The sequence below is a fragment of the Pseudomonas sp. MF6394 genome, from assembly GCF_002018845.1.
Classification (GTDB): Bacteria; Pseudomonadota; Gammaproteobacteria; order Pseudomonadales; family Pseudomonadaceae; genus Aquipseudomonas; species Aquipseudomonas lactis.
Map to the genome: position 1 here is coordinate 115344 of NZ_MVOJ01000016.1, position 43355 is coordinate 158698.

A 43355-nucleotide genomic window follows, 5' to 3' on the forward strand; every position below is an offset into this window, starting at 1 on the left:
GAAGATCCGGCCAAACACCCGCTGGGTACGCTTGATCAAACCGATGATCGAGGAGAACTCGCCCACCTGCACCCGGCCGATCAGGGTGGAGCGGGTACGAATGCGTGGGTTGCCGGTGACGGCACCCAGGCGCGGGTTGTCGAGCATCGGCGCGACCATGTAGGCGGCCGCGTTTTTGTCGAGCAAGGCATCGCCGTCGATGCAGACCAGGTATTCGCTGCGGGCAGCCACGGCGCCCATGCGCAGGGCCACGGCCTTGCCCTGGTTCTGCGCCAGGTGCAGCACGCGTAGGCGCGGGTGTTGCAACGCCAGGGCGTCGAGTACTGCGGCGGTGTTGTCGCTGGAGCCATCGTTGACCGCGATCACTTCGATGTTCGGGTACACCTGGCCGAGGGCCGCATCAATGGTGTCGGCGACGTTATCGCCCTCGTTGTAGCAAGGGATGATGATCGAGATCAGCGGCTCGCCGGCCAGGGTCGGCGCCGGCGTGTCTTCTTCCCAGGGCCAGTGGCGTTCCCAGTGCAGCCAGAAGTACAGGCCACCGGCGATCCACAGCGCCGACATGAACAACGGGTAGAAGAACACGAAGTCCATCAGGAACTGCCCGGTCACCAGGAAGATCAGGCCCAGGGGCAAGCCCAGTACCAGTGCCAACACGAATAGAGCCAGGATTCTGTCAACCATGATCAAGGGTTCCATTGGTTGGAGAGGGCCGGACGAATGGTCTTCAAGTCCGGGGAGTTTTCCAGGAAGTTGTCCGGGTAGTAGCCGAAACTGGTGACGCCCTGGCGTTTGAGTACACCCATCCACTCTGCCAATTGCTCAGCGCTGATATCCGGCGCGGCTTGGGTGCGCCAGTCTTTGGCTTGCAATTCGAAGATGGTTTTTTCCATGGCGCCAGGGCGCGTCTTGACCGTGGCGATGAGTTTTTCCAGCCAGGCGTTGGAGGTTTTCACTTCCTGGCCTTCCATCAACGGCATGGCCATCGGCGCGGTCCAGTCGTAGGCCTGGAGGAAGTCATCGAGGTTCTGCGCGAACCAGGTTTCGCTGCCAGGGTTGAGCATGGGCTCGGCGAAGATATTGCGCGCCGTCAGCACCTGCGGGCCACGGATGGCGCGGACCTTGGCGGTGAGCTCATGGGTAAAGTCGATCAGGTAGCGGCTTTTGAAGCGGGTCCAGCGCTGCATCACGGCAGGGTCAGCCCGCAGGGCGGCGATGCTGTCCGGCAAACCTTGGGCCGCATAGGCCTTGAGCGCTGCGGGGCTGGCGTCCTCGAAGTCGTTGAACACCGCGTCATCGTGGTAAAGGATGCCGTCAATCGGCCCTACACGCGCCAGGTCTTGGTAGATCTCACCGATGATCTGCCGCACCTTGGGATCAAACGGCGACAGGCGTTTGTATTGATCCGGGTCGGGGCCGACCTGGCCGGTTTTCGGGTCCCAGCGGGTGACACGCGGCAACTTGGGGTCCAGGGCAAAACTCAGCACCGGCATCCAGGCGTACACACTGGCATGGGCACGGGTGTGCAACTGCCAGGCGACCCGGTTGAACAGGTCGGCCCGCATCGGCAGGTGGCGGTTGGGGAAGTACAGCGAATGCACCAGGCCGTCGCCCTTGGGGTCGGCAAAGGCTTGCAGGAAGACGGTGCCGGCGCCCATGTCCACCACGCGCTGAACCAACACGTCGAGGTTGCGCGCCTGTTGGGCCGGGTCGGGGTCGTACACGTTGTCCAGGTCTACGTGCAGCACGCGCATCGGCGCCTTGGCCTGCACGGCCACCATGCTGTTGGCAAAATGCTCGCCGTCCGGGTCGGAGGCCACCAGAAAGCGTGGGCTGTTCATCAGGTTGCCGAGGTCGTCGAGGCCATCCTCCAGGGTCAGCGCCATTTCATAGCCGTGCTCGCCGACCACCGCCAACGAGGTGCCATCGGCGGCCCCGTACGGCCACACCCATACACGCGGCGCCTTGCCGGTGACGGTGCGGATTTTGTTGGAAATCGCGGCGACGTCAGCCCGCATACGTGCCTGGAACTGCGCTTCGCTTTCGTAGCCGTTGGTCTTGGGGTCAAAGCTTCGCGTGGTGGCGGCCGGTTCCAGGTTGCCCTGGGGGTTGGCGAGGATGCCCTTGTGGTTGGCATCGGTGTGGGCGGCAATTTCCACCAGGCCCGACTGGGACACTTCGCGAATCTGCTGCCACGTCAGGAATTCTCCGCGTGGTCGTGGTGTACCGGCAAAATCCACCGGTTGGTTCAGCGGCGTGTCGATCCAGGAGCCCACCGGAGCCAACAGAGCCGGCCATTGATAAGCACGCAGAATCGGCATCACGCGGGTGTAGAAGCTGGAGTAACCGTCATCGAAGCTGAGCATCACCGCCTTGGGTGGCAATGCCGGGCCGCCGCGCCGGGCCGCCAGGATCTGATCGACGCTGACCGCCTGGTAGCCATTCTCCCGCAGCCACGCCAGCTGCTCGATCAAACGCTCTGTGCGCACCGCCACCACGGCTTGATCGGGGTCGCGATCTTCCACGTCGTGATAGGCAATGCCCAAAAAGTGGTTCTTCGGCCACGGCGCTTCGTTGGGCGCTATCGGCCGTTCGGCGGGTGGGGTGTAGGGCGCGGGTTGTTGGGCGCAGGCGGCGGCCAGCATTACACCCAGGACCAACAAGCAACGGCTGAGGACGGTCATGGTCAGGCTCTTTTAGAAACGGTAAGTGAGGTCGACGAGCAGGCGCAGATCGCGTTCGCGATCACCGTCATAAGGTCGGCTGATCAGGCTGAGGTTGGCGCCCATTTCCAGTACGTCGTTCCAGCGATAGCGTTGGCCGTAGCCAATCAGGCCGATACCGCCGGTGGAATAGTCACGCTGGCTGTAGGTACCCGCGCCGATTTGGAACTGCTGACTCCACTGGGTTTCGTAGCGGTGATAGAGCACGTGATTGACGTTGATCATGGGCAACACCGTGAAGTCCGACTTCGGGTTGAAGTACACGGTGTCTTCCTTGCTGTTGCGGCTGGCACCCACTTCCAGGCCCAGGTCCACTTGCACATGGGGCGAGCTGTAGAGGCCCTCGCGGCCGGTGAGCAAGGCTTCGAAGCGGTCGTTGCCATCGCTAAAATGGGACGGGCTGAGGGTCAGCTTCCACTCGCGGCTTTCGTTGGCGCGCCAGCGGATAAAACCGCTGCCGCCGTTGGCTGTGACGCCGTCATTCAAGGCCCGCAACGGCGTGGTGCTGAGCAAATAGCCGAGGCTGCCGCCGTATTGCCAGTGGTCGTTGATGTCGCGGGCAATCGACACGCTGGCGCCTTGCTTGGAGCCGTCGCCATAGGAGTGGTTGGACACTTCGGCTTCGATGGTCATGTCACGGGTGCGACGCTCCACGCCCACGCGCTGCCAGCGATGTTGGCCAGTGCCTTCCTGGAAGTCGGCGGTGGCATAGCCGGCGCCGGCGAACAGGCGCCAGTCTTCGTCGATGGGCGGCGTGTAGATCACGCTTTCGATGCCCCAGTCTCGGCTGCCGGAGACGGCGCCGGCGTCGTTGTTATTGCCGCCACCGTAGCTTTTGCCGGTGTAGGCCTCGACACGCAGCTCGGCCATGTCGTGCACATCGCGCAGGCGGCTCAAGCGTTGCACCTGACGGTTGTCCGGGTTGCGGGCGAGCACGTCGTCGGTGAGCGTGTCCATCTGCCGCCACTCTTGCAAGTCCATGGCGGTATAGGCTTGGGAGACTTCCAGGCCGATGTCGCGGGGGGCCTGGGTTTCGGTTTCCTTGAGCGTGCCTTCGGCGCGGCGCGGCCAGTCGCGGGCCCGGTACATGTCGGCCTGCGCCAGGCGCAGGCCCACGTTGCCCGGTGCTTTGGCCACCAGGGCTTCCAGGCTGGCTTCGCTGCCGGGCAGGTCACCACCATAGGTACCGGCCTGGGCGGATAATTGTTGGGCGTCCATCCAGTTGTCATTGGGGTTGCCAATGGGCAAGCCCTTGAGTTCAACGCGGGGGTTTTGCTCCTTGGCCAGGTTGTTGGCGACCTGGCGAGCCTCGTCGACCTTGTCGCTTTCCAACAAGGCGTAGAACAGCGCCGTGCTGTCATCGACCCGATAGCTGGCGTCGGTGTCGGGGGCGGTGAGTACCTGGCGATACAACGGCTCGGCCTTTTCCGGCTGGCGCTGCTCCAGGTAAGAGCCGGCGACCCAACGCAAGGCGTAGGTGGGCAGTTGCACCCCTTCGCTGGTGAGGGTTTGGTAATCGCGGATCACCTCGGCATGCCGTGCTCGCGCCTTGAGCGCGCCCAGGCGGTCGATGCGCCAGCGGATGACATCGTCCTTGGCTGTGGCGTCGGGGGCCCAGCGGCTGATCAGTTTGTCGTAGTCCTGCAGGGCACGGTCAGCGATAACGTAGCGTTCCTTTTCGCTGCGCGTGGCGAACTCGGCCATGCGCACACGCTCGGCGGCAAGGTCACCTTCGAGGCGGCGCTGGGTGACGGCGTCCACCAACCCCGGGCGCTTGGCTGAGAGACGCAGTGCCGGCTCCGGCAGCCGCGCCTTTTGCAGGGCGACGATGTATTCGCGGGCCACTTCGGGTTTGTCACCGGCGCGGATAAAGGCTTGGTCAAATTCGAACAGCGCGTCGTAGTTCAAACCGGCACGTGTCAGCGCATAGCCCAGGGCCATGCGGCGGTTGGGGTCATTGGGTTGGGCCGCCACCAGCGTACGCAGGCGTTGCACCGCCTCGTTGGCTTTGCCGCCATCGGCCTGGGTGAGGGCCTGGCCCAGTTGCAGGTCGACGTTATTGGGTTCACGCAGCAACGCCTGGCGATAGACCGCTTCGGCCTGAGCCCACTGCTTTTGATTGCGATAAGTGCGCGCCACCGTGGCGAGTGCCTGGGTGGTGAGGTTGCGATGTTTGCCTTGCGCCTCGTACACCTGAAGCACTTCAGCGTCTTGCCCGGCCCAGCCGGCGATCACCAGGTGGTCGCTGACCTGGCCTGGGGTCTGGCGTTCGGCGGAGAGTTGGCGCAGTTGGGTCAGCGCCGGCGTGAAGTGGCCGTTGCGGGCCTGGATGATCAGGGCGTCGTAGGCTGGGTCGGCAAACGCAAGGCCTGGAACCAGCAATTGGCTGCACAGGGCGGCCCCGATAAGCAGACGCAACCGGCCGGAGGCACTGTAGGGGTGGTTTCGCAGCATATCGTGAGCTTCCTTACACACGGAAAGCCTTAACGATAGGTGATCCTGAGCGAAACGCATCAGGGTGTCGGCGTCTCGTGACCCGACCTAGCTTTCCTGCATGCACTATCACCGAGCGCGGTTCAGAAAAGCTCAAATCAGAACAATTGTTCAGAATTGTGCGAGCGCGGTGTTTTGCCCCTCACAAAAAACAAATGTGGGAGCAAGATTTGGGTGGGAGCCGGGCTTGCCCGCGATGCAGGCACCTCGGTTATTCAGCCAGACCGAGGCGATGCTATCGCAGGCAAGCCAGCTCCCACACAAGCCCGCACACATTTTTTACTGCATTTCAGGTTTATTGCGCGCCGCTGACCGCACCGGCTTTGGACATCACAAAGCTGAGGAACTGCTCAACGGTCATCTTCTGGCCGTTGAAGGTCACTTCGTTGTTGGCGTAGTGCAGCTTGGAAACCACGTCGGTGCCGACCAGGGTCGCCATTTGGGTGCCAACCGCCATGCTGCTGACCATCTCGGCCGCCATCTGCGATTGCTGTTCGATGGCTTGCGGGTCGGTCACGCCGCCCACCTGGGCTTGCAGGGCCGCCACGTCGCTGATCATCGGCTTGGACAGGGTGAGGTTGGCATCCAGCAGCGAGACCATTTGCTTGCCCAGTTCAACCGGCGGCAGTTCCATGGACGTTGGCTTGGTCAGGTCCACCACCAGGTTGAACTTGCTTTCGCCACGGGTGGTTTTGAGCGACAGGTTTTCGACGGCCAGTTGCGGCTTGGCGGCCAGCACCTGGTTGACGTTGGCTTCGGCCAGGGCTTGCTCGGCTTCGGTCATTTGCAGCTCCGGCACCGGTTGACCGGCAGCGGCGGCGGCTTGCACCGGTTGCATTTTGTCCTGGTAGAGCTTGGTCAGCACCAGCATCGCCGGGATGTCGACGTTCTTCATGCTCACGGCCATGGCGGCCGAACCGACTGCTTTGCCCTGGTAGCCGATCTCGTCGATCTTGTAGTCGACGCGGCCAGCCAGGTTGTTGTCCTTGGTCTCGCTGGAGTCTTTCTGCTCGAAACCCTTGAGGGTCAGCACGGCTTTCTGCGGGCCGAAGGTGACCTTGGTGTCGGTCAGCTCCACGGTGTTCTGGCCGGTGTAGAAACCGAAGGTGGTTTTTTCCAGGTTGCTGGCCACGGTCAAGCCGGCCAGTTCCGCTTCGAACGGTGCGCCTTCGGCGTCCACTGCAGCGACCTTGAGGCTGTTCATGAAGCCTTCGGCCTTGACCTTCTGGCCTTCGGCGCTGCTGTCGAAGTTGAGGTTGGCACCGGAGAAGCTCACCGAGGAGGTGGCCTCTTTGAATTCCAGGGGCAGCAATTCGATGTTGCCGCTGACCGAACGGCTATAGCCGATATTCGCCACGCCTTTGAGCGGCGATACGTCTTTGCTGGCGGCGAACCATTTTTCGGTGGTGGGGTTCTTTTCCAGTTCGTAGTGACTGGTGGCCATGACCGGCAACCACTTGAGGGTCACCAGGCGCGAGAACGGCAGCGGGCCGTGTTCGATATGGTCGACGAACAGCAATTCAGGGTTCGGGTTGTCTTCGCCGAACACGCTGCCTTGGCCCTTGAGGCGATAATGCGCGGTGCTGCTGAACACGCCACGGTCCAGGGACACCAGCTCCAGGGTCACGCTGCCATCGACGCCGGCCATGGAGGTCTGCAGTTCTTTATTGGCACTCTGGATAGCGGTTTGCAGGACCGGCTCCAGTTGTTTACCGGTGTACCAGGCACCGCCCGCACTGACGGCGCCGACGGCGACAACAAAACCCAAGAAAACAACGGCTGGCTTATTCATGAAGTGACCTGATCAAATCCTGTGAGAAGTGGGCTGTCTTCCTTGAACCCTATAGGGGTTCCTGTAGGAGCGAGCTTGCTCGCGAACAACGCATGGGCACCGCGTTCATTCAGAATGCGCGCGTTATCGTTGGCGTCTTTCGCGAGCAAGCTCGCTCCTACAGTCGTGGCCCGAGAGGCCAAAGGCTGGGGAAGATTAGCACTGGCGGGCGTAAACGGCCCAGCCTTTCAGAGGGATCAGTTCAGCAGGAGTTCAGGAGTACTCTTGTTCGACTTCATCCAGTTGGTGATCAAAACTCTTCAAGCGCGCGGTCCAGGTGTACACCAGCACCTCGAACTCGCGGTGTATCACGGCATTGCCGGGGGTGTCGGCCTTGGGGTCGCAAAAATCCAGCTGGTAGCGCTCGCGGGCCATTTGCGTGGCCACGTCGGACAATTCCCGCGCGTTATCCAGCCAGTGCCTACCGTCGGCAACCTGCCGATCCAGCAGCACACATTGTTTTTTCAGGACTTCGAGGCTTTTTTCCAGCGGCGTGCCGGTGAGGTCGCCCATGACTTCCTGGAACGTGCGCCCCGGCTGCCAATAGCTGCCCCAGAAATAGCGATCGAACACGGTTTCGACACGGCGCAGGGCGACCTTGGTGTCCCAGATCGCCACGCGGGTCTTGCCCTGTTCGAGGAGTTTTTTCTTCACCCGCTGGTTTTGATACGACGCCCAGGCCACCACGCCGATGGACAAGGTGCCAATCACCAGGCAGGCGCTGTCTAAGAACACCATGGCCTTGTCGAGTTGATGGGCGAGCATGACGCCGTAAAAATACGCGGCCGATAACAACACCAGTGCAAAGAGCACGCACCAGAAAGCGGGAGCATAAGGGTTTTTCATTCTTGGAATCCCCATGAGCAAACGCGAGCTTTGTCGGGCGAGGCGTCAGCGGGCCTCACCCAAGAAAGCATAGCAATCACCTCACGGTTTGCCGGGTTTTTCCCCTTGCGTTCGTCCGCTTTCCCAACCGCCGCCCAGGGCCAGGAACAGGTCGATCTGGCTCATGGCAACCTGGGTGTTGGCGGCCGCCAGTTGCGCACGCATGTCGGTGTAGGTGCGAGTGGCTTGCAGGTCGGCCAGGAAGGATTCGCGGCCGGCCTGGAAGAAGCGGTGGGTCTGGCCTGCCGCTTCTCGGGCCGACTGTTCGGCGTCGGCCAGGGCGTCGCGGCGTTGCAACACGGCGGTGTATTGGGCCAGGCCGGTCTGGGTTTCGCGGATGGCGTTGAGCACCACGCCGTCGAAGTGGGCCAGCGCGCCCTGGGTCGCGGCTTCGGCTTCATGCACGCGGGCGCGGGCGCCGTTGGTCGGTACGGTCCAGCTGATCATCGGGCCAAAGCCCCAGCGGTTGGTGGCAGGCGTGCCGAGGTTTTCCAGCAAGCCGACGGTGCCGACCGTGGCGCCGATGCTGATATCCGGGTACAACGCGCCGGTCGCCACACCGATGCGTGCGGTGGCGGCAGCCAACTGGCGTTCGGCCTGGCGCACGTCCGGGCGGCGCTTGAGCGGCGTGGCGCCGTCGCCTACCGGCAGCAGTTGAGCGATATGCGGCAGCTCAGCGCAGGTACCGGTGCCGGCGGGCAGTTGGTCGACAGGTTTGGCCAGCAACATCGACAGCCGGAACAGCGCCGCCTGACGCGAAGCTTCATAGCGCGGGATGTCGGCGCGCAGGGATTTGTATTGGGTTTGCGAGCGAGTCACCTGGGTCTCATCGCCACGCCCGGCATCGCGCAGGCGCTGGGTCAGTTTGGTGCTCTGGGCTTGCAGGTCGAGGGACTCGTTGGCAATTGCCAGTTCTTCGTTGGCCGCGCACACCTGGGTATACGAGCGCACCACATCGGCCACCAGCGTAATGCGGGCGATATCCGCCGCAGCCTGGGTGGCGTCGGCGCTGGCCTGGGCGCTTTCGATGCCACGCTGCAAGGTGCCGAACAGATCGAATTGATAAGACGTGGTAATCCCGACGCTACCGATATTGCCGACCGGGACTTTGTCCGGCAGCAAGAAGGCCTCGCCAGACTCCTGCAAGCGCTGGGCCTCGGCCTTGACGCCGGCACTCCAGCCGCCAGCGGATTCAGCCTGCTGCACCTGGTAACGCGAGCGCTGCAGGTTGGCGGCGGCCACGCGCAGGTCGGTGTTGGAGGCCATGGCCTGACGTACCAGTTCGTCCAGGCGCGGGTCTTTGTACAGCTTCCACCAATCGGCCGGCACCGGTGCCGAGACGACGTTGCTGCCCTCGCCCATGATCGGCCCTTGCAGGTCGCCACGGTTGACGGCGGCCTGTTCCGGCAGTTTGTAATCGGGCCCCACCACTTGGCAGGCCGACAGCAACAACCCCAGGGAAGCGGTTGCCAGAAGCCGCTTCATGGTTTGTCCCCGTCTTTAACCTTGTCGTCGATAATCGACACCGTCGCGGTGCGCCCGGCGATCATGCGAAAGTCCGCCGGCACGTCATCAAAGGCGATACGCACCGGGATCCGCTGGGCCAGGCGCACCCAGCTGAACGCCGGGTTGACGTTGGGCAGCAGGTTGGAGCCGCTGCTGCGGTCGCGGTCTTCGATACCGGCGACGATGCTCTGCACGTGGCCATGCAGGCGCGCATTGTCGCCGATCACCCGTATGTCCACGCCCATGCCGACGTGGATGCCGTCGAGTTTGGTCTCTTCGAAGTAACCGTCGATATGGAAAGAATTGCTGTCCACCACCGACAGCACCGGGCGCCCGGCGGTGACGAATTCCTGGGTACGCGGTGCGCGGTCGTTGACGTAGCCGTCCACGGGGCTGCGAATCACCGAGCGGTCGAGGTTGAGTTGGGCGGAGTCCACCGTCACTTGCGCTTCGGCCAGGGCCGATTGGGCGCGGGCGACGCGGGACTGGCTTTCTTCCAGTTGCTCGCTGGGCACCAGGTTGCCCAGGCCACGGTTACGCTTGTACTCGCGCTGGGCCTGGGCCAGGGTTTCCTGGCGGTCGGCCACGGCGGCCTGGGCTTGGCGCAGGGCCAGCTTGAAGCGGTCCTGGTCAACGGCGAAGAGCACCTGGCCCTTGGTCACCAACTGGTTGTCGCGCACGTCCACGCGTTGGATCAGCCCGGACACGTCCGGAGCGATCTGCACGATGTCGGCACGGATGTGGCCGTCACGGGTCCAGGGCGCAAACATGTAATACATGACCATGCGCCACACAACGACGACCGCGAAACTCACGACCAACAACGTCAGGACGACACGGCCGATAGTCAAAAAAGGTTTTTTCATGTCATCAAATATCGACTGAGTGAGTCCACAGCGCCCAGCAACAGCGCGTAGAGCCCCACATTGAACAATGCCCGGTGCCAGACCAGGCGATAGAAGTGCATGCGCGTCAACAGCCCGTGCACCACCAGAAACAACACATAAGTAATGCCCATCAGCACCAGCAGCGTGGGCAGGAACACCCCGCTGATATCCAGGTCACCGATCATAAAGGCGCTCCATCAGGTAACGGCGCTTGCATCTCTGTACCGCCAATGAACTCCACACCGGGCAACAGCGCCAGGCGCAGGCCGGCCAAGGCGTGCAGCAGATGCAGGCGCGTGTCGTCTTCGTCTTGCAGGCCCTGGCCGTTGAGGGCACGGCGCGTGCGGTCCAGGGTCATCAGCAGACCGCTGGGCGCGGGCAAGCGTTCACCCGCCTTCAGGCAGGCCTTGAAGTAACCGCCCACGCCTTCCACCACCTGGTTGAGCAACACCCGTGGCACACCGAGGATGCGCGGCGAGTAGGCCAGCAAGTCGAGCAGGTTCAGCGCCACGCGCAGGTCGCGCAGGGCGATGCCGGTGTCCTGGCCGGTGAGGGCCAGGCGCGGCAGGTGCTGCATCAGGCGGTCGAGCATTTGTGCGGCCATGTGCCGATGCTCGGCCAGGGTGGCGGGCTCGGTGAGGCTGACGATGTCACGCCAGCTGAAACGGGTGAGGCGCTTGGCCGCCAGTTCAGCGCCGAAGGGTCGGGCGATCAGCGTCCACACAAAGGCGAACAGCAGGCCCACGGGCCCGGCCAGGTTGACGTTGGCGAAGTTGAGAAAGTCCGCGTCATAGGCGCCCTGGATGCTGATGAAGGATGACGTGTTCACCAGCGTCAGCAACATGCCCAGATAGAAGCGTGGCTGCACGGTGAGGGTGCCGATGCAGATAAAGGGCACGGCGAAGGCCAGCACCAGCATGGGGAAGTCATGCAGGTTGGGCAGTACCAGAAACAGATACAGGCTGGCGAACAGCACCGACATGGCGGTCCAGAAAAAGAACCGATAGATCTGCGGTGCCGGGTCGTCCATCGAGGCGAAGAAGCTGCACGCCACGGCGGCGAGGATGACGGCGCTGCCGCCGTCGGTCCAGCCCAACAGAATCCACAATACCGAGGCGACGATGATTGCGGTGACGGTGGAAAACGCCGAGTAGAACATCAGCCCACGGTCGAGGAATGGCGTGAGCCGGCCCAGGCGCCAGTGGCGGTAGACGGCGCGCCAGGTGTCCTGGCTTTCGCATTGGATGGCGGCTTGCAGGCTGCGGCAGTCTTGCCACAGGTCTACCCATTCGCCCAGGCGGTACAGGGCGTTGGAGAACAGCAAGGTGTGGCGGTCATCCAGCGCTTCGCCTTGGGGTTGGGCGGCGTCGATCTGGTCACGCAGCACGCGCCAGCGATCCAGGGGCGCTTGTTCGGTGGTGCTTTGCAGCCAGGCATTGGCCTCTTCCAACAGCGGCGTGAGCTGATCGAGAAACTCCGGCGCACGGTGCTCAATGGCGTACACCGCATCATCCAATGCGTCGATCACCGGCAGCAGGTGAATCATGCGCCCGCGCAGTTCCTTGGTGTTGCGTACTGTCTGCGGGCGCGCGCCTTCGTGGGGCAGTTGGCCGATCATCAATTCGAGGGTATTGAAAGTGGCAACCATGCCGCCGCGCAGGTTGCTGACTTCTTCGGGGTCGACCTTACGGCTGAGAAAGCGCTGGCTGTAGACCTGGGCGTCGCTGAACCACTTGGCCACCGAGCCATCGAACACCGGCATCAGGCGCCGGGGCCAGAACATCGCGCCCACCACCGCCGCGACCGCAATGCCGAGGAAGATTTCTTCGGTACGCGCCTCCGCTACATCCCAGACGGCCAAGGGGTTATCCACCACCGGCAGGGCAATCAGCGGCAAGGTGTAGCCGGCCAGCATCAGGGCGTAGTTATTCGCGGTGCGCAGGTGCATGGACAAGAACAGCAAAGTGCCGGTCCACAGCGCAATCACCACCACCAGAATGTAGGGTGACTGCACGAACATCGGCACAAACAGCACCGCCGCCGCCGCGCCCATCAAGGTGCCGATGGCGCGGTACAGGGCTTTGGAACTGGTAGGGCCGACAAACGGGCTGGAGACGATATACACCGTGGCCATCGCCCAGTACGGACGCGGCATTTGCATGAGCATGGCGATGTACAGCGCGATCATCGACGCGGCGAAGGTACGCACCCCGTAGAACCAGTCGCGGGCAGGCGGGAAGCCGGTAAAAAATCCGTTCAAGGCGACACAGCCTCAGCCGCTTCGAAGGCGCGCAGTACGCGCAGTGCGGCTTGCAGATCGTCAGGGGCGATATCTGCCAACACGTCTTTGCGCAGGCGCACCAGTTGCGCCTCCACCGCCTGCACCAACTCACGGCCACGCTCGGTAAGGCTCAGGGCCTTGGCGCGGCGGTCGTGGATGTCTTCGGTGCGGCAGACGTAGCCGTCACCGCACAGCCGGTCGAGCAGGCGCACCAGTGATGGGCTTTCCATACCGGAAGCCTGGGCTACTTTGACCTGGTGTACCCCGTCGCCCAAGCGACCGATCATCAACAACGGCACGGCGCAGGCTTCGGAGATGCCATAGCTGACCAGCGTGGTCTGGCAGATTTTGCGCCAATTTCGGGCGCCCACCACCATGCTGCTGCTGAGGCTCATCTGGAGTTGTTCGAGGGATTGAGGCACTGGATAGTTCGCATACAGTTAGTTTGCTAACTATCAATATGGTGGAGGAAGGGTGTGCCGTCAAGTTTTGAAACAATTTCGCAGATGAGTGGTGGGATGTGGCTTGAGTAAAGCGGGTTTTAGGGTAGGCATCAGCAAATCGCTGATATTCGCCATACGACAAACAAAATGTGGGGGCTGGCTTGCCTGCGAAAGCGGTGGTTCAGTTGAATATTCAGTGACTGACACGCCGCCTTCGCGGGCAAGCCCGCTCCCACATTAGGTCAGCGTCAGCATTTTTTGCCCCATCGCCACACGCTCCAGACTTTTAAAATCTCCGACGCACCGATCAATCCAGCCATTGCCAGGACGTTGTACTGCGGCAAAACTCGAGCGCCAATCAACAGGAGCGAAACGGAGGGAATGACGAGCACAAGTCGTAAGGGGGTTTGAAAAAAGACAAGCCACACGACTGATTTTTTCTGAAGAAAAAACATCGCGCAGGATGCAAAAATTGAGGCCTGTAAAACCAACGCCCCCACAAACATAACTATTTGCACATCACCGTGCGCTCGCAAAACATTTGAAGCGCTTATCACATCACTTAGATACGGAATTCTATTGTTTAAAAAACTATTGGACGCATACCAAATGAGATAAATCGCATCCATCGCTCCCCAAAACAGCCAAATTCTGCGACGGCTCATTTTGCACCCTCTTTTTTTTCATACGCCTCATCTGGTGTGACTGGCTGCCAGTGCCATGATTTCCCGCCAATCTGCCACTTGTCCTCGCCCTCCAGAAACCGTTGCGGAGTATGCCGAAGCTCGCCATATCGACGTATGGCAGAGTCGGCGATGCGGTGCTCCTCGAAATCATTCAGTGGTACCCATTGCTGGATAAGTGTTCTGGTCGTATTTGCTAAATCTTTACCGTCAGAACCAAATACTCGACCTTGGTCACCCATAGACCCTAAACGGTTGGCAGCTATAATTGCGGTGTTCTTCACTGCGTCATAGTCAATGCTGAAAAAAGCCCATTTTCCCGGCCCTACCTCCTCCTCGCTTTCAAACCGGCCAGAAGAGAATCCACTTGGAATACATCGCTGTGCATGCAAGTCATTCAAAGCCCCCGTCCGTTCTGAAACAAGCAACCACTCTCCGCTTTTAATCTTGTTAAGTATCTTTTTTCGTCCTTTCCAATTTACACATGAATTTAAACCTACATCACACTCTTTAATAAGCTCAGATAACCCAAGCAAACCAGAAGTAAACGGAAGATGAAATTCAACAATTGACGTCGCAGAAAAAGGACTTATGAGTTCAATAGTCGAAGGATCAAAACTCTGTAGTTTTCCGCGCGGAATTAGCTTTTGCATGTCGCACCCACTCATCAATAGGAGATATCCCTTTGATAAGGAAAACCGTCTGCGGCGGCTATAGTCCGTTTCACCTAGAGAAATAGGACATTTCCCATCTTTTCGCGAAGTGTCTGGATCACCTCTTACTCGCCCATCAACCTCAAGCTCTCCTCCTCAATAAACCCAAACACCTCCTCCGCCACGCTGTACTGAAACTGCTTACGCCGATGCTTGGAAAGCTTCCCACCGTTATCCAGGCACATCATCACCAGCTTTGACAGATCGCTGCCGCGCACATCGTAGCGTTGGTTCACCGCTTTGATCACACGGTCGTAGCGGTCGAGGAATTCGGTTTCTTCACGCAATTCCACTTCCAGTGCGCGGCGGGCCATTTGCAGGGTGAATTCGACGCAACGGGTCGCATCCCAGTAGCGATAGATCGAGGGGTGGCCGATGAAGTCGAACGCCATGTAGTCGGCGTCTAGCCAGGTGACGTTCCAGAATTCCCGAGTCGGCTGGGAGAAGGTCTTGAGTGCCTCCAGATAGGCTTGTTCCTCGTGCTTCATGGCGACGGAGACCGGTAGCAGCAAGCCATTTTCCAGTGCGCCGTAGTGGCAGAGCGTCTGGTGAATCAGGAAGCGAGACAGGCGCCCATTACCGTCCATGAACGGGTGCAGGAAGACGAAACCAAAAGCGGTGACCGCGGCCGCCACTAAAGGATCGACGTCTCGCACGGGCTGGTTGGCGAAGGCCATCAGCTCTTCCATCAATTCCTGGCAAAGCGCGGGGGCTGGCGGTACGTAGCTCACACCGGCTGCGCCGCGCAGCCCATTGTGCAGATGGTTCTGTTCGTGGCGAAAGGCAACGGCTTTGTCGAAGGGGTTGGAGACGGTGCTGTTTTGCAGCTCGACCAAGTAGTCCTCGGTGAGCAAACGGCCTTCGTGGGCCTGGCGCAGGAGTTGAACGAAGCGGCGGGATTTTTCTTCGCTGGGTTGTTCTTTTTCGATGGCAAATGAATCACGGGTTTCGTGCAGGTACGCCCATTGGATGGCGCGGTCCATCATTTCGGGTGGGAGGGTGGCCATGAAGGATTTGGCGCGAGCCAATACATCAAGCGCCAACAACGCTTCCAGCTCAGGCGTTCGCTCAACGGTGGCGCAATAATGCAAAGAGCCCAAACCGTTGAAATCCACTCGCCAACGACTGTTGCGAATGCTCGGGCCGGTGACATAGCGCTGGGGATCGAACAAGGGAACCACGCGACCACGAACAGGAAGGGTGTGATCCAGCATTTTCCCGGTAAAGCCTTCCCACAGAAAACAGGCTTTTCGGATAAATGCACCGTTGGGCGAGTCGGCCAGCGCCTCCAAAAACGGTTCTGGGCCAAGCTGTTCAAACACCTGGGCAAGTATCGCCAGGTTCACGCCTTCATGCTTAAGCGCAAACAGCACATGCTCAAACAGTGCATGTTGGGCAGGCGCCACCGAATGGGGCACCGCCAGACAGTCACCAATGAGGGTAATCCTGGTCACCGGCTTGATCATCGCGGCCCGCAACGGTGCGATAAGCTTTAGATCCAGCGCCTCACACAGATGAGCGTATCCGACTGTTGGCATGGCGAGCTTTTCCAGAAAAAATTCACTTAAGCGATTAAAGCCCAGTTTTTTTTACCGCTCACCATTTTTTTTTACATACTCGCATTTCTTTGCATATTTTTTTACACCCCTCGCCCACCCCGCAACATCAGATTCAACTCATCCACCACCACCGCCCAGTCCGCATCGTCCAGAATCTCTTCACGCAAAAATGCCTTCTGGGCGTCGCTCCAAAAAAACGCATCCGCCAGTTTCAACTCCGGCTTCAGCGGCGAATGAGAGGCGACAAATTGCTCGATACTGACCGGGTCGTCCGGCAAGCCAAGCTGTTTGAACAAAGCCGGCACGCTGTGCAGTGGCGATTCCATGAAAGGCTCCTCATAAGTAGGTTCAAGTGAGTCTAGCGGCAGCCTTCAGGTTGCGGCGCCGGTGCGTTGCATAGCACGAACAGCCGCGCCCTGGCGCCACCGCCGTCCTGGCGACTGAGTTCGCGCCAGCCGTTGGGCAGTGGCGCGAATTCATCCGGGGCTTCGTTGCTGCTGATCAACCATGCGCGCCGCGTTTGAGCAGGCAGTGCTGAGAGGCGGTCCAGATAGATGCGGCCACCGTCCTGGTCCACCAACGTGCCGAAGCCATAAGCATTCGGGCGGGTCGCGGTGCCGTCGGGTTTGGGCGGTGTGAAGAGCTGCAGTTGGGCGTCGGTCTGGTCGTAATACACGTAGCTGAGGTACCACATCATGTCGCTGAGGATGATGCGGTCGCCTTCCTGGTAGTTGCGATTGACGAACTCCACCGGCACGTTGAACTGGTCGTGTTCATCCACTTCAAAATTGTTCTTCAACCCCAGCAGTTCTACGCCCGCAAACAGCGCGAACAGCGCCACGCCCAGCCAGGACAAACGGGACGGCAAACGGTCGATGGCAAGCGCCAGGACAATCGGTAGGCCCAACGCATACACCGTGAGGTAGCGCTCGATAAACACCGGCGAGATAAAAGACACGCCATAGACCAGCAGCAGCGGCAGCAGGCAAAACAGTGCCGGCAGGCGCGCCGCGGGGTTGCGCCAGGCCGCCAGTACAACCACCACGGCCAGCAGCAGGGGGAACAGCCAGAACAGCGGCGGCCACAGGCCGAGACCGTCATCCTGCAGCAGGAACTGCCAGACCATCGACGGCAGGGACAGCAGGTTGACCGGCTCTTCCCAACCAATGTCGCCGCCGACTTTGAGCTGTTCGACGTGCTGCACCAAATCCAGCAGGCTGGGCAGCCAGGGCAGATACAACAACACTATCGCCACGTTGGCCGCCCACCAGGCAGGCCGGGTGATCAAGCGCTGACCTGGCGCCTGCAACCCCAGGTACACCCAATGCACCAGCACGCACAGCGCGGTGAAGTAGTGGGTATAGAACCCGGCGCTCATCAACAGCACATACACGGCCAAATAGCGCGTGCGTTCGGGCTGCCTCACCCAGTACACCAGCGCCAGCGTGGCGCCCAGCAGCCACACGCCGAGCAGCGAATACATACGCACTTCCTGGCTGTAGCGCACCGCCGTGGGCAGTAGAGCCAGCAGGATCCCCGCCAGCACGGCTGCGCGTCGGGTGGACAGTTGCCGTGTCAGCCAGATGCCCAGGCCCACGACGGCCACGCCGGGGATCGCACTCAGGCTGCGAATCGAGCCGATGCTGTCGCCGAACACCTCGATCCAACCGCGCAGCAGCAAGAAGTACAGCGGTGGGTGCACATCATGGGCCGCGTGAAACCACAGGTCGGCCAGGGCGTATTCGCTGAGCAACAGGCTGGAACCTTCGTCGCCCCAGATCGCCGCCGAGGTGAGGTGGTAAAACCGCAGGGCCATGGCCAGCGCCAGGATCGGCACCCACCACAGGCGGCTGAGCCAGCCGGCACCTTCCCAGCTCAAGCGATGGACGGTCGGCAATGCTCCCACTTTTTCGTTTTGCTCTACCACAGACCGACGCACCTCAATTCCCCCAGCATGACCCTGCTTGCCTATGCGCAAACACCGCCACTCTAGGCCAAAAGCCCTGGCCTCGCCGCTGGAATCGGACAAATCAGCAATTTGTGTAGGCCTTCACCGAAGCGCTCGTCGGATCAGGCTATTATTGCCCCTTCTCCAAGGACTCAGGATCAAGGAAACGTTATGCGTATCGGTTTGCTGTCACCTCTGGCCCTGGCCCTGCTGGCCGGTTTTTCCCTACCGGCCCAGGCCAGTTCTGACGACTCGTGCTACCCCGACTGGAGGGTATCGCGTGACGGCTACGAGCCGTGCAGCAACCAACCGTTTCTCAGCCCTGGCAACGACAGCCGGGTGAACCTGCGCCTGTTGCTGGCCGACAAAAAAGCCGCGCCCCTGGCCCCCAATGCCTTGGGCGAAGACGACTTGGCGCAAGGCTTCGGCCCGGTGCCGTTTCCGGTGTATCGCCTGGTGCCGGTTCCGGCCACGGCTGAGGAGCCGGATAACAAGGCTGACGATTCACGCACAGCCGAACTCGACACCCTGCTCCAGCCCCTGGGTATCAAGCGCGAGGAGTACACGACCGCAGGCCAGGCCTTCCTGAATGGCGAAGGCAGCCGTTGCCGCAGCAATGACGATGACAGCGCCACAGCGTTTATCAGCCAGGTGATCAAAGCCCAGATGCCGCCCGCCGAGCGCGATGTGTTGGTCAAAGCACGACTGCAGTTGCTGACCACCTGTGACTGGAGCCGCCAGGTGGTGGACGCGCAACTGACCCCGTCGGCCAATGCTCAGTTGTTTCGTACCTATTTGCAGGCCGCCGGCGATTTCTACAGCGGGCGCTTCGATTACGCCGAGCGCGGGTTCGCCGCTGCCTCCACCAGCGATGTGCCATGGCTGAAGGAAACGGCGCTGTACATGACTGCGCGTACTTCACTGAATCAGGCCCAGGCCGAAGCCTTCGACGAATACGGCATGCCGCAACGCGAGCATGTGGATAAGTCGGCCTTGAGCGATGCCGAAGAAGGTTTTCTCAGTTACCTGAAACATTATCCACAGGGCGATTACGTTGCGTCCGCCCGTGGCCTGTTGCGCCGCGTGCATTGGTTGGCGAACGACGACGCCAAGCTTGCCGAAGACTTCACCTGGCAATTTACCGAGGCCACCGACGCCCAGCGCAATGTGAGCGTGGACGAACTGGTGGAAGAGGCCGACCTCAAGTTACTGATGGTCGGCAACAAAGCGGCGAACAGCCCGATGCTGCAAGTGGTCAGCGACCTGATGGCGATGCGCGCCCACACCCCGCCGCTGTTGAGCCGCGAAGACCTGGATAAGCAAAAGGGTACCTTCGCCAATGAGCCAGCGCTGTTTGACTTCCTGCAAGCCAGCTACGCCCTGTACGTCGAACACCAACCCGACGCGGCCTTGAAACACCTGCCGGCGGATGTGCCGTCGAGCCTGGATTACTTCGCCTTCAGCCAACAGACCCTGCGCGCCCTGGCCCTGGAAGCCAAGCAGGACTGGAAAGGCGCCGAAGCCCTGTGGTTGCAACTGCTACCGCTGGCCAAGCAACCGCTGCAACGCGACCAACTGGAGCTGGCCCTGGCCATGAATTACGAGCGCAGCGGCCAATTGGCCAAGGTGTTCGCCGCCGACTCGCCGATCAGCGCCAAGCAAGTGCGCTACATCCTGCTGCGCAACGTCGCCGGCCCCGACCTGCTGCGCCAGCAGATCGCCAACGCCAGCGACCCGACCGAGCGCCAGAGTGCGCAATTCGTGCTGCTCTACAAAGACCTGCTGCGCGGCCAATACGCCACCTTCGCCGATGACCTCAAGCAGGCCTCGCTCTCTGACGACAAACTCGGCACCAGCCTGGGCTACACCTATACCAGCGGCCAGACCTTGAAGCTGTTCCAGTGGAATGGCGACAAGGCCGAATCCGGCTACGCCTGCCCAAGCATCGCGCAAACCGCCGCGACCTTGCAGGACGAGGCCAAAAACCCGCACGCCTTGAACTGCTTCGGCGAGTTCATCCTGCGCAATGGCCTGGACGGCATGCCCCTGGAACAACCCCGCGCCGCCGGCAGCCTGGGCAGCACCGCCTCGGACTTCAAGGGTGAAACCTTCTCGCGCCTGGACGGCTACAAACAGGTGATCGCCAACGCCAAGGCGCCGAAAACCGACAAGGCTTATGCGCTGTTCCGCGCCATCAATTGCTACGCGCCGGCCGGTTACAACAGCTGCGGCGGCGAAGACGTGGCGCCGGCGGTGCGCAAAGCCTGGTTCCGCCAACTCAAGAGCGGTTTTGCCGATACCCAGTGGGGCAAATCGCTGCAGTACTACTGGTGAAGCCGCTGTGGCTAGGCTTGCTCTTGCTGGCAAGCCCGGCCTTTGGCGCCGTTAACGCGGGCGACTACGACGCCTTCTGGCTGTGGAGCGGGGTCACACCCCAGCCAGTGATCAAGCAGGCAAAAACCCTGTACATCCTGCAAGGCCAGATCAACGCCACCCGCCGCGCGCCCCAGCGCGGCGTACAACTGATCGCCCAAGGCATGAGCGTGCCGCGCCTTACCCAAGGCCACGTCTGGGTGGTGTACCGCGCCCACACCCTGCGCTGGCCGGAACGGGTCTACACCCAGGTGCTGGGCCAGGTGCAACGCTGGCGAGACGCCGGCAACCCAGTGATCGGTATCCAGATCGACTTCGATGCTCGCACCCAATACCTGCACGAATACGCCGACTTCCTGCGCGACCTGCGCCAACGCCTGCCCGCCGACCTGCGCCTGAGCATCACCGGCCTGATGGACTGGAGCAGCAACGCCGACCCGGCCGCCATCGCCCAGCTCAAGGGCGTGGTGGATGAAGTGGTGGTGCAGACCTATCAAGGGCGTCACAGCATCCCGGATTACGCCGCGTATTTGCCGCGGATGAATCGGTTGGGGGTGCCGTTCAAGATTGGCTTGATTCAGGGCGGAGAGTGGCAAGAGCCGGGTTATCTGCGGGGCAATGAGTGGTTTCGGGGGTATGTGGTGTTTTTGCAGAATCTTTGAAGTTTGGTAACACCTGTAGGAGCGAGCTTGCTCGCGAAAAACGTCAACGATAACGCGTGTTTCCTGATTGAACGCGGCGCCTGTGAGTTTTTCGCGAGCAAGCTCGCGCCTACAAAAAGCCTTATCATCGAGCCGGTTTTTGCAGGTAGCCTTAGAGTTTTGGATGATATAAGTTACCTTTACCGCTTTAACGAGTGATATATCATGCAAGATACAGCCAAGCCCTACCCCCACAAAGGGTACATCTCAGAGAGAAGCGCTGAGCTGATGAGAGGTATCGGGAACGGTATCGAAATAGCCCGCATTCGTCGCCGATTGAAAATCTCGACCATATGCAGCCGCGCGGGCATTACACGGCAGACGTATCAGCGGCTGAGACAGGGCGAGGCCGGCGTATCCCTCGGCGTGCTGATGAACGTGCTGAGCGCGATGGACCTGGAAGAAGGTATGGCGAGCATCGCGTCACCAGAGCTTGACCAGGTTGGGATTACCATGAGCCTCGCCCGTGAGCCAGAGCGAATTCGTACTGAAGGAGAACCCGATGTCCTGGAAGCCGATTGGTAATGCCTTTGTTTTTTCAGCTCAAGGCGGATGCAGCAGGTCTACCCGCAGCCGGGCACAAGTTGGTAGAGGTCGCCGGCAAACCGGTGTTGATGGTCGAGCGTTTTGACCGACATGAAGGCGCTGGCCGCGAGCACTATGTCAGCTGCAACTCGTTGGTAAGCACTGAGAAGCCGAGAATGCGGGTTGATGCGGCTGACGGTGCCGTTTCATATTCCAGAATCGCCGACGTTTTGAAGAAGGTCAGCGATGATGCAACGTTGGATATGCGTGAGCTGTACAAGCGTATGGCTTTCAATGTGCTCATCGGCAATAGCGACGACCACCTGAAACAAACCGGGCTGCTGCTGACCAGCGCCTCGGGTTATTCCCTTGCGCCAGTATTTGACGTGTTGCCCCACCCTACCCAACTAGGCTTGCAGGCGCTCATCATCGGCAATGAAGGCCGGGTATCGTCTGTCAGTAATTTGCTGAGTACGCCTGAACGCTTTGGGTTGGGGGCGGATGAAGCAAGGTCCATCGTCACGGATATATATGCCGTCGTGCGAGAAGCCTCCGGCTTTTTCGAAGCGGCAGGCTGTAGCGGTGCCGAGGTACGCATGCTTTCCAATGTGTGTACACGATTTGCAGCGGACCTGGTGTAGGGCGGCAACAGAGCGCACCCTTGAAGGGTGCGCGCCGCAGCCAATATCACCTAAACGCTAAGTTACCAATCGTACGTCAGGCTCGACACCACCGTGCGTCCTTCCCCGTAGTAGCAATCCAGATCACTGGTGCACTGCGAGACGTAGGTCTTGTTGCTGAGGTTCTGCACGTTCATCGCCAGTTTCACGCCCTTGAGCTTGAGCGGCGAGGCGCCCAGGTCGTAGCTCAGGCTTGCATCGTAGACGCTGTAGGACGGCACATTAAAAGCGCCTTCGTAGTCGTCGCCCAGGCTTTGACGGGCATAACGCACGCCCAGGCCCGCGCCCAACCCTGCCAAGGGCGTGTCGCCGAGCACGGTGTAGTTGACCCACATCGAGGCGGTGAGTGGGGAGATGCCGGCCGGGTGGCGACCTTGGCGGCCATCGTTGTCCTTGGTGTATTTGACGTCATTGCGCGCAGCCGAGGCGACCACGTCCCAGGCATCGCTCAAGACCGCCTTGGCTTCCAGTTCAACACCTCGCGAGCGCAGGGCGCCGCTTTGGGTGCTGAAGGTGGTATCCACCGGGTTGGTGGTCAGCACGTTTTCCTGGTCCAGTTGGTACACAGAGGCCTGGATGAAGCTCTTCTGGCCCGGTGGCTGGAACTTCACGCCGACTTCGTACTGTTTGCCGGTGGACGGTTCGAAGGGTTTTCGGTTCGCATCGGTGCCGGCCAGCGGCAGGAAGGATTCCGAATAGCTGACGAAGGGCGACACGCCGTTATCGAACAGGTACACCAGGCCCGCACGGCCGGTGAATGCCTGGTCTTTGCTGGCAAAGCGGGTGTCCTGTATCGGCTCCTTGTTCACCACATTCGCCCAGTCGTAGCGGCCACCGAGTACCAGCACCCATTTATCCAGCTTGATCTGGTCCTGCAGATACAGGCCGGTCTGGGTAATGGTGCGGTCCCAGCGGTACGGTTGGCCGAAGTTCAAGGGCTGGCCGTACACCGGTTTGAACAGGTCGATGATCGGCGGGTTGCGGTCGTACAGGCCATGGAACTGCGAGTTGGAATGGTAGTAGTCCAGGCCAACGATGAAGGTGTGGGACAGTGCGCCCGTGTCGAATTCGGCCTGGGCGATGCTGTCCACGCCGAACACTTTGTTGGTCTGCGACCAGTCCACGCCGAAGCGCTGCAGGTAGCGCTGGTCCTGCACGCCGGTGTTGGGGTTGGCGACGAAGCGGTAGCCGTGCAATGGCGCGGTGTAGCGGTCGTCGACCTCGGCGTAACGGGCGTTTTGCTTGAGGGTCCAGATGTCGTTGAGGCGATGGGAAACTTCGTAGCCCAGCACGTATTGCTCGCGGTTGTACTGGTTGACGCCCGGCTCGCCGATAAACACATCGCGCTTGATCTTGCCGTTGGGGTTGTCCCACAGCGTGCCGGACGCCGGCAGGCCTTGGGCTTCGGGCACGCCTTTATCTTTCTGGTACTGGGCGAACAGGGTCAGGCTGGTGTCGTCGTTGGGGCGCCAGGTGAGGCTGGGGGCGATGAACTGGCGCTTGTTTTCGACGTAGTTGATTTCGTCTTGCGCATCATTCGCCAGGCCGGTCAGGCGGTAGAGAAACTGCCCCTCCTCGTCCAGCGGGCCGCTCAGGTCGATGGCCGCGCTTTTGTGTTCGTAGGTGCCGGCTTCCAGTACCACTTGGTGTATCGGCGTTTCGCTGGGGCGCTTGCTGACCATATTGACGATGCCGCCCGGCTGGTTCTGGCCGTAAAGCACGGACGCCGGGCCTTTGAGCACTTCGATGCGCTCCAGGGAATACGGTTCGATCTGCAACGCGCCCCCGGTGCTGCCACCGCCATAAGGCAGGTGCAGCCCGTCCAGGTACAGCGGCGTGGGCGAGAAGCCGCGTGACGTCGGCTCATCGAACAATTTGACTCGGTCGGCAAAGCCGCCGGCCGTCATGCCGGGGGTATAGAGCAGCGCCTGGGTGACACTCTGCGCTCCGCGCGCCTTGATCTCGGCGGCGGTGATCACGTTGATGGTCTGGGGGATTTCTACCAGCGCCGAGTCGGTCTTGCTGCCCGAGGCGCTGCGCTTGGCGACAATACCGTCCACCGGGCCCCAGGCGCTTTCCTGCTCCTGCCGACCACTGATCTGGGTCGCGCCCAACTGCAAGGCTGCGTCGCCGGAAAAGGCCTGCAACGACCAACCGCCCTGGGACTGCACCGCCGCCAAACCACTGCCCGCCAGCAAGCGCTGCAACCCCGAACCTACGCCGTAACGCCCTTTCAAGCCGGCGCTGCGCTTGCCGTCGGTGAGCGAAGCGTCAACCGACAGCAGGATGCCTGAGGCACTGGCGAAACGGTTCAACGCCTGGTCGAGGCTGCCCGCGGGAATGTCATAGCTGCGCAGCGCTTCGGTGCTTTCTTCGGCTTGAGCCATGCTCGGCAGTACAGGCGCCGTTGCCAGCAGGCCGGCAAACAGGCCACGACGCAGCGCGCGGGCCAAAGGTTGGATTGGGTGGTGCGACATGGCAGGACTCCCCGTGAGAACGCTTCTTGATTGGCTTTCAAGAGGTATCCCGAACGGGCCGCAGAAACCGACAAGCCCTGTACAAAGTATTTTCAGACCCGCGCCTTGATCGTTACCCAGTAACGGGTCACCGCCTGCACGTGCACGGGCAATGAACGCTCCAAGGCGGCGAGGATCGCGTCGGTGTCGTTCAGCGGGAACACGCCGGTCAACAGCAGGTTCGACACCGCCTGATCACAGCGCAACAGGCCCGGGCGGTAGCGACTCAGTTGCGCCACGAACTCACCCAACGGCTGGCGCTCGGCAACCAGACGGTGCTCGGTCCAACTGCTGGCATTGGCGCTCACCGTCGGCAACGCGGTGCTTTGGCGTGCGTTGAACCACAGGCTGTCCCCTGCCTGCATATGCACCGGCGTGCCCTGCAACGGCGTGACCCGCAGGCGACCTTCGTACAAATCCACACGGCTGCCGTCGGGTAATTCACGTACCGCAAAGCGCGTGCCCAACGCCTGTACATCACCGGCAGGCGTTTCGACGATCAGCGGGCGCGAGGCATCGTGGCCGCTGGTCAGCAAGACCTCGCCACGGATCAGCCGAATACGTCGTTCGGTAGCGCTGAAACGCAGGTCTACGGCGCTGTCACTGTTGAGGTCCAGTTGCGTGCCGTCGCTCAAGGTCATATGGCGAATTTCGCCCGTGGCGGTACGCAACTCTGCAAAGGCCGCTTGCCAGGGCTCGCTGCGTTGCACCAGATAGCCGCTGCCACCGGCCACCAACAACAGGCCGAGCAGTTTGAGCGCGGCACGGCGTTGGGTATCCGGGGTGTCGCGCAATACTGCGCGAGCGCTGTCGGCAGGTACGCCGCCTAGGGTGTGTTGCAGCTGCTGCAAGCGCTGCCAGGCGCGGCGGTGTTCCGGGTCAGCGGCCTGCCAGCGGGCAAACGCCTGGCGCTGCTCGCCCTTGAGCTCGCCGCCCCATTGCAGCATCAACCACTCGCTGGCTTGCTCGACAATCGCAGGGGCGATGGGCGCGTCGCGCTTCATTCTTCGTACACCACCTGGTAGCAGGCGACGATGGCGCGGGTCATGTACTTTTGCACCGAGCTGACGGTGACGCCCAGGCGCTCGGCGATTTGCGCATAGCTCAAGCCTTCGAACTGCGACAGCAAAAACGCACGGCGTACATTGTCGGGCATGCGGTCGAGCATGGCGTCGATCTGCATCAGGGTTTCGAGGATCAGCGCGCGGGTTTCCAGGGAAGGCGACTCGGGCTCGGGCAGGTGCGCGATGCTTTCCAGGTACGCACGCTCGATGCGCAGGCGGCGCCATTGGTCGATCACCAGGTTGCGGGCGATCTGCGCCAAGTAGCTTCGGCTTTCTTTGTCACCCGGGAAACGCCCGGCCACCAGCAGGCGCAGGAAGGTGTCCTGCGCCACATCGGCGGCCTGTTCGCGGTCGCCCAGGCGCTTGCGCAACCAGCCTTGCAGCCAGCCATGATGGTCGCGGTACAGGATGTGAAGCTGTTGCTGGCCGTCAGTCGCGCTGCCCATGAAAAGCTCAGAAGTGTTATTGAGAGCAATTATCATTACATCTTATTTGGCGACTGACAAAAACTCTTTGTTGCTCAGCGCCCAGCGGTCTGCAACGGGTACACCGACTCCCACCCTCCTCCCAACGCTTTGTACAGCCCGACCATGGCCAATGACACGCCGGTGGAGCTCTCTACCCACTGCTCCTGAGTCGCCAACAACGCACTCTGCACGGTGAGTACGTTGACGAAATCCGCCACGCCTTCGACGTACTGGTGTTGCGCGGTGGTCAGCGCAATTTGGTTCTGGCGCACGGCTTCCGCGAGGCTGTCGCGGCGCAGTTGGCTGGCGTTGTAGCGGGTCAGTTGGTCGTCGATTTCATGCCAGGCACGCAGCACGATTTGCTGGTAGGCCAGGGCCGCTTCCTGTTGCTGGGCTTCACGTAAATCCAGCATGCCTTGCAGGCGTCCGCCGTTGAACAGCGGCAGGCTCAACTGTGGGCCGAAGGCAAAGGCGCGGGAACCCCAAGAACCGAAATCCGAGAGCTGCATGGCTTGGGACCCCAGGCTGCCAGACAGGGTGATGCGCGGGTAGAAGTCACCCTTGGCCACGCCGATGCTGGCAGTGGCAGCGTGCAGGCGCGCTTCGGCCTGGCGGATGTCGGGGCGACGCTCGGCGAGTTCCGATGGCAGGCCGATCGCGACCTGGCGTTGGGTTTGCGGCACGGGAGCGTCTTTGGACAACTGCGCGTGCAAGGCCTGAGGCGGCTCGCCCATCAGCAGGCTCAGGGCGTTGATCAACTGGTCCTGGCGCTGCTGTAGATCCGGCAGGCGCGCTTCGATAGCCGCGACCTGGGCGGCGGCTTCGGCCACATCCAGGTCGGTGGCCACGCCGTCGGCCAACCGCAATTGCGAGAGCTTGAGGCTGTGGCGCGCTACGTCGAGGTTTTGCTCGGTGACAGCGCGGGTGTTTTGCACGCCGCGCAGTTGGATGTAGTCCTGGGCGGTCTCGGCCAGCACCGATAACAACACGGCGCGACGGTCGTTTTCGGCGACTTCCAGCGTGGCGTCGGCGGCCTCGGTTTCACGCTTGACCCGGCCCCAGAAATCCAGCTCCCAAGAGGCCGAGAAGCCCATGTCCCATTGGTTGAAGGCCGAGCGGCCATTCTCGCCGGAAGGGTCGTTCAAGCCTTTGCCGCTGTTGCGCTTGCGCTGGTAGGCGCCGCCGGCATCGACGTTGGGGTAGCGCTCGGCCGTGGTCACCTGGCGGATGGCGCGGCTTTGTTGCAGGCGGCTGCTGGCCAGTTTCAGGTCGAGGTTATCGTTGAGGGCGCGGCGCGTAAGGGCCGAGAGCTGCTCATCGTGGAACACGTCCCACCAGCGTTCCTGCAAGGGGTCGCTGACGGCGCGGCTGGCGGCCTGGCGGCCCTGGGGTTCGCTCCACTGGCCGACGCGCGAGGCATCGGGCCGTTGGAAATCCGGGCCGACCGTGCAGGCGCTCAGGCTGATAAGGCTCAGGGTGAGCCAGGCGAGGTGTCTCATTGCTGGGCCACCTCACGCTGCTGCTCAACGGGCCGGGTATCGACGCTGGCTTCTACCGACATGCCCACGCGCAGGCGCTCGGTCAGTGGCTGGTTCGGCTCAAGCACGATCTTCACCGGAATACGCTGCACCACCTTGGTGAAGTTGCCGGTGGCGTTGTCGGGTTTGACCGAGGCGAAGGTCACCCCGGTGGCAGGCGCCAGGCTTTCCAGATGGCCTTTGAGCAGTTCGCCGTCAAGGCTGTCGACGCTGACTTGCACCGCTTGCCCTGCGTGCATATGCGACAGTTGAGTCTCCTGGAAATTGGCCACCACATAGGCTTCAGAAAGCGGCACCACCGCAAGGATCTTGCTACCCGGTGTCACGTAAGCGCCGACCCGTACCGCACGCTCACCGACCATGCCATCCACCGGTGCGACAATACGCGTGTAAGACAGCTGATAACTGGCCATTTCCAGCGCGGCCTGGGCGCGTTTGAGCCCACCTTCGGCGGCATCACGTTGGGCGGTGAGGATCTCCACCTGCTTGCGTTCGGCGGCCAGCACGGCGGTGGATTTAGCCAGACGCGCAGTGGCCTGATCGATGCGTGTCTTGGCTTGCTGGGCGTTCTGCACGGTGCCCGCACCGACGCCGGCGAGGTGGTTGTAGCGGTTCAGTTCATGCTCGGCAAACGCCACTTCGGCGCGATCCGCTGCCACCGTAGCCTGGGCCTGGGCGATCACCGAGCTTTGGCGCTCCAGGGTCGCGCTGGCGTTTTTCAGCTGGGCCTGGGCGACCAGGGTGTCGGCATCGGCGGCCTGGGCGGCGGCGCGAAAATCGCGGTCGTCGATCAACGCCAGCAGTTGCCCGGCTTTGACACGCTGGTTGTCTTCTACCAGCACCTCCTTGATGAAGCCGGCAACGCGGGGAGCGACCAGGGTGAAATCAGCCGCGACGAAGGCGTCGTTGGTGGTCTGGTGCTTGCTGCCCAGTACGCCCGGCGCAACCAGGTAAACCAGCACGCCGACGGCAAATACAGCAATAACGGAGACGGCAATTTTGTCTTTGCGTTTCATGGAAAGTCCTTGTGGTCAGGCCGGAGCGCGAGGCGGATAGATCCGCGTGGGCATCCAGAAAATCAGCAGGATCAACGCCACCGCGACACCGGCCATGACGACGTAAAGATCCGAAGAGGTCAGCACCACGGTCTGCTCGTGCAAGCGGTGGGCGAGGCCCGGCGCGTCAGCGTCGGCAAGGGGCGAATTGCCCAGGCGGTCCACCAACATGGTTGAATGGAAATGCCCGCGCTGGGTGGTCAATGTATCCAGCACCGCAGTGGCGATCACAGCAGCCAGGCCCTTGACGGTGTTAAACCAGGCCGAGGCGAACGGCCCTTCGATGGGTTGAATACTGCCGGTGGACAGCATCAGCAGCGGCAACACGGCCATCGGCCGGCCGAAAATCTGCAGCAGGTACCAGCCATAAAAGTCGTCGCGAATCCACGCCGAAGTCAGGTGTGAACTGCCGAGGCAGCACAGCGCCAACATGCTCAGGCCAATGCCCAGCACCCAGCGGCAATCGACCCAGCGCAGGTTGCACAGCGCCGCCACCAGCGGCAGCGCGATCAACTGCGGCAACGCCATCAGCAGCATCACCGGTGCGGTCTGCAGCGGCCGGTAGCCCTGGACCTGGGCGAGGAAAGTGGACGGGATGATGATCACCGAGGTCAGCACCATCAGCACGCCGGCCAGTACGATCAGGGCAAACGCCAGGTTGCGCAGGCCGAGCATCTGCAAGTTGAAGAAGGGCAGCGGCTGCGACCATTCGTTGAGCATGAACAGCACCAGCAACAGCGTGCCGCCACTCAGCAGGAAGGTAATCAGGCCCGACTCGAACCAGTCCAAGCGATTGCCTTGCAACAGGCCGATCACCAGCATGCAGACCGCCGGGAAGCCCAATAGCAACCCACGCCAGTTGAACTGCTTGAAGCGTTCCAGGCGCAGCGGGTCTTGTGGCAAGCCGTAGGCCACGGCCGCCATGGCCAGCAGGCACGGCGCGACGATCTGCCAGAACGCCCACTGCCAGCCGACGTATTCGGTCCACAACGCCGCCAGCGGTGTGCCAAGGCTTGGACCGAAGGTGGCGGTGAGTGCGTAACCGGCCAACCCGTACAACTTGACGTTGGCTGGCAAGAAACGCAGCGCCACGGTCATCAACATCGGCGGCAGCGCGCCACCAGCCAAGCCTTGCACGGTGCGCAGCAGCAACAGGCTTTCGTAGTTGGGTGCGAACGGGCAGAGGATGCCCAGCACGGTGAACAAGCCGATGGCGCACAGCGTGAAACGACGCAGGGAAAACGTCACCGAGCACCACGGCGCGAAGGCCATGGCCGCGACCGAAGTGGCGGTGTAGGCCGCGACCAGCCAGGTGCCTTCGTCAAAGCCGATGTACAGCGCACCGCGGATATCGGCGAGGGCGACCTTGGTGACCATCTCGTTGAGACCCGAGACCAGTACCGCCAGCAATACGCCGAGCAGCCCGATGATGATGCGCGGGCCGAACACGGGTGGGCTCAGGGCCGTAGGTTTGGCTGCGGCCTGGACAGCGGGGGCAGCGAGGGACGTCATGAACAGGTAACTCGGAATGAGAAATACCCGAGCAGTTTAATCAGGCACTCTCATGACAAAAAGTTACTTGTTGGCAGGTTATAAGTGCGTCAGACGCAACTTTTAACATCAACACTGAACCCCGTGGGAGCTGGCTTGCCTGCGATAGCGCCAGTTCAGTAAGAGATTCAGTGACTGACACGCCGCCTTCGCAGGCAAGCCAGCTCCCACATTCATCCGCGTTCGCGTTATACCGGCTGAGCTTCTAGCCAGGTGGCATGACAGCTTTCGCGCATGGTTTCACGCAGCCATTTATGGGCCGGGTCTTTGTCGAAGCGTGGGTGCCAGGATTGCGCCAGGACCAGGGTTGGCAATGAAATCGGCAAGGCGAACGCGCGCAGTGGCAGGTTCAGACGTTTGGCGCTCAGGAGGGCTTCCTTGGGCACCGGCAGCAGCAGGTCGGAATCGGGCAGCATGAACATCGCACCGTGAAAGCCTGGGGCGATCATGGCCACACGGCGCTCCAGGCCTTGGGCATTCAACGCGGTGTCGATGGGCCCACGGGCGATGCCGCGGCGCGAGATGCTGATGTGGGAGTAGCTGGCAAACCGCGCCGCCGTGATTTCTTCGTCGAACAACGGGTGGTCTTGCCGTGCCAGGCCGACAAAGGTGGTGGAGAACAGGTTTTGCACCTTCACTTCCGGGCTGGCGGGCATGGTGTTGCTCACCCTCAAGTCCAAACGCCCTTCGCGCAGGGCTTCATCGTCGGTGTCGCCTTCGGGCACGAAGCGCAGCTCGCACAGCGGCGCCATGCGCTCCATGGTGTCGAACAGCCGCCCGCCATACACGCCGATGAAAAAGTCATTGGCGCGCACGCTGAAGCGGCGGCGCAAGGTGCTCAAATCAACCTGGTCCGCCGAACGGAACAACAACGCAGCCTGCTCCACCACGTTGCGCACCTGGCCTTGCAGCTCAAGCGCCTTGGGCGTCGGCACCAGGCCACGGCCGGCACGTACCAGGATCGGGTCACCGACCGCTTCGCGAATACGCGTGAGGGTACGGCTCATGGCGGCTGGGCTGAGGTTCATCCGCCGTGCGGCGCCCACCACACTGCCCTCATCGAGCAACGCGTCGAGGGCGACCAGCAGGTTCATGTCCGGTAGTTGCATGCCAAGCACTCGTGGTCGATAGGGAGTGAACTGGGCGCAATCGTAGCAGCAATCAGACCGAACACGCAGGCACGTAAACGATTACTCGCGGGAATCGAAAGAGTACGGGGACGGCAAGGTGGCGGGTTTCGGGTTGTCGGGAAAACACTCGAGAATCGAAAAGTCTTCCGGCACCTCCGCACGTTTTAACACGTAAGCTTTCTTCTCCAACGAGAACTCCTGGAGCTTGGGAGCCAGCAGCACTCTACGCTGTTCAGGCCCCAGGAAAATTGCGCTGTACTGCCGGTCGTCGATACCTGCGCAACGAAACGTATCATTGAAGTCTGTCGTGTGAGCCGTACGGTACAAGATCTCGGCACGGCGCTCCGGCGACAAGTTGCTACTGATAAACAACGCACCAATACCGCAGGTAATCAGTGCAGTTATTGCTGGAACCACCACACCCCATTTTTCCTCGGCAGAGCTCGCGCTTTCGAAATAACTGCCCATACAGATCAGCACTAAAATACATGCAGTGATCAGCACGACACCGATACAAGGCCAAAACATCAGCTTGGCCATGTGAAGAGTTGTGCCAGCGATCATTGTCAAAGGAAAAGCGGATGCATCCACATGGAAAATTGCATTAACGTCGGCTACCGCCCGCAGCCGTCCTACGTAACCTAATGTGGCAAGCAAAAAGCCCCAGAAAATAACAGTGACTTTGAAGTCCTTGAAAAGCCGCTCGAGGACTTTTTCAATAAACGCCAGTACCACATAAAAACCTGTTGCCACCGAACAAGCCAGTAGTAAAAAAGCCGTGTCGGCTGACACGTAATTTTCCTTGATCAGCCCGGAAAAACCGAAAAGCATAAGTAGCGAAACGACGGAGATAATGGTCAACGTGTTCTTGTTTGATGCGTGCATAGCCCTGTTCCAACCACAAAGTTTTCTCGTTATCGCCATCGGCTGAAGTACTACAAGCTTTAGGGGCCGATGCCTGGCTAGAAAGGCGCATCCCCCTGAATTGTGGTACGGAACAATTTGCGCCGCAGGTGGCTTGGGCAACCGGCGGCCAGGTGGATCAGCGAGCGGTTGTCCCAGAACACCAGGTCGTGGGGCTGCCACTGATGACGGTAGATGTTTTCCGGCAGCACGCTGTGGGCATAGAGCTGGGCCAGCAGGTCACGGCTTTCGTCATCGGGCAGGCCGACGATACGGGTGGTGAAACCCTCGCTGACGAACAGCGCCTTGCGGCCGTTTTCCGGGTGGGTGCGCACAATGGGGTGCACCACTTCGACAACCTGGGCGAGCTGTTCCGGGGTAAGGGTTGGGCGCCAGTTGCCTTCGAATTTGGTTTCGCTGTAGCGCGCGGTGTAGGAGTGCGCGGCGCTGCGGCCTTCGACGGCATTGCGCAGGTGGCCGGGCAGTTGCTCCCAGGCTTTGTGCATGTCGGCGAACAGGGTGTCGCCGCCTTCAGAGGGCAGTTCCTGGGCGTGCAGCATCGAGCCCAGGCTGGGCAGTTCTTTGTATGACAGGTCCGAATGCCAGAACTTGCCCGCATCCCCCAGGCCGATCGATTGGCCGTTCTCGATGATGTTGGAGACGATCAGGATTTCGGGGTGGTTGGCCAGCAGGAACTGTTTAAGCACATGGATCTGCAACACACCGAAACGGCGGCTGAAGGCGATCTGTTGTGCGGGGGTGATGCGTTGGTCGCGGAACACGATGACGTGGTGGTCCAGGTGCGCACGGTGGATGCGGGCGAAGTCCTGGTCGTTGACTGGGCGAGATAAGTCCAGGCCGATGATCTCGGCGCCGACACTGCCGGGGAAGGGGCGGATGTCGAAGGTTTGGGGGGCGGTGGTGGCAGACATTGGATTCATTCCCGGCGGACAGGGGAGTGAATTTATAGGTATAACAACCGGATTTTAAATACTGTTAGAGCATATTGATATGGCGTTTTGAGGTAGGCAGTTTATACGCGGTGGCGCTGATGGCCCTTTCGCGAGCAAGCCCGCTCCCACATTTGGAAAGCATTCCAAAGTGGGAGCGGGCTTGCTCGCGAAGGCGTCAGTACGGCGATAAAGATCAACGCTCGTGCAACGCCTCTGCCCGTGCCTTGATGATCGGCTTGAGCAGGTAGCTGAGGATGCTTTTCTTGCCGGTGATAATATCCACCGAAGCAACCATGCCGGGGATGATCAACAGCGGCTTCTCGTCCGTGCCCAGATGGCTGCGATCAGTGCGCAGGGTGATCATGTAGTAGGTGGTCTTCTTGTCTTCATCGGTGATGGTGTCGGCACCGATGCGTTCGAGCTTGGCTTTCAGCCCGCCGTAGATGGTGTAGTCATACGCGGTGAACTTGACCACCGCTTCCTGCCCAGGGTGCAGGAAGGCGATGTCTTGCGGGCGGATCTTGGCTTCTACCAGCAAGGTGTCGTTCAGCGGCACGATTTCGACCATGTCGCTGCCAGGCTGGATCACACCGCCAACGGTGTTGACCAGCAACTGCTTGACGATCCCGCGCACTGGTGAGGTGACCAGGGTACGGCTGACTCGGTCTTCCAACGCGCGCCCGGTGGACTCGGCCTTGTTCAGTTCAGTACGGGCTTCGTTGAGTTGGGTCAGGGCTTCGCTGCGGAATTTGCCACGGGTTTCATCGATCTTGCGTTGCACTTCCTTGATCGCTGATTCCGCACGCGGGATTGCCAGGGTGGTGGCATCCAACTGCCCACGGGTTTCCATTTCGGCGCGCTTGAGGCGCAGCACTTCTACCGGCGACACCGCACCCTGGGCCACCAACGGCTCGGACATGTTGATTTCCTGGCGTTGCAGGGACAACTGGCTGCGGTATTGGCCCTGCTTGGAGGTGAACTCGCGCAGTTCCTGTTGGCGCTGGACGAGTTGCTCCTGCAAGCCGCCGACTTCGTCTTTCAACTGCTGGCGGCGGCTTTCATACAAGGAGCGCTCGTTGGCGGCCTGGCTCGGCGCGGCCTTGAGCACGTCGTCGGGGATGTTCAGCGGGCGGTCATCCACCTGCGCGCTCAAACGCTCGACGCGCAGCTGCATGGCCAGGCGCAGGGCTTCGGTTTCGCCGGCGTTGGAGACAAACCGCGTGTCGTCGAGACGAATCAACGGCGCGCCGGCCTCTACGATCTGGCCTTCCTTGACGTACAGCTCGGCGACGATACCGCCTTCCAGGTTCTGGATTTTCTGCAATTTGGACGACGGAATCGCCTTGCCATCGCCACGGGTCACTTCGTCGATCTGGGAGAAACCGGCCCACACCACCAGGAATATAAAGAACGCGATAATCGCCCAGATGGTCAGGCGGATCACCCGCGGCGCATCTTCGATCAGCGCCTTGTTGACCTCGGGTAGCGGCTGGCCCTGCAGCGAATCGGAGCCTTTGAAGTAGCGGCCGACCGCACTCTTGATGGAGTTAAGCAACACTGATCTGCCCCTTCTTCAACGCTTCCATGACCACGGCTTTCGGGCCGTCCGCGAGAATCTGCCCACGATCGACCACCAACAGGCGGTCCACCAGCGAGAGCAGTGAGGCTCGGTGCGTGACCAGCACCACGGTCTTGTTTTGCACCACGGCTTGCAGGCGTTGTTTCAAGCGTTCTTCACCGGTGTTGTCCATGGCGCTGGTGGGTTCGTCCAGCAACAGCATGGGCGGGTTGAGCAGCAGCGCACGGGCCAGGGCAACGTTCTGGCGCTGGCCGCCGGACAGGTTCTGCCCACGCTCGCCGACTTGCAGTTCGTAGCCTTGGGGATGCAGGCGGGCAAATTCGTGCACGCCAGCCAGTTCGGCAGCTTGCAGGACCATTTCATCCTCGACGTAGCGCGCACCGGATACCAGGTTGTCGCGCAGGGTGCCGGCCAGCAATTGAATATCCTGGGCCACATAGCCGATGTTGTGACGCAGCTCGCTCACGTCGATCTGGCGCACGTCCACGCCATCCACCAGCAAGGAGCCGGAGTCGGGCTGGTAAAGGCCGACGATCAACTTGGCCAGGGAGCTTTTGCCCGAGCCGCTGCGGCCGATGATGCCGATTTTTTCCCCTGGTTTGATCACCAGGTTGATGTTTTTCAGCGCCGGGTTCTGCTGGTTCGGGTAAGTGAAGTTCAGGCCCCGGCACTCGATGGCGCCTTGCAGGGTGCGACGGCTCATGGGGCGCTCTTCGAAGTTGCGCTCCTGGGGCAGCTCCATCATCTGGTCCACCGAGGTCATGGTGACCTTGGCTTGCTGGTAGCGCGTGAGCAGGCCCGACAACGAGGCCAGCGGGCTCAAGGCACGGCCACTGAGCATGTAGCAGGCAATCAGGCCGCCCATGCTGAGGTTGCCGTCGATGATCTGGTACACGCCGAACACGATCATGATTACGCCAGCCAGTTGCTGGATCAGCAGCGTCATGTTCATCGACAGGCCCGACAGCAACTTCACCCGCAGCTCAAGCCGGCTCAGGGTGCCGATGGTCTGTTCCCAGCCGTACTGACGCTCGCTCTCGGCGTTGTTGACCTTGACCGCATCGAGCCCGGCGAGGGTTTCGATCAGGCTCGACTGGCGCTCGGCGGCCAGCGCCATGGTGCGCTCCATGGTCGCGACCAGGGGCTTCTGCAAGGCGTAGCCAATGCCCAGGGCCAGCGGGAATGCCAACACCGGAATCCACACCAGGTGCCCGCCGAGGATGGCGATGACCAGGAAGATCAGCAGCGTAAACGGCAGGTCGATCAGGCTGGTGAGGGTCAAAGACGCGAGGAAGTCGCGCAGGCTTTGAAACTCGTGGATGTTCTGCGCGAAGCTGCCGACCCGCGCCGGGCGGTACTTCATGGACATGCCGACGATACGCTCGAACAACGTGGCCGAGATGATCAGGTCGGTTTTTTTACCGGCCAGGTCCAGGCAAAGGCTGCGCAGGCTTTTGAGGATCAGGTCGAACAGGTAGGCACCGCAGATGCCCACGGCCAGCACCCACAGGGTGGCGGTGGCCTGGTTCGGCACGACGCGGTCGTACACGTTCATCACGAACAGCGGCGCGGCCATGGCGATGATGTTGATCAGGAAGCTGGCGGCGATGGCGTCGGTGTAGAGCCAGCGCGAACGCATGAGGGTGTCACGGAACCACGAGCGCGCCCGTGGAATCAGGCTGCCGTGGTTGACGTCGAATTTGTGTTGCGGCTGTGCAAAGAAGACTTTGCCGATGTAGTCGTCGGCCAATGCTTCGCGCTTGATCAGCACTTCACCGCCGTCGCTTTCACTGAGCAGGATCCGCGCTTGATCTTCGCCCTGCCAGCCGACCAGCACGGTACTGCGACCGTCCTTGAGCAACAGCAGCGCCGGCAATGCAATGGTCGGGATCTGATCCAGCTTGCGTTGCAGCAGCCGGCCTTGCAGCCCGGCCCGCGCAGCGGCACGCGACAGCAACTCGGCACTCAAACGTTGCGAAGGCAGCGGCAGGCCGGTGGTGAGCATGGCCGCACTGGCCGGTTTCTGATGCAGGGCGCAGAGCGCCAACAACCCGTCGAGTAACGGGTCATCGTGCAGTGCGCGTGGATCATGACTGAGATGAACTCGACTGACTTCAGGTTCCACGCGGCGCACTCTCGACTAACAGATGGGGCTATTGGGGTGGCTCAATTCATCCCAGGCAGTTGGACTTTAGGTTTCACGTCGTTCTGCACGACGGAGGCCATTGGTGCAACCACTCCCTGGCTCTTGAGCAATTCGCCCATGGTCGCCTTGATTCGGTACTGAGTAAATAACTGAATGTTCTTGATTTCTTCCAGGCGGCGGGAAGCAGTGAACAATTCATTCTCGCTGTCGAGCAAATCCAACAGAGTACGTTGACCAAGGCTGAACTGTTGCTGGTAGGACGTGCGTACGCGGGTGCTGTGATCCACGTACTGCTGGGCGACCGGCAATTGCGCGTTAGCGTTGTTCAGGGCGTTCCAAGCCAAGCCTAGCTCTTCATTGAGTTGGCGCAAGGCGTTGTTGCGGATGTCGAGCGCCTGGTTGGCCTGGTAGGACTTCGATTGCAGGTCGGCCTTGTTGCTGCCACCGGCGAACAGGTTGAAGCGCATGCGCACCATGGCTTCCCAGCCATTGCTGTGGTTGGGATCACCGGAGACGTTGTTGTCGGCGTTGGTGCCCAGTTCAGCGTCAAAGCGCGGATAGAACGTGGATTTGGCAGCGTCGTACTGCTTCTCGGCGGCAGAGATATCCGACTCGGCCGAACGCAGCACCGGGCTGTTGTCGAGCATCTGACGGCGCGCTTCGTTCAGGTCGGCTGGCAGCATGGCCATGAACGGGGCCGGACGCTCGAGTTCGTCGGGCATCTGGCCGACGGCGCTGAGGTAGTTGACCTGCGCGTCGGCCAGGTTGGTCTGCTCGGTGATCAAGTTGTTGCGGGCCTGAGCCAGGCGCGCTTCGGCCTGGTCCTGATCGGCACCGTTGCCGACGCCACGCTGGGTGCGCAACTTGATCTGATCGTAGATGCGCTCGTGGTTGCGCAGGTTGTCTTCGGCCAGGCGCACGAACTCACGGCGGGTCAATACTTCCAGGTAAACCTGGGCAACGGTCAGCGCAGTGCGCTCGGAAGTCCCCAGCAAGGAGTAAGCGCGGGAATTAACGTTGGCTTGTTGACGCCCGACTTCGCTGGAGGTAGCAAAACCGTCAAAAATCATTTGCTGCAGGCGCAGGCTGGATTCGCCGCGGTTAAGCGTGTCCCAGTGATTGCCGCCAGGGTTGTTGGCGCGGGTGGTGGCGTTGTCGGTTCCTTGGCGGCCGTAACCGGCGTTCAAGTCGACACGCGGCAGGTAGCCACCTTGTGCGGCGCGCAATTGGTAATCGGCGGCGATGCGGCTGTTAACACCCGCCTGAATTTCCGGGTGTACGTCCAATGCCTGTTGCATGGCTTGGGGCAGTGTCTGGGCTTGTACGAAACTGGCGGCGAGAGCGAACGGTATTGCCTTGAACAGGTGCAAACGCATTTAAAATTTCCCCAAGACTTCTTGTCTTAAATCACAGCGATTGGCACCGCTGCGTCGGATAATGGCTACCGTGATGACCGTACGTCGGAAAGTTCAAAAAGCGGAACTGCTTCACACATGTAGGACGGTTCGCCGCATAAATATCAATGTGACATTACTAGGGCGATTGTTTAGGATGGCGACCATAAGGTCAATAGTTTGGCACAAACTAGATAGCTAAAAAATCCAGCCAAATATTTGACGTCAATGCATTTATAGACTACGCCCCCAGATTGGCAGCGCTAATAGCGCGCTGCGAAATGGATTTGTCGAAACGGATCGCCGGAGAAAATTTTAATGAGCAGTGTTGTTGCCACCGTCAAAAGCATTGTTGGTCAAGTTTTCGTAATTTCTCCGGAAGGTGCTCGCCGCGTCCTCATTGAAGGTGATCGCTTGTTCGCGGGCGACCAGATCGACACCGGTATGTCGGGCGCCGTGAGCCTGGAGCTTGCCGACGGTCGCATCCTGGACCTGGGCCGTGACACCCAGTGGAGCGCCGATATGCCGGACTCCACCACCGACCTGGCGGCGGCCAGCGAGCAAGCCGCGCCATCGGTGGCCGAGTTGCAACAAGCCATCGCCGCCGGCGCTGACCCGACCACCGACCTGGAAGCCACCGCAGCTGGCGCAAACGCTGCCGGTAACGGTGCCGCCGGGGGTGGCCACAGCTTTGTGGTGCTGGATGCGACCGCCGGCCGCGTCGATCCGACCATCGGCTTCCCAACCGGCACACTTGGCCAGGGCACTTCGGCTCTCAACGCGCTGACCGGCGCCCCAGGCTCCGCTGACGCGGGCAACCTGGTGCTGCAGCCGTCGACCCTGTCCGTGAGCGCAACGCCCACCATCACCGAAGCCGGTGGTGTGCTGACCTACACCGCCACCGTGACCAGGCCCTCCACCAGCGACCTGACCGTCACCTTGTCCAATGGCGCGGTGATTACCATCCCGTCCGGCCAACTGACCGGTACGGTCAACGTTCCCCTGGCCCCTAACGACACCCCCTACAACGACCCGAGCCAGATCAGCGTGGGCGTTACCGGCACCAGCGGCGGCGGCAACCTGGTATTGACCATCGACCCTAACCCGGCCGTGACGCAGATCACCGACACCATCGACACCACCACGGTCACCCTGACCGCTGGTTCGACCGTGACCGAAGGCGGCCAGATCACCTATACCGCCACCCTGACCAACCCAGCGCAGACACCGGTGAACATCACCTTGAGCAATGGCTCGGTGATCACCATCAAGGCCGGTGAGTCGACGGGTACCGTTGTCGTTGATACGCCAGCTAACGACGTCTACAACAATGGGTCGACGGTCAGCACCACCATCACCGGCGCAACGGGCGGCAACTTCGAGAACCTGGTACCGAATACCACGCCTGCGGTCACCACCATTACCGATTCGATCGACACCACCACGGTGACTCTGACCGCTGGTTCGACCGTCACCGAAGGCGGCCAGATCACCTACACCGCCACCTTGACCAACCCGGCGCAGACCCCGGTGAACGTCACCTTGAGCAATGGCTCGGTGATCACCATCAAGGCCGGTGAGTCGACAGGCAGCGTTGTGGTTGATACACCGGCTAACGATGTCTACAACAATGGCTCTACCGTCAGCACCACCATCACTGGTGCAACGGGCGGTAACTTCGAGAACCTGGTACCGAATACCACGCCTGCGGTTACTACCATTACCGATTCGATCGACACCACCACGGTCACCCTGACCGCTGGCTCGACCGTCACCGAAGGCGGCCAGATCACCTACACCGCCACGCTGACCAACCCGGCGCAGACCCCGGTGAACGTCACCTTGAGCAATGGCTCGGTGATCACCATCAAGGCCGGCGAATCGACAGGCAGTGTTGTCGTTGATACGCCGGCTAACGACGTCTACAACAACGGTTCGACGGTCAGCACCACCATCACTGGTGCAACGGGCGGTAACTTCGAGAACCTGGTGCCGAATACCACGCCTGCGGTCACCACCATTACCGATTCGATCGACACCACCACGGTCACTCTGACCGCTGGTTCGACCGTCACCGAAGGCGGCCAGATCACCTACACCGCCACCTTGACCAACCCGGCGCAGACCCCGGTGAACGTCACCTTGAGCAATGGCTCGGTGATCACCATCAAGGCCGGTGAGTCGACAGGCAGCGTTGTCGTTGATACGCCGGCTAATGACGTCTACGTCAACGGCAGCACCGTCAGTACGACGATTGCGAGCGCGACTGGCGGCAATTTCGAGAGCCTGGTGCCGAGCACCACGCCAGCGATTACCACCATTACCGATTCGATCGACACCACCACTGTGACGCTGACAGCGCCAACCGAGGCGAACGAAGGTGGGCAGGTTACGTATACCGCCACGCTTTCCAACAAAGCGGGCACTGATGTCACGCTGAAGTTGGATAACGGCTCCTCGATCACGATCAAGGCTGGCGAAACTGTTGGCACCGTGACTGTGCCTGCGCCTACCGATGACGTGTTCATCGACAAGAGCACGCAGACCGTTCAGATCACTGAGACCTCTGGCGGCAACTTCGAGAAATTGGAAGTTGCAGGCAATGGCGCAACCACCACGATCAACGACACCCTCGACAAGGTTGATGTGGTGCTGACGGCGACCACTACCGTTGGTGAAGGCGGCAATATCGTCTACACCGCCAGCCTTGTGGATAAGAACGGCGCGCCGGTGACTAACATCACCAACCCGTTGACCGTGACTTTGGATAACGGTCAGACCATTACTATCGGTGTTAACCAATCTAGCGGCACCGTTACTACCGTGGCGCCAGACGATATTTATAAAGGCGATCAGACCGTCACTGCTGCTATCAAGGGCGTGACCGGTGGCGAGCATTTCGAGAACTTGGTTCCTGTTACTACCCCGGTTAATACCACCGTTACAGATACACCAGGCACTGACAACACCACTACGGTGACGCTGACGGCTCCAACCGAAGCGAGCGAAGGTGGTCAGATCACCTACACCGCGACCTTGAGCAATAAGGCCGGTACTGACGTCACGCTGAAGTTGGATAACGGCTCTTCGATCACCATCAAGGCTGGAGAAACTGTTGGCACCGTAACCGTGCCTGCGCCTACCGATGACGTGTTTATCGACAAGAGCACCCAGACCGTCCAGATCACCGAAACCATCGGCGGCAACTTCGAAAAACTGGAAGTTGCAGGTAATGGCGCAACCACGACGATCAACGACACCATCGACAAAGTCGATGTGGTTCTGACGGCCACCAACACTGTTGGCGAAGGCGGCAATATCGTTTACACCGCCAGCCTTGTGGATAAAAACGGCGCACCGGTGACCAACATCACCAACCCGTTGACCGTCACCTTGGATAACGGCCAGACCATCACCATTGGCGTAAACCAGACTAGCGGTAGCGTTTCGGTTCTTGCTCCTGATGATGTCTATAAAGGCGATCAGACCGTCACTACTGCTATCAAAGGCGTGACCGGCGGCGAGCACTTTGAAAATCTGGTCCCAGGTACCGATAACGTCACCACAACTGTGACTGATACACCGGGTACCGATAACACCACTACCGTGACGCTGACGGCTCCAACCGAAGCGAGCGAAGGTGGTCAGATCACCTACACCGCGACCTTGAGCAACAAGGCCGGTACCGACGTCACGCTGAAGTTGGATAACGGCTCTTCGATCACCATCAAGGCTGGAGAAACTATTGGCACCGTAACCGTGCCTGCGCCTACCGATGACGTGTTCATCGATAAGAGCACTCAGACCGTCAAGATCACCGAGACCACCGGCGGCAACTTCGAAAAACTCGAAGTGGCAGGCAACGGCGCAACCACCACCATCAACGACACGATCGACAAAGTTGATGTGGTCCTGACGGCCACCACCACCGTTGGTGAAGGCGGCAACATCGTCTACACCGCCAGCCTTGTGGATAAAAACGGTGCGCCGGTGACTAACATCACCAACCCGTTGACCGTCACCTTGGATAACGGCCAGACCATCACCATTGGCGTAAACCAGACTAGCGGTAGCGTTTCGGTTCTTGCTCCTGATGATGTCTATAAAGGCGATCAAACCGTCACCACCGCTATCAAGGGTGTTACCGGCGGCGAGCACTTCGAAAATCTGGTTCCAGGTACTACCCCGGTTAACACCACCGTTACCGATACACCGAGCACCGATAACACCACCACCGTTACGCTGACAGCGCCGACGGAGGCGAATGAGGGTGGCCAGATCACCTATACCGCGACCTTGAGCAATAAGGCCGGTACCGACGTCACGCTGAAGTTGGATAACGGCTCTTCGATCACCATCAAGGCTGGCGACACGGTTGGCACCGTAACCGTGCCCGCTCCTAGCGATGACGTGTTCATCGATAAGAGTACCCAGACCGTCAAGATTACTGACGCTTCCGGCGGCAACTTCGAAAAACTCGAAGTGGCAGGCTCCGGCGCAACGACCACGATCAACGACACCATCGACAAGGTGGATGTAGTTCTAACTGCTACCACCACCGTTGGCGAAGGCGGCAATATCGTCTACACCGCCAGCCTTGTGGATAAAAACGGCGCACCGGTGACCAACATCACCAACCCGCTGACCGTGACATTGGATAACGGCCAGACCATCACTATTGGCGTAAACCAGTCGAGCGGTTCTATCACCACCATCGCGCCAGACGATGTCTACAAAGGCGACCAGACCGTCACTACCGCCATCAAAGGCGTGACCGGCGGCGAGCACTTTGAAAATCTGGTTCCAGGTACTACCCCGGTTAATACCA

Annotated in this window: 32 protein-coding genes (1 of these 32 only partly in view); 5 read left to right on the plus strand and 27 right to left on the minus strand. The window is 60.8% G+C overall.

Annotated features, from left to right (window positions below; all coding sequences use genetic code 11):
* From pgaC to MF6394_RS18015, 15 genes are all read right to left on the minus strand, one after another.
* On the minus strand, positions 1–684 hold the 5' portion of the coding sequence (gene pgaC, locus MF6394_RS17945; protein WP_014716391.1) for a poly-beta-1,6-N-acetyl-D-glucosamine synthase. It extends 657 nt beyond the left edge of the window; only the first 684 of its 1341 coding nucleotides appear in the window; the start codon lies at positions 682–684; the stop codon falls past the left edge of the window.
* A 2-nt stretch (positions 685–686) separates the two neighbouring features.
* Positions 687–2684, minus strand: a complete 1998-nt coding sequence (gene pgaB, locus MF6394_RS17950) for a poly-beta-1,6-N-acetyl-D-glucosamine N-deacetylase PgaB (protein WP_078467190.1) — start codon at positions 2682–2684, stop codon at positions 687–689.
* 12 nt (positions 2685–2696) lie between these two features.
* A complete protein-coding gene (gene pgaA, locus MF6394_RS17955) occupies positions 2697–5177 on the minus strand; it encodes a poly-beta-1,6 N-acetyl-D-glucosamine export porin PgaA (RefSeq protein ID WP_078467191.1) in 2481 nt (826 codons plus the stop codon).
* Positions 5178–5511: 334 nt separating this feature from the next.
* Positions 5512–7008: a YdgA family protein gene (locus tag MF6394_RS17965; protein ID WP_047712291.1), complete on the minus strand. Its 1497-nt coding sequence runs from the start codon at positions 7006–7008 to the stop codon at positions 5512–5514.
* A gap of 252 nt (positions 7009–7260) precedes the next feature.
* Complete coding sequence (locus tag MF6394_RS17970; protein WP_019819550.1) at positions 7261–7893, minus strand: hypothetical protein; 633 nt, start codon at positions 7891–7893, stop codon at positions 7261–7263.
* A gap of 81 nt (positions 7894–7974) precedes the next feature.
* On the minus strand, positions 7975–9417 hold the full coding sequence (locus MF6394_RS17975; RefSeq protein WP_078467193.1) for an efflux transporter outer membrane subunit: 1443 nt from the start codon (positions 9415–9417) through the stop codon (positions 7975–7977).
* Positions 9414–10304 carry an efflux RND transporter periplasmic adaptor subunit gene (locus tag MF6394_RS17980; RefSeq protein WP_032894228.1) on the minus strand — a complete coding sequence of 297 codons (891 nt, stop codon included), beginning with the start codon at positions 10302–10304 and terminating at the stop codon, positions 9414–9416. The genes MF6394_RS17975 and MF6394_RS17980 overlap by 4 nt, the downstream gene beginning before the upstream one ends.
* Positions 10301–10510 carry a DUF1656 domain-containing protein gene (locus MF6394_RS17985; RefSeq protein WP_003187469.1) on the minus strand — a complete coding sequence of 70 codons (210 nt, stop codon included), beginning with the start codon at positions 10508–10510 and terminating at the stop codon, positions 10301–10303. The genes MF6394_RS17980 and MF6394_RS17985 overlap by 4 nt, the downstream gene beginning before the upstream one ends.
* The gene (locus MF6394_RS17990) at positions 10507–12585 is read right to left on the minus strand and encodes an FUSC family protein (RefSeq protein ID WP_069557437.1); all 2079 of its coding nucleotides are present in this window, start codon (positions 12583–12585) and stop codon (positions 10507–10509) included. The genes MF6394_RS17985 and MF6394_RS17990 overlap by 4 nt, the downstream gene beginning before the upstream one ends.
* Positions 12582–13001, minus strand: coding sequence for a MarR family winged helix-turn-helix transcriptional regulator (locus tag MF6394_RS17995; protein ID WP_034125424.1), 420 nt, complete (start codon positions 12999–13001; stop codon positions 12582–12584). Before MF6394_RS17995 ends, MF6394_RS17990 begins: the two co-directional genes overlap by 4 nt.
* Before the next feature lie 296 nt (positions 13002–13297).
* Positions 13298–13714 (minus strand): hypothetical protein, encoded by a 417-nt coding sequence (locus MF6394_RS18000; protein ID WP_003187464.1) that lies wholly within the window; start codon positions 13712–13714, stop codon positions 13298–13300.
* Entirely contained in the window at positions 13711–14385 is a 675-nt protein-coding gene (locus tag MF6394_RS33890) for a hypothetical protein (RefSeq protein WP_139129475.1), read from the minus strand. The genes MF6394_RS18000 and MF6394_RS33890 overlap by 4 nt, the downstream gene beginning before the upstream one ends.
* Positions 14386–14510: 125 nt before the next feature.
* Positions 14511–15983, minus strand: coding sequence for a Fic family protein (locus MF6394_RS18005; protein ID WP_078467194.1), 1473 nt, complete (start codon positions 15981–15983; stop codon positions 14511–14513).
* Positions 15984–16084: 101 nt separating this feature from the next.
* Positions 16085–16330, minus strand: coding sequence for a DUF2789 domain-containing protein (locus tag MF6394_RS18010; RefSeq protein WP_078467195.1), 246 nt, complete (start codon positions 16328–16330; stop codon positions 16085–16087).
* A gap of 32 nt (positions 16331–16362) precedes the next feature.
* Positions 16363–17943 carry a glycosyltransferase family 39 protein gene (locus MF6394_RS18015; RefSeq protein ID WP_069557438.1) on the minus strand — a complete coding sequence of 527 codons (1581 nt, stop codon included), beginning with the start codon at positions 17941–17943 and terminating at the stop codon, positions 16363–16365.
* Positions 17944–18123: 180 nt separating this feature from the next.
* Here MF6394_RS18015 and MF6394_RS18020 point away from each other — a divergent pair, with 180 nt between their 5' ends.
* The 4 genes from MF6394_RS18020 (at position 18124) to MF6394_RS18040 (ending at position 22192) form a co-directional block, all read left to right on the plus strand.
* On the plus strand, positions 18124–20286 hold the full coding sequence (locus tag MF6394_RS18020; protein ID WP_078467196.1) for an outer membrane assembly lipoprotein YfiO: 2163 nt from the start codon (positions 18124–18126) through the stop codon (positions 20284–20286).
* A complete protein-coding gene (locus MF6394_RS18025) occupies positions 20283–20987 on the plus strand; it encodes a DUF3142 domain-containing protein (protein WP_047712284.1) in 705 nt (234 codons plus the stop codon). The genes MF6394_RS18020 and MF6394_RS18025 overlap by 4 nt, the downstream gene beginning before the upstream one ends.
* Positions 20988–21191: 204 nt before the next feature.
* Positions 21192–21551 (plus strand): helix-turn-helix domain-containing protein, encoded by a 360-nt coding sequence (locus MF6394_RS18035; RefSeq protein WP_078467198.1) that lies wholly within the window; start codon positions 21192–21194, stop codon positions 21549–21551.
* Positions 21551–22192, plus strand: a complete 642-nt coding sequence (locus MF6394_RS18040) for a type II toxin-antitoxin system HipA family toxin (RefSeq protein ID WP_238597302.1) — start codon at positions 21551–21553, stop codon at positions 22190–22192. The genes MF6394_RS18035 and MF6394_RS18040 overlap by 1 nt, the downstream gene beginning before the upstream one ends.
* Positions 22193–22254: 62 nt before the next feature.
* On the opposite strand, the gene MF6394_RS18045 is transcribed toward MF6394_RS18040, so the two are convergent.
* The 12 genes from MF6394_RS18045 to MF6394_RS18100 form a co-directional block, all read right to left on the minus strand.
* Positions 22255–24708: a TonB-dependent siderophore receptor gene (locus MF6394_RS18045; RefSeq protein WP_078467199.1), complete on the minus strand. Its 2454-nt coding sequence runs from the start codon at positions 24706–24708 to the stop codon at positions 22255–22257.
* Positions 24709–24800: 92 nt separating this feature from the next.
* Positions 24801–25751, minus strand: a complete 951-nt coding sequence (locus MF6394_RS18050) for a FecR domain-containing protein (protein WP_047712281.1) — start codon at positions 25749–25751, stop codon at positions 24801–24803.
* Complete coding sequence (locus tag MF6394_RS18055; protein ID WP_003187450.1) at positions 25748–26257, minus strand: sigma-70 family RNA polymerase sigma factor; 510 nt, start codon at positions 26255–26257, stop codon at positions 25748–25750. Before MF6394_RS18055 ends, MF6394_RS18050 begins: the two co-directional genes overlap by 4 nt.
* A 74-nt stretch (positions 26258–26331) precedes the next feature.
* A complete protein-coding gene (locus MF6394_RS18060) occupies positions 26332–27777 on the minus strand; it encodes an efflux transporter outer membrane subunit (RefSeq protein WP_047712280.1) in 1446 nt (481 codons plus the stop codon).
* A complete protein-coding gene (locus MF6394_RS18065; RefSeq protein WP_014716373.1) occupies positions 27774–28832 on the minus strand; it encodes an HlyD family secretion protein in 1059 nt (352 codons plus the stop codon). The genes MF6394_RS18060 and MF6394_RS18065 overlap by 4 nt, the downstream gene beginning before the upstream one ends.
* A gap of 15 nt (positions 28833–28847) precedes the next feature.
* Complete coding sequence (locus MF6394_RS18070; protein ID WP_078467200.1) at positions 28848–30383, minus strand: MFS transporter; 1536 nt, start codon at positions 30381–30383, stop codon at positions 28848–28850.
* Between the two features lie 227 nt (positions 30384–30610).
* A complete protein-coding gene (locus MF6394_RS18075) occupies positions 30611–31531 on the minus strand; it encodes a LysR family transcriptional regulator (RefSeq protein ID WP_032894244.1) in 921 nt (306 codons plus the stop codon).
* A gap of 81 nt (positions 31532–31612) precedes the next feature.
* Positions 31613–32437: a hypothetical protein gene (locus MF6394_RS18080; RefSeq protein ID WP_078467201.1), complete on the minus strand. Its 825-nt coding sequence runs from the start codon at positions 32435–32437 to the stop codon at positions 31613–31615.
* Between the two features lie 77 nt (positions 32438–32514).
* On the minus strand, positions 32515–33387 hold the full coding sequence (locus MF6394_RS18085; protein WP_078467202.1) for a TauD/TfdA dioxygenase family protein: 873 nt from the start codon (positions 33385–33387) through the stop codon (positions 32515–32517).
* A gap of 214 nt (positions 33388–33601) precedes the next feature.
* Positions 33602–34966 carry an HlyD family type I secretion periplasmic adaptor subunit gene (locus MF6394_RS18090; protein ID WP_032894247.1) on the minus strand — a complete coding sequence of 455 codons (1365 nt, stop codon included), beginning with the start codon at positions 34964–34966 and terminating at the stop codon, positions 33602–33604.
* Positions 34956–37112, minus strand: a complete 2157-nt coding sequence (locus tag MF6394_RS18095; RefSeq protein WP_003187441.1) for a type I secretion system permease/ATPase — start codon at positions 37110–37112, stop codon at positions 34956–34958. Before MF6394_RS18095 ends, MF6394_RS18090 begins: the two co-directional genes overlap by 11 nt.
* 41 nt (positions 37113–37153) lie before the next feature.
* A complete protein-coding gene (locus MF6394_RS18100) occupies positions 37154–38509 on the minus strand; it encodes a TolC family outer membrane protein (protein WP_032894249.1) in 1356 nt (451 codons plus the stop codon).
* A gap of 336 nt (positions 38510–38845) precedes the next feature.
* Here MF6394_RS18100 and MF6394_RS18105 point away from each other — a divergent pair.
* Positions 38846–43355, plus strand: a 4510-nt coding sequence (locus MF6394_RS18105) for a retention module-containing protein (RefSeq protein WP_153046019.1), incomplete at its 3' end; no start/stop codon positions are given.

What these genes read in the sequence shown, in the direction of transcription:
- pgaB (WP_078467190.1), bottom strand. Translation starts at nt 2,684, where the DNA reads ATGACCGTCCTCAGCCGTTGCTTGTTGGTCCTGGGTGTAATGCTGGCC.
- pgaA (WP_078467191.1), bottom strand. Translation starts at nt 5,177, where the DNA reads ATGCTGCGAAACCACCCCTACAGTGCCTCCGGCCGGTTGCGTCTGCTT.
- MF6394_RS17965 (WP_047712291.1), bottom strand. Translation starts at nt 7,008, where the DNA reads ATGAATAAGCCAGCCGTTGTTTTCTTGGGTTTTGTTGTCGCCGTCGGC.
- MF6394_RS17970 (WP_019819550.1), bottom strand. Translation starts at nt 7,893, where the DNA reads ATGAAAAACCCTTATGCTCCCGCTTTCTGGTGCGTGCTCTTTGCACTG.
- MF6394_RS17975 (WP_078467193.1), bottom strand. Translation starts at nt 9,417, where the DNA reads ATGAAGCGGCTTCTGGCAACCGCTTCCCTGGGGTTGTTGCTGTCGGCC.
- MF6394_RS17980 (WP_032894228.1), bottom strand. Translation starts at nt 10,304, where the DNA reads ATGAAAAAACCTTTTTTGACTATCGGCCGTGTCGTCCTGACGTTGTTG.
- MF6394_RS17985 (WP_003187469.1), bottom strand. Translation starts at nt 10,510, where the DNA reads ATGATCGGTGACCTGGATATCAGCGGGGTGTTCCTGCCCACGCTGCTG.
- MF6394_RS17995 (WP_034125424.1), bottom strand. Translation starts at nt 13,001, where the DNA reads ATGAGCCTCAGCAGCAGCATGGTGGTGGGCGCCCGAAATTGGCGCAAA.
- MF6394_RS18000 (WP_003187464.1), bottom strand. Translation starts at nt 13,714, where the DNA reads ATGAGCCGTCGCAGAATTTGGCTGTTTTGGGGAGCGATGGATGCGATT.
- MF6394_RS33890 (WP_139129475.1), bottom strand. Translation starts at nt 14,385, where the DNA reads ATGCAAAAGCTAATTCCGCGCGGAAAACTACAGAGTTTTGATCCTTCG.
- MF6394_RS18005 (WP_078467194.1), bottom strand. Translation starts at nt 15,983, where the DNA reads ATGCCAACAGTCGGATACGCTCATCTGTGTGAGGCGCTGGATCTAAAG.
- MF6394_RS18010 (WP_078467195.1), bottom strand. Translation starts at nt 16,330, where the DNA reads ATGGAATCGCCACTGCACAGCGTGCCGGCTTTGTTCAAACAGCTTGGC.
- MF6394_RS18020 (WP_078467196.1), top strand. Translation starts at nt 18,124, where the DNA reads ATGCGTATCGGTTTGCTGTCACCTCTGGCCCTGGCCCTGCTGGCCGGT.
- MF6394_RS18035 (WP_078467198.1), top strand. Translation starts at nt 21,192, where the DNA reads ATGCAAGATACAGCCAAGCCCTACCCCCACAAAGGGTACATCTCAGAG.
- MF6394_RS18040 (WP_238597302.1), top strand. Translation starts at nt 21,551, where the DNA reads ATGCCTTTGTTTTTTCAGCTCAAGGCGGATGCAGCAGGTCTACCCGCA.
- MF6394_RS18045 (WP_078467199.1), bottom strand. Translation starts at nt 24,708, where the DNA reads ATGTCGCACCACCCAATCCAACCTTTGGCCCGCGCGCTGCGTCGTGGC.
- MF6394_RS18050 (WP_047712281.1), bottom strand. Translation starts at nt 25,751, where the DNA reads ATGAAGCGCGACGCGCCCATCGCCCCTGCGATTGTCGAGCAAGCCAGC.
- MF6394_RS18055 (WP_003187450.1), bottom strand. Translation starts at nt 26,257, where the DNA reads ATGGGCAGCGCGACTGACGGCCAGCAACAGCTTCACATCCTGTACCGC.
- MF6394_RS18060 (WP_047712280.1), bottom strand. Translation starts at nt 27,777, where the DNA reads ATGAGACACCTCGCCTGGCTCACCCTGAGCCTTATCAGCCTGAGCGCC.
- MF6394_RS18065 (WP_014716373.1), bottom strand. Translation starts at nt 28,832, where the DNA reads ATGAAACGCAAAGACAAAATTGCCGTCTCCGTTATTGCTGTATTTGCC.
- MF6394_RS18070 (WP_078467200.1), bottom strand. Translation starts at nt 30,383, where the DNA reads ATGACGTCCCTCGCTGCCCCCGCTGTCCAGGCCGCAGCCAAACCTACG.
- MF6394_RS18075 (WP_032894244.1), bottom strand. Translation starts at nt 31,531, where the DNA reads ATGCAACTACCGGACATGAACCTGCTGGTCGCCCTCGACGCGTTGCTC.
- MF6394_RS18080 (WP_078467201.1), bottom strand. Translation starts at nt 32,437, where the DNA reads ATGCACGCATCAAACAAGAACACGTTGACCATTATCTCCGTCGTTTCG.
- MF6394_RS18085 (WP_078467202.1), bottom strand. Translation starts at nt 33,387, where the DNA reads ATGTCTGCCACCACCGCCCCCCAAACCTTCGACATCCGCCCCTTCCCC.
- MF6394_RS18100 (WP_032894249.1), bottom strand. Translation starts at nt 38,509, where the DNA reads ATGCGTTTGCACCTGTTCAAGGCAATACCGTTCGCTCTCGCCGCCAGT.